Genomic DNA, 57,352 nt, shown 5'->3' with positions numbered 1-57,352 from the left:
GATCGGCTCGGGTTTCTCGTCCGCCGTTTCGCTCGATACCAACGACCTGTTCTTCGACGGCCAGATCCAGTGCACCTTCGTCGAACCGAACAATGAACGCTTGCTGTCGTTGCTGACCGAGAAAGACAAGGTCACCTCGAAGATCGTCAAGTCGCTCGCGCAGGACGTCGACCTGTCCGTATTCGCGGAGCTCGAAGCGAACGACATACTGTTCGTCGATTCGTCGCACGTGAGCAAGATCGGCAGCGACGTGAACCGCATCGTCTTCGAGATACTGCCGATCCTCGCGCCCGGCGTGCACATACACTTTCACGACGTGTTCCTGCCGCTCGAATACCCGCCGCAGTGGATCTACGAAGGCCGCGCGTGGAACGAAGCCTATCTGCTGCGCGCCTTTCTCCAGTACAACAGCGCGTTCGAAGTTGTCCTGATGAATACGTTCATGGGACACTTCCATGCGGACCTGATGAACGCGCGGATGCCGCTCTTCATGCGCAATCCCGGCGCGAGCTTCTGGATTCGAAAGACACGTTAGGCGCCGCGGCGCAAACGTCTCACATTTTGCGGAGATTGATAGATGACTTCGACGAACGCGCTCGAGCATCGCACCGAAGGCGCGTCCATGCGAGCCGGCTTGCAAGACGGGGTGCGCGCGATGAAGGTCGGCCGCATCCCGGTACCTGAGTTGCTACCCGGCACCGTGATCGTCAAGGTGGCGAGCGTCGGTATCTGCGGCAGCGATCTGCACGCTTACCGGAACGTCGACGTTCATCAAAGCTTTCCGAACGGCCACGAACTGAGCGGGACCGTGGTCGAGATCGGCGAGGGCGTGACGAGCGTGCGCGTCGGCCAGCGGGTGACGATCGACATGGTGATGGGCACCGCGTGCGGCAAATGCGAGTATTGCAAGCTCGGCACGCCGATTCACTGCCGCGCGCGCGAATTTCCGTTCGGCGGCGGCTTTGCCGAATACGTGCGCACCAAGGAATCGGGCGTGTTCCCGCTGCCCGATGCCGTCGACGATCAGCTCGGCGCCATCGTCGAGCCGGTGGCGGTCGGCATCCACGGGTGCCGCAAGATGCCGATTGCGCGCGGCTCGGTCGGCGTCGTGATCGGCGCGGGCACGATCGGCCTCGCGGCACTCGCCGCGGCGCTGGACGCCGGCAGTGAAAATGTCTACGTGGTCGCAAGACACGCGGCTCAGGCGCGCGCGGCGCTGGCGATGGGCGCCACCGCGATCCTGCCGGCCGATCGCGCCGAAGCGCTCGCCATGGTCGAACAGGCAACCGGCGGATTGGGCGCGCACTACGCGATCGAAGCGGTCGGCGGAACGGCCGACACGTTCGACTTCGCCTGTCAGTTCGTGCGCCCGCTCGGCCACGTGTGCGTGCTCGGTGCCTTCGATCACGGCTTCAGGAACATCGAAATCATCAAACCGCACATCAAGGAACTGACGATTCATCTGCCGAACTGCTACGGCTATATCGACGGTCAGCACGACTTCGCACTCGCGATCGATCTGCTGGCGCGCAAGGGCGATACGTTGCGCGCCATGATCACGCACGACCTGAGCCTCGATGACGTCGACGAGGCCTTTCGTCTGGCCAGCGACAAAAGTTCGGACTCCATCAAGGTGCAGATGCATACCTGATGGTGTAAGCGGTCTCGCGCAATGCAGTGAACATCGGTCATAACTGGAAGCTGTGCCGTCCAATACGAGGAGGCAACATGGCGAAGGAAGACAATGCTCCAAGCATCGATGAATTTCGAGATAAGCGGCGTTGCCGTTTGCTGAAAGGCCTGAACGTCAAGGAAAGCGTCGGCGTGGAAATAGGCCCGCTTTGCTGGCCTCTCGTGCGACGCAGCGACGGCGGCGAAATCATCTACGTCGACCATACGGACACGCCGCACCTGCGAGAGAAGTACAAGGACGATCCTAATCTCGACATCGAAGAGATTGTCGATGTGGACGCGGTGTGGGGGCGCAACACGCTGCATGAAGCGATCAGGGGCCGCTATGTCGACTACGTGGTGGCCTCTCATGTCGTCGAGCATGTTCCAGATCCGGTGACGTGGCTCAGAGAGCTGGCCGCGGTCCTCAAACCGACCGGCGAAGTGCGTCTCGTGGTTCCCGACCGGCGCTTCACCTTCGACTATTTCCGCCGCGAAAGCCGCCTGCCCGAAGTACTGGCCAGCTATATCGCCCGTGCGCGGGTACCGCAGCCCTACTCGCTGCTCGATCATTGCCTGTCCGCCGCGGATGTCTCGGCCCACGAAGCGTGGCAAAAGCGGATCGACCCGCACTCGGTCAAGCGGCATCACACATGGCAAGGCGCGCTACATCTCGCACGCGACGCCTTCGAAAACGGCACCTATCACGACGTTCACTGCTGGGTTTTCACGCCGCGCTCGTTTGCAAAACTGATCGCCGATCTTTGCGAAATGGAGCTGATCGACTTCGCTTGTGAAGATTTCAACGACACGCTGCACAACGATATCGAGTTTTCTGTCGTGATGAGGCGCTCGCGCGATCGCGAATATATTGCCGACAGCTGGCGGCGAATGGAGCGCGAGGCCAGCGACTCGACGCCGGCCGTGCCGTTCTGGCGCACGCATCGCAAACTCAAGGAGCTATGCGCCGGACCGAACGCCCGTAAGAGCACGCCGCGCTTGAGCGGACAGCCCAGCGAACTGGACCCGGACGTAGCGGTCGAATTGCCGCCGGGTTTCAACGAGCAGGAATATCTCGCCGTCAATACGGACGTGGCGGCGGCGGGCGTGAACGCGGGTCAGCATTTCCTTCAATATGGATGGCGGGAGGGGCGGGCCTTGCGGCCGGCCCCCGAGGCTCAGGCTGCCCCTGCTCCGGTCGCCATTGAAGCGAGGTAACGATCGAGACGGGGAAACGCTCGATGACCTAATGGCCGGGCGGGCTAGCAGGAATCTGTACCGCCCAGTTCGGCGCGACCTTTAGCGTATGCCCCTTGTCGTTCGCCGTAATGTTCCACATTGGCCATTCCGACGCGGGAAATCTCGTAGCGCTGGCCAGCAGGATAACGACGGCGAATCCCCCCGCTAATACCCGCGACAGCTTCGAACTCGACGTTGCGATCGACAGCAGCGCGGCCCAGAAAAAGAACAGCAAGGCAGGATAGATGTACCGGGCACCGAAGCCGTACCACTCCATGTGTACCGAGTACGGATTCGATCTCGCGGCGCCGAGCAACCAGATGATGCCCGCCATCGGCGCGAGCAGCAGACAGGCAAAAACCGCTCGCGATCTCGCCACGACGAACACCAAGACGATCGCCAGGATCAAGCCGGCGATTAGCGGAACGCTATCCGGGGACGGCAGCAGACTGCAAAACAGCTCGCGGATCATCCGGGAGCCATAACGCCACACATACGGCGCCGGACCGAAGTCGAGCGGCGGCGAGGCGTTCGTTGCGACCGCATAAACCTGCCCCGCTACGCCCGCGGTATAGACGGCCAGAAATCCAGTCTGACGATATGAAAACTTCCCACGACGCCGCGCGTAGATACAAGCCAGCACGGTCGGGCCGAACGTGATGATGCCAAAGGGGCCTGTCAACGCAATGACCGCAGCCGCCAAGGCCCGAACGCTATACCAGGATGTCGGCGGATTGAACAGGTTTTCCCACAGCAGAACGATGAGCGCCGGAAGCAGTATCCATTGAATATTCGTAACGTTCAGCAGCGTCTCGCCCGTCTGCGGGACCAGCAGAGGTCCGAGTGCGAGAAGTGCGGCGATGGGACGCGAGAAGATTCGAAACGCGTGAGCCATGTAGGCGCTCGACCCGGCCGTGATCAACGCACACGCCCACATGAAAAAGTACGGCGCCTCGTCGATTGGCGTCGTTTTCATCTGCAGCCACGCGACCAGACGCGGAACGACATGCCAATAGCCGGAATAGCCCTGGACGAATGACCGGATACCCAGTTCGTGCGCTTGCGCGATAAAGATCGTGGCGTCTTCGGCCCACAGAAAGCCGTGCTCGATGCGCTGAGGCGCCCGATACCACATGAGCAGCAACGCCCATAAAAACACGAGCAATGGGAAGAGGCGGGGTTTTTCTCGCTGCATATCCTGTAATTCAGTATTTTTTTGGACAAAAAGATGAGCAGAAGTCCACAGCCGACTCGAACATCGAGTCGGCCGTTATTGCCTCAAGCCGGCAGGCATGACTTCGCAACGAGTGTTGCAGGACTCATCAGGTCCGCGGCCCTTTTGCGCATGTTTGAATCTGCTGCTGCGTCCCCACGGCGTCACTGCGCCGTAGCAGGCGGTAACCAGCGAAATTGAATGTGTCCACAGGAGCATAGGCCTGGCTCGCGAGCAGGCAAGTCGCGCTTGCCTCGAAAGTCCCGAGCGGCTCATGCACGAGAATGTAATCCGGGCTGTACTTCGTGAGCCACGAGTAAAGATCCTTGCGAGCAATGTAGTCCGCGTTATAGCGATTGGTCAGACCGAGAATGTCGATGATGTACCGGTCGGAGTACCAGCCCACGGTTCCGATCTCGACGCTTGCAACGACCGCCTTGGCTGGCGTGTTGGTTTTTATCCATTCACCAATATTCTTGTATGCGTCCATCGGGCCGCGCTGCACGTTCGAGATACCAAAGCTGTGGTAAACGAATCCGCTCGTGACGAGAAAAAACGCAAGGAACAGCGAGAGGAAAACAGAGCTCTCCCGGGACCGCTCGTACGTGAAGCTGAGCACCCTCCACGCGCCCACACCAACGAACAACAAGCCGAAGAGGAAGAATGGTGCGTAGTACCAGTGGTAATTCGGAATATGCAGAAACACATAAAACGAACCCAGCAGCACGAGATAGAGAATGACGAGCCACGCGATCCTGTTGCCGAGACTCGACAGCACGCCGACGAGACCGATCGGCAGCATGAACGCGAGCAGCCGGAAGTCACCCCCGAAGAAAGCGTCCTTCATGTACTGCACGTGGAGAAAAATCAGTCCCTCGCCCCAGTACCCTGACTTGCCCTGCCCGAGCTTCGCATTGCCGGTGGCCGGAAGAAACGCGCCGTAGTAGTAGTAGTTAAATATGAAATTGGCCGCGAGCAGAATGACCGGCGCGACGAAATACTTAACATGAGGCAGCTTTCTGTTCCTGATGAAGTAATCGACGACCACGACAAGGCCAAGGAACACACCTTCACTGCGCGTGATGAACAGCAGACCCAGCACCACACCCAGACCGAAAAATTGCTCCCTGCGATAGAGTATCAACGCGAGCGCGGAGAGGAACAGAAACAGCGAAGTCTCCATCCCAAAGGTGTAGTAAAAATAATTGAAGGAAACAACGATCAGCGCGCACAGCGTCTGTTCGTATTTTCCGCTCGCCAGCAGATGCGCTCCGGTGATCGCGGCCGCGCACAGGAACACGAACGACAAAAAGATCGTCGTATATTGCAAATTACCGGCCACGACGTTCGCCACGATCAGCAAGTAGGAATACAACGGCGACGTGAGCCCGTTGAAGCGATCGCCCGCGTTGTAGGTGAGCCCTTGCCCGTCAAACAGATTGCGCAAATATCGCAGATAGATCAGCGAATCATCGAGCTGAAAGTTGCGCGTCTGCCACGCGAGATAACCACCCACGGCAATGGTGACCACCAGTAGAAGCGCGTTCTCCGAAAGGTACTGTCTAAATCGTTGCATGTTCATTGGTCAATATTTTCTGATTACGCGCGTGCGGCAGCGCAACTACAAAAATCAATGCATTGCCCGAATCAGGCAAAAACGAACTTCTTGTCGAGCCGATATTTGACTATGTAACCAATCACGAGGCCAATCACGCCGCCCGTAAAGCGGGCAGGCTCGGAATGATAGATCGCGTCCGCGCCGAATTCGAAGCCCCAGAAAATCGCCGTAGTTGCGAGCCCCATCACCGTGTACAGCAGAAAACTCTGTATGCCGTGCGACAGATCGCGATGCTGGTATCGAAAGATCCAGAGCTTGTCGAGTAAGAACTTCACCACCAGCCCGCCACCCGTTCCGATGACCACCGACAGCGGCACGCTGAACGCTCCCGAATAGGTGATCAGCGAGAGCTTCTGCAGACCGATATTCGCGGCGATCGAAACTGCCGCGAATATCGCGTAAAAAATCACGAGGCGCGACGCGCTCATGGGAGTTGCCGAGGAGTTCACGAAAGGCACACCAGGTCAGGAAGGTCGAACGAACATTCGCCGCGCCATGCGCTCGCTGGGCGGCGACGGTTGCCGTCGAGCACGGCAGATCCGTCGCGATGCATGCAATGCATCACAACGAGAGCCGCTTGAAAACGCGGCCGGGAATAGAGCGAATGATCAGCATGATGCCCCACCAGAACCACGGGGTATAAATGACATCCCTACCCTTTTCCACCGCGCGCACTATATCGCCCGCGACCTTGTCCGCGGTAGCAACAAGCGGTCCCGGCAAGGGAAGACCCGCTGTCATTGGCGTCGCGACAAAGCCGGGCTTGATCGTCAGCACATGCGCGCCCGCCTTGAACAGGCGCGCCCTCAGGCCCTCGCAAAACGCGGAGAGCGCTGCTTTTGCACTGCCGTACAGATAGTTCGACTGGCGACCGCGATCGCCGGCCACCGACGAAATGACCGCGATCGTGCCGCGCCGCTGCTGCTCGATCACAGTGGCAAAACGCGTCAGCAACGCGATGATCGATACGGCATTGGTATTGAACTCGCGGACCGCGACGTCGGCATCGTTCTGACAGTCCTGCTGGTCAGGCAGCGTACCCGGCGCCACCAGCACGATGTCGAGCGCGCCGAACTCGGCCGAACAACGCTGCATCATGGCGGCATGTTCACCGAGCTGATCGATGTCCAACTGCTGACACAGCACGTCTTGCGCACCACGTGCCTTGAGGTCGTCGGCAACCTGCTGGAGGCGCTCCATGTTGCGCGCGACGAGAAAGAACCGCGCGCCCTGTTTAGCCCATTGCCGTGCACAGGCAATGGCGATCGCCGAAGTGGCGCCTACGATAACGATGTTTTTCATACTCGAGTGGTTCGTTCCCAAAAGCGTGACAGCAAAGCCGGATCACGCAGCGCTTCGACCTGTTCCCACTGCGGATAGGCAGCGCGAAAATCTTCGCCCGACATATGCGCGTCCTTGGCGGGATACAAACGGCCGCCGCTCTCGCGCACGATCGCATCCAGCCGGTCGAAAAGCTTGCGATTCGATTCCTCGCGCTGCGGGAAGTCGAGCGCGAGCGAGGTGCCTTCGAGCGGAAAAGACAGCAAGCCCGGCGATTTGATGGCGCCGCAGCGCTTCAGCACGGCAAGTATCGACCCCGTGCCGCTGCGGGCAATCGCGTCGAGAATGGCCCGCGTTGCCTCGCGCGCAACGGCTGCCGGGATCACGCATTGATACTGCTGGAAGCCCGAGCGGCCATAGATGCGATTCCATTCAAGCAGGCTGTCGAGCGGATAGAAGTACGAGTCGTAACTCACCGTCGAGCGAAGCGCGTCCGCGCGTTGCCGCCTGTAGTACAACTCGTTGAAGGCGCGCAGGGTCAGGCGGTTGAAAACGGGGATCGGCGACGTGAACGGCACCGTACGCGTCTTGCGGCGTTCGACGTCGAGCCCCCCCTCGGAGGCGTGATCGCCGACCATGAAAATGCCTCTGCCCAACGCGGCATCGCGGCTCTGACAGTCCACCCACGCCACGCTGTACTCATGCAGTTCGTCGAGCCGTTCGGACAGCGCGAAGAACTCGTCGAGGTTGGCAAAGCGGATACTGGTCACGTCGAGCATGCTCGACCTGATCGGCATCAGCTGGATTTCAGCCCACGCGATCAGCCCCGTCATACCAAGGCCGCCGATCGTCGCGGTGAAGTACTCGGGGTGGAGGTCCGGCGTACATTCGAACTGCGTGCCGTCGCTTCGCAGCAAGGAGAAACGCCGCACATGCCGGCCAAACGTGCCGCGTACATGGTGATTCTTGCCGTGCACGTCGTTGGCGATCGCGCCGCCCAACGTCGCGTACTTCGTCCCCGGCGTCACGGGCAACATCCATCCACGCGGAATCGCCACGTCGAGAATCTGCTCGAGCGTCATGCCCGGTTCAGCGCGCAATACGCCGTTTTGCCAGTCGGCCAGAATCATCCGGTCCAGCGGCAGCGTCTGGACCACGTGTCCCGAAGACGCGAGGCAACTGTCGCCGTAACTGCGCCCATTGCCGAAGGCAAGGGTCGTGCGCTGCGTGCCGCCGACACTTCGCCATACCGCCGCGGCCATATCACGCCAGGCGATCGGATGGGCCTCTTGCAGCGCGTACGGATAGCGCCCCCAGGACTGGACTTTCGACATGGCTAGATCGCCATCCAGAACACGGCACCGCATAGGGCCATGATCAGCCAGCTGCTCCGGTCTTTTGCCGCGAATATGATCGGGTCGTCATGCATGGAGCCGCGATGCGCGATGATCCACGTGCGGCTCACCCAGTAAAGCAGCAGAGGACAGGCCACCCAGATGTACTGTGGATGCCGATAGAGGCTCGCCGTATTGCCGTCCTGAATATAAAGCGCGAGAACCAGCACGGACAGATAGCCCGAGGCCGCGCCTAGTGACGAAATCAACGGCAGATCGCTCGCGACATAGCCGCGGCCGCGTGACTTCACGAGGCCGCGCTCCTTCAACGCGTGCAGTTCCGCATACCGCTTGACGAGCGCGAGGCTGAGAAAAATGAACATCGAAAACGCGAGCAGCCAGAACGTGAGCCGCGCATCGATCGCGGCGCTTCCGGCGATGATCCGTGTCGTATAGAGCAAGGCCAGCACCACCACGTCCATCATGACTCGCCGCTTCAGATAGAACGAATAGGCCAGCGTGAGTACGTAATATCCAAGCAAAACCAGCGCGAACTTATGAGGCAGGCAGAACCACGCGATCGCGCCGCCCACGACCAGCAGAACGGGACAGAGCGCCGCGCCCCAAACCAGCGGCAACGCGCCCGAAGCAAGCGGGCGTTTGCGCTTGGTCGGATGATGCCGGTCGTCCTCGAGATCGAGCAGATCGTTCAACAGGTAGACGCTCGACGCACAGACACCGAAGGCAAAAAAAGCGAGGAGCGCGGCAATGACCAGCGCGGCGTCCGACAGTTGATGCGCCGCGAGCAGCGGAACGAAAATCAGCAGATTCTTCAGCCACTGATGCAGTCGCAACGACTTCGCCCACGTTCCCGGCCACGCGGAGCGTTGGTCGATGACGCGCTCGACGTTGCCCTGCTTGCGGGCCGCGCGCTCTACGCCACTCGACGGATTGATCACATAAGCACGCTCGGCCGCGGCCCAGACTGCGACATCGTCGTGCGAATTGCCCGCGTAGTCGAAGCCTTTCTCGCCGAACTCGGCCACGAGCCTGTCGCGCTTGCGATGCGCGGACAGATTGATGTCGCTATGCGTGGCGAAGGTTTTGTCGAATAGCCCAAGATGATCGGCAATCGCCTTCGCGTAGCGTTCATGGCTAGCGGTCGCCAGCACGAGCGACCGCCCGGCGGCCCGTTCTTCCTTCAGCCACTCGATGACCGTGGCGTCGTAGGGCAGGACGGTGACGTCGATATCGGTCGCTTCGGCCAAGCGGGCTTTGAGGCCGGCTTTGCCCCCGCGCAGGAGCCACAGAAGCGGCTCGTAGAACCGATGGGGAGCGGATCGGGTGAAAGCAAATCCGCATTCAATCAGGACGTCCGAGCGAATGAGAGTTCCATCAAGATCGACGACGAGTGGTTTGCTGCTCATTCAGTGAACCGCCGCAGGGCAGAAAAGAGTGTGGAAGGCACATGCGATGCCGTAGAAATTCGTTCTGGCGCGGCAGCGGGTCAAGTCGAACCACGAGGATCAATATCCGGACGGCGTAAAGCGGCATCACGCTACCATCTCGCGCCCTCCCCTACAACCCGCTGCCAATTTATTTGTCAACTTATCGCCGACTGATTTAACAACCCTGAGTTAACAACCCTGAGCCCGCAATATCTGTAACGAAGCAGAATAATCAGTGTACCGGGCTCGACCGCGCAGATAATACCAACATCTCGCATATAGGCCGAATTTGCGCAAAGAAAGGTGAATTAAACCCTTTCGCAAGCTTTTCGGCGATATAGAGAGAAAGAAAATAACGACTCAGGAAGACAATACGTGTTCATACAGCGATTTATATGCGTTTCCCAACGCTGGCCCAGAAAATAGCCGCTCATATCGCTGCCGCGCCGCCGCTCCCATGCCGCGCGCCAGTGCTTCATCCAGCGCCAGCCGGTTAATCGCGGCGATCAGCGGTTCGGGCGCCTCGGGCGGCACGACAAACCCCGTCACCCCATCCTCGTTGACGAACGAGGTCCCCGACCCCACCTCACAGCACACCATCGGTTTGCCGAACATCGCGGCTTCGACCAGCACCATCCCGAACGCTTCGGAGCGCAAATGCGAGGGCAGCACCATCGCGCGACAGCCCTCGAGCAGCGCAACCTTTTCCTCATGCGTGACCTGCCCGGCAAACACGACGTTGGTCGCGCCATGCTGCCGCGCCAAGGCGGCGAGCCGCTCGCGCTCCGGCCCCGAGCCAGCGATGACGATTTTCGCCTGCACATGCCGGGCGGCCTCGACGAGCGTATGCAGTCCCTTGTAGTAGCGCAACACGCCGAGCGCCAGAAAATACGGCTCGCCCGGCGCCAGGCCGAGCCGGCTCTCGAGCTTGCGCTGCGCATCGAGCGGCTGCGGCTCGTCGCGATAGTCGATGATGCCGAGCGGAATCGTCTTCAGACGCTCCTTCGACACGCACGCGGCAAGCGTCTCACTGGTCCGCGCATAGGCCGCCGACGTCGCGACCACCGCGGACATGCTGCGCAGCGTGCGCCGCATCAGCGGCCCATAGACGGCGCCGAGCAGCTTCTGCCGCACGATGTCGGAGTGGTAAGTCATCACCGTCGGTTTGCTGGTGCGTCCGAGCAGATGCAATACGTCGGCGAACGGCCACGGAAAGTGGAAATGCACGACGTCGGCCCAGTCGGCCAGCTCGCGATACCTGATCACCGAGCAGGGCCCGCCGAGATCGCACGATGCCGGCGCCGCCCACGATTTCTCGCGGATCACCTGCCCTTCCGGGCGTTCGACGACGGTCGGCGTCGGGCTCGGCGACAGCGTCAGAATGCGCGGTTCGACGCCGCGCTCGCGCGTCGCTAGCGCAATCTGGCGGATCGCTTCCTGCAGGCCGCCGGGCGGGTCCGGGAAGTACGTGCGGTACACATGAACGACCCTCACGCGCGCACCTCAGCGCCGTGTGGCCGCGCGCTGCCGCCGCCCGCCTGCGGGAAGTGGAAGGTGATCGCCAGCATCTTGTCCAGCCGCGCTTCCCACGTGTTCTCGCCAACCGCAGCGCGGGCTTCCTCCACGCTCAGCTTGCCGCGTGCAAGCTGCTTGTCGATCGCCGCGATGAACGCGTCGGCATCGCTGCCCACTTCGAGCCCCGCGCGCGGTTCCTTCGCGAAATCGAGCGGCGTCGATACGACCGGCAGACCGGCCGCGAGATATTCGTAGAACTTCATCGGAAACATCGAGTGCGTGTATTCGTTGATCAGCGTCGGCAACACACCGACCCGCATGCCGCGCAAATAGTGCGGCAGCACGCGATACGGCCGGTAGCCGAGCAGATGCACGTTCGGCAGACGCTTGAGCTGCGCGAGCAGGTCGCTGCGCTGCCCTTCGCGCTCCTCGCCGATGATCACCCATTGCCACTGCGGCCGCGCCTGCGCGGTTTGCAGCAGCAACGGCAGATCGACCTTGAAGTCCGACAGCACGCCGTGATACACGAGCCGCGGCTCGTCGATCGCGGCGAGCTCGGCGGGCAGCGGGCCGTCCGCGCGCGCTGCGCCGAAGTGCGCTTCATCGACGACGTTGCCGAAGAAATGCGTATTGGGGTTAAACGGCAGGCACACGTCCTTCAGCGACTGCGCAGTCGTGAATACCGCCTCGCAGCGCCCGAGCAGGTCCTGCTGGGCATTGCGGAACGCGTCGACGTCGACGCCCGGAATCGCCGCGATATCGTCGACGCAGTGGTAGACCAGGGTCCCGCGCGGCAGCGTCGCGATCGCATCGAGCATGTACGGGTGATACGTCCACACGACCGGCTTGACGTAGCGATGCGACCTCGCGAAGCGGTTCACCGAAAAACGCAGCATCGCCTGATTCAGCGAGCGCACGAACGGCAGATGATGCCCGGCCGGCACCATCAGCGGCGACAGCACCCAGATGTTGTCGGCGCGGCGCGGCGGGCCGAGCACGAGCGACTGCACGCCGCGCCACAGACGTCGCCACAGGCGCGACCAGTCGCGGCCGCTGGCCACTTTCGGCGAGCGGAAGCCAACGCTTTCCACATACAGAATCCGCCAGCCGCGCGCGGCGAGGATGCTCGCCGTGTGCTGCTTGTTGGTCCAGTACGGCTCGTCCCAGTCGGCGCTCGAAAACAGCACGCAGTCTTGCGGGGCAAGCACGGGGTTCTTGCCGTCAGCCAACGAACACCTCGACCGGTCGGCCGCGCAGGCTGTCGACGATGCGTCGTGAGGCCAGTCCGTCGCCGTACGGATTCGCGCGATCGCGCAGCGCCGCGCGCCGCGCGGGATCGTCGAGCCAGCCGATCACCGCGCTTTCGATGCTCGCCGCGCTTTGGCCCGCGAGCGTCGCGAAACCGGCGTCGACGCCTTCGCGGCGCTCGGTGTGATTGCGCATCACGACGACCGGCACGCCGAAGGTTGGCGCTTCTTCCTGGATGCCGCCCGAATCGCTGACCACGACGGCGCTGCCGCTGATCAGATAAAGGCTCGTCGGATAGTCGACCGGCTCGATCAGCGCGAGGTTCGGGATGCCATCGAGCTCGCGATGCACGGGCTCGCGCACGGCCGGGTTCAGATGCACGGGGAACACCCAGCGGTAATCGCTATAGCGCTGACACAGGTCGCGCAGCACGCGGCAGATGTCCTGCAGCACGTCGCCGAAATTCTCGCGCCGATGGCACGTGACGAGCACGTGCTGCTGCTGCGCGCCATGCCATGCGGGCAGCGGACTCGCCGGCGGCGTGACGCTCCAGCTCGCGCGCACTTCGCCGATCGCATCGACGACCGTGTTGCCGGTCACGACGATCTTCTCTGGCGCGACGCCTTCGCTGAGCAGGTTGTCGCGCGCGCGCGAGGTCGGCGCGAAATGCAGCGTCGCGATGCGGCCGAGCAGGCTGCGGTTCGCTTCCTCGGGAAACGGACTCGCCAGATCGCCGGTGCGCAGCCCCGCCTCGACGTGACCGACGCGGATGCCGCGCTGGAACGCCGCGAAGCCCGCGCAGAACGCGGTCGTCGTGTCGCCCTGCACGATCACCCAATCGGGACGTGTTTCGTCGAGCGCGCGATCGAGCGCGGCGATCAGGCGCGACGCGAGCGCGTTCAGCGATTGACCCGGGTGCATCGTTTCGAGCGTGATGTCCGGTTCGATGCCGAAGAATTCGAGCGCCTGCGCGGCCATGTCCCTATGCTGCCCGCTCGCGCAGACGATCGTGTCGAACTCGCTGCGCAGCGCTCGCACGAGCGGTGCGAGCTTGATGACCTCGGGCCGCGTGCCCATCACCACCATGACTTTCATTGCAGTGCTTTCCCCGGCTCGACTTTGGTATGAGCGCCCCGGAACTCGACGCCGAGCGCGAGCGGCGTCGTGTCGGCGAAGGGCGTGACGACGCGAAAGACGCCGTCGTGTTCGACGATCTGCGCGAGCGAGCGCAAGCGCAGGAAATCGAGCGCGGCTTCCTCGTGCAGGAACAGCGGCCGTTGGGCCTTGCCGCGCATGTAGGCGATCAACTGCTCGTGCGCGTCGATGCGCGCCGCCTCGTCGGTCCAGCCGTACGCGTAGCGCTCGGAGAACGGATGGTCGAGATAGCCGAACAGCGTGTTGGTCGCGTACGCGGTGTCGAAGGCCTGCTTGAAGATCGCGAGCGGATCGCCCTCTTTCAGCATGCAGTCGCCGTGCAGCATGCACTGTTGGCTGTGACCGACGAAGCCCGCCGGCAAACCGGCCAACGCGCCGCCGCGTGCGCTCAGAAACTCCGGATCGTTGCGGATGATGCCGCCGATGCAGCCCGCGTAGCCCGCGTCGATCAGGCCGCGCATCGCGTACGGCGGCGACTGGTGAAACGGCGACACCGCGTAGCGCACCGGCACGCCGGTCGCACGTTCGAGCAGTTCGGCCGATTGCACGCCTTCCGCGATCGCGGTGTCGTAGCTGCCGCCCCAGTTCGGCGAGTGCGTCGCCGTGTGCGACAGCACCGCGCCCTGCTGCCGGTCGGCAAGCAGTTCGCGCAGGATGTCGTGCTGGCCGCCGCGTTGCAGGTTCTGCGTATGCACGGCGAGCGTGAACGGCACGCCGAGACGCCGGTACGCGTGCCACAACGGGCGCGCCGATTCGACGTCCTCGTCGCAATCGAGCCGCGACGTGATCGCCGCGTCGTAACCCCACGGGAGTTCGCTCAGCACCGGCTGACACGGCAGCGCATCGGCCCGGTAGCCCGACAGAAACTGCTCGACGAGGCGCCATTCGAACGAATCGCACGGGCCGACCGGCCGGTTGAACCACAGCACGGCCGATGCGCCCGCATCCCACAGCGCCCCGTACGCGAACTGTCGCTCGCCGTTCACGACGACCGCGGCCAGCTCCGCTTCGGCCGGAACTTCGGGCGCCTGCGCGAGCGCCCAGATCGAGCCGTCGGCGCGAATCGCGCCGTAGCCGAGGTTGTTCCATTCGTCGGTGAAATCGAAGCGCTCGAACGGGCGATGCCAAGGCGCGCCGCCGAGTGTCTGCGCGAGCGCGCCGTAGCGCACCGCCGCCGCGCTTTCGCGCGACTCGCCCGAAGGCGCCGTTGCACTGCGGCTCGCTTGCGAGAGGTCGGCGGGCAACGCCGCGGGCCGATAACGCAGATAGTCCGCGAGCGCGATCGGCATATGGCCGAACACGATCAGCTTGCGCGGCCGCGCCTGCACGAACGCGATCAGGTCGGCGCTCCACGCATCGGGCGCGTCGACCGCGACCACGACGTCGGGCGCGCTCTCGCGCAGCATGTTGCGCGCGATCGCCTGGGCCTGGGTCGCGCTGACCGAGCGCCGCAGCCCCGCCAGCACGTATTGGCCGGCGTCGGCGCGCGCATCGGGAAACGCGACGCCGATCATGCGCTCACCACGTGACGGAATTTGGCGCGACTGCCCACGCGCACGAAATCGTCGTGACCGACGTAGGCGATCGTGAACGCGTCCTGCCAGAAGTGGCGCAGCTTCGCGGTGGTGTCCTCCGCGTTCGCGTGCGGTTCGAGCACGATGCGCAAAGTGGGCGGCGTCGTGCGCAGATCGATCTGGAATTCCTGGATGCCGCCGACGCGGTGATCGAGCATGTCCTGGATGTGGTGCGTCGGATGCGCGACGCCGTTGATCGGCACGACGTCGTGAATCCGGCCGACCACGTCGGTCAGGAAGACGCCCTTCTCCGTCTCCTGCACGCGCGCGAGGTCGCCGGTCGTGTAGCGGATCAACGGCATCAGCCGGTTGCGGAACCCGGTGAACACGAGCTCGTGCGCGCCGTCGGGGTTGTCCGGCGCGACGCGGCTTTCCGGCCAGCCTTCCGATTCGAGGATCTGGAAGCCGCCTTCGTGACCGTCGAGCTCATAGGCCATCACACCGAGCTCGGCGAGGCCGTAGCGGTCGATCACGCGGCAGCGCAACGCCTTCGCGATCATCTCGCGCGCATGCGGCTCGAGCAGCTCGCCGCTCGACTCGAACACCTGGAACGCGTTGCCGCCGCCGTACTTGCGCTCGACATAGCAGGCGAGCGCGTACATCGTCGACGGATGCGAGTGCGCGAGATACGGGCGGCGGCGCTTCAGCGTGCGCCACATCTCCTCGAGGCCGTGATCGTCGATGCGGTCGAAGAAGACATTGCTGCGATTCATCGCGAAGCATTTGAAGTCTTCGCGCGACGGCCACTCGGGCACGACCTGATCCGGGAAACGGCACGCGAAGTGCAACTCCGAGCGATGGCGCAGCTTGCCGATCCGCTCGCGGCAATAGTTGGTGACCGCCGACGAATAATCGGCGCCTTCCTGGTCGTAGTAAATCGTCGTGGAGAGGCCGGTCGAACCACCGGTCTTGCACGCGTGGTGCTTGCCAGCCTCGAGCGGTCCCGACAGGAGACGCGGACCCTGCTCGCGGATGATGTCCTTGGTCAGATACGGCAGTTCTTCGAGGTAGCGCGGGTCGTTCCTGACCTTGGCGGGATCCAACTGCTTCGCCTGGAACAGGTCGCGATAGTAAGGCACCTTCGCGCCGGCGAATTCGAGCGTGGCGACGAGCCGTTCGAGCGCGATGCGGCGGCGATGCGGCATCGGCAGCGAATAGTGCCCGCGCAGCTCGCGGATTTTCGGGCGCACGTTGCGCTTTTCGGCGTTCTCCGCAATCGGATACGCGATATAGCCGCCCGCGAAACCCTTCAGCGTGCGAAACGGCTGACGCACCAGTAGGGATTCGGAGTAGCGCAGAAACGGGTGATTAGCTCGCATCAAATTCGAACCTTGTTACGCCTCGGGATTGGTCGCGAGGGTGTTGCTGAACTGCGGGACGGGCTTGCGCCGGGGCGCGGTTTAGCCGATGAGCCGATGGATTTGCCTGCCGCCGTCGCGCTCGCAGCTCGCGCGTCGGCGCGCTCAGTGCGGCAACTGCGCGGTGTGGCTGATGAGCGGCTCGTCGGATTTTTCCGACGGCAGCACGGGTTCGTCGGCGACCATCTTGCCGTGTTCCATCGAGATCTTGCGGCTGCACACGCGCGCGACCAGCGACGGGTCGTGCGACGCCACCACCAGCAGCGCCGCCTTGCCGACGAGGCCTTCCAGACGCTCGGCCGCCTTCACGCTGAACTCGGCGTCGCCGACGCTCAGCCATTCGTCCATGATCAGGATGTCGGCTTCGACGCTCGTCGAGATCGCGAACGCGAGGCGCAGCATCATCCCGCTCGAATAGGTGCGCACCGGCAGATTCAGGTAATCGCCAAGCTCGCTGAAGTCGGCGATCTCGTCGATCTTGCTGCGGATGCGCGCGGGCTTCAGCCCGTCGAGAATGCCGCGCAGATAGATGTTTTCGAAGCCGGTCGCGTCGGGGTCGAGGCCCATCGACACGTCGAGCAGCGACGCGATCTTGCCCCGCACCTTCAGCTCGCCGCGCACCGGCGCATAGACGCCCGACAGCGTGCGCAACAGCGTCGTCTTGCCCGAGCCGTTGTGGCCGATCAGGCCGATGCGCTCGCCTTCGCTGAAGGTGAAGCTCAGGTCGTCGATCGCGCGGACGATCGCATGGCGACCCGCGTCCTGGCCGATCCGGCCGCCCGTCGTCAAATTGAGCACCGCCTTTTTCAGCGAGCGATGCGAGTTCTCGTAAATCGGAAATTCGACGGAGATGTTACGAGCGACAATCGATGTAGAACTCACAATATCAAAGCCAGTAAGGAACGCGATTACGGAAACGCTTCATCAGGATCTGCGCGAACGCAAAACCGACGATCAGGAGGCCAATCGACCACGCCCACGACTCCCAGTGGGTCGGGCGGCCGGTAAGCGGCGCGCGCACCGTTTCGATCAGGTGATAGAGCGGGTTGTATTCGGCGACCCACGCGCGGTCCTTCAGGATTTCCGGCGACCACATGACCGGCGTGAAGAAGAACACGACCTGGATCAGGTTCGTGACGATCGGCGGAATGTCGCGAAAGCGTGCGCACAGCACGCCGAGCGTGACGCCGAGCCACACGCCGTGCAGCAGCAGGATCACGAGCGCGAACGGCACCAGCACGATTTCCCAGCCCGGCCAGTGACCGAACACGAGCAGCAGCACGACGACGACCGGCAGGCTATGCAGCAGGATCACGAAGTTGCGCCACGCGATGCGGCATACGTGCACGGTGAGCGGCAACCTTATCTGCTTGATCAGATAGGCCGAGCCGATAAAGGCCATGCAGCCCTCGTTGGCAACCGACGCCAGATACGCCCACACGACGAGACCCACCGCCAGATACGGTAGATAGTCGGAGAGTTCCTGGTGCAGCAGCGTCGAGTACAACGCGCCGAGCACGACCACCATGATGACCGTGCTGAGCGTGAACCAGAACGGCCCGAGCACCGAGCGGCGATAACGCTGCCGGATGTCGTGCCAGCCGAGCGTGCCCCAGACCCGCACCGCTTTCATGCCGACCAGCAGGTCGTCGCGCTCGTTGTGACGTGTCAGGTCTTCCGAGTCGTTGGTAAAACTGATATCCATCTCAAGTACGTCCGTAAATGTCTTCGAAGCGAACGATATCGTCTTCGCCCAGATATTCGCCGCTTTGCACTTCGATCATCACGAGCTCGACGACGCCCGGATTTTCGAGGCGATGTTTGTGACCCGCCGGGATATAGGTCGACTCGTTGGTCGACACGAAGAACTCTTTTTCGCCGTTGACGACCTTCGCCATGCCGCTCACCACGACCCAATGCTCGTTGCGGTGATGATGCATCTGCAGGCTCAGGCTCGCGCCCGGCTTCACCTCGATGCGCTTGATCTTGAAGCGCGGCCCCTCTTCGAGCACCGAGTACGTGCCCCACGGCCGATGCACGGTGCGATGCACCTTGTACGTCTCATGGCCGCGCGACTTCAGCTCCGCGAAAATCTGCTTCACGTCCTGCGCGCGATCCCGGTGCGCGACGAGCAGCGCATCGGGCGTGTCGATCACGATCAGGTTGTCGACGCCGACCGCGCCGATCAGGCGCCCGTCGCTGCGCAGATACGAGTTCTTCACGTCGACGAGCAGCGCCTCACCTTCGACGCGGTTGCCGCTCGCATCGGCCGGCGACAGGTCGGACAGCGCGGTCCACGAGCCGACGTCGGTCCAGCCGAGGTTGCAGCACACGACCGCCGCGTGCTCGCACTTCTCCATTACCGCGTAGTCGAACGACAGCTCCGGCACCGCGCCGAAGCAGCCCGGCTCGAGACGCACCTGCGCGCCGCTCTTGCCTTCGGCGAACGGCGACTTGTCCATGCATTCGGCCGCGGCATCGAGAATGTCGGGACAATGCTCGCGCATTTCCTTCAGGATCGTGCCCGCGGTGAAACAGAACATGCCCGAGTTCCACACGAACTTGCCCGACGCCAGATACTCGCGGGCCTTCTCCAGTGACGGCTTCTCGACGAAGCGCACGACCCGCTCGCCATCGGCTTCGATATAGCCGTAGCCGGTTTCGGGCGTATCCGGATGCATGCCGAAGGTGACCACGTTGCCGGCCTGCGCAAGCGTCTGCGCACGCGCGACCGCCGCGGCGAACGCGGTTTGATCCGCGATCAGGTGATCCGCGGCGAGCACCAGCATCACGGTGTCTGCGCCATGCGCCTTCGCCGTGTGCAAGGCCGCCGTGGCAACCGCCGCGGCCGTGTTGCGGCCGAACGGTTCGAGAATGAACGAGGTCGCGACGTTCTTGCCGTTCACCTCGCGGAAATCGTCTTCGGTCTTGAAGAACAGCTCACGGTTGGTTACCGTGAGCACTTCCTTCACGCCGGGCAACGCGACCGCGCGCAGGAACGCTTTCTGCAGCAGGCTTTCGCCGTCCGCGAGACGGATGAACGGCTTCGGGTGCGATTCCCGCGAGACCGGCCAGAGCCGCGATCCCGCTCCGCCGCACAGAATGATCGGTAACAAACTCACAGCTCCCTCTCGATACCGTATTTTTTACGTGGCCATACTGGCTTGCGCGCGGTTGACGCACACGTTTGCAATCTACTGCGCATAGAACGTTAAATCCGCGCCTGGAACGCCCTCGCGTCGAGCGACATTCTACCGCCGCACCCCTTGCACCATTGTCAGGCAACAATCGTTTCGATCGATCCCGGACCACGACGGCATCATGGCGAGCGGCGTGCGCGGCAGGACGTCCGATGCGAGTGTTTCCTTCGCCGCACCGGCGCTCGCGAGCCCTGCGTCGAAACCGCGACTCAGGTGCGCGCCGCCGGCGACTTTGGAAAACCGTCCGTCAGACACAGCTTCAACGCGTCGCGCCAATGCGGCGCGGCGAGCCCGAACACGCGCGCCAGCTTGTCGTTCGACATTCTGGAATTGGCTGGGCGCTTCGCGGGCGTCGGGTAATCCGCGGCCGGAATCGGCAGCGTGTTCGGCCTGTTCGGCAAATCCGCGAGTTCAAAGATCGCCGACGCGAAACCGTGCCACGACGTCGAGTCGCCCGCGCACAGGTGATAGATGCCCGAACGCTCGTCCCACCACTTCGCGCCGTCTTCGGCGGCGAAGGACTGCGCGCACAGATGCGCGGTCAGCGTCGCGATCGTGTTGCACCAGGTGGGCGCGCCGAACTGTTCGGCCACCACCTTCAGCTCCGGACGATCGGCGCCGAGCCGCAACATGGTCAGCAGAAAGTTCTTGCCGCGCGTGCCGTACACCCAGCTCGTGCGCAAGACGAGGTGATTCACGCCGCTCGCCGCGATTGCCTGCTCGCCCGCGAGCTTGCTGCGGCCGTAGACGTTCTGCGGATCGGTTGGATCGTCTTCGACGTACGCGCCTTCTTTCGTGCCGTTGAACACGTAGTCGGTCGAATAGTGGATCAGCGCGGCGCCGAGCTTTTTCGCTTCCTCGGCGAGCACGCCCGGTGCTTCGCCGTTGATGCGCATTGCCAGGTCGCGTTCTTCTTCGGCCTTGTCCACCGCCGTATAAGCGGCCGGATTGACGATCAGCGCGGGACGCAGGTCGCGCACCACCGCGCGAATCTGATCGAGGTTCGACAGATCGAGCCGCGAGCGGTCGACCGCGACCACGTTGCCGAGCCCTTGCAGCGTGCGCGCGAGTTCATAGCCGACCTGGCCATTTACGCCGGTGACGAGAATCGTCCGTTTCGCGTCGTGTGCGCTCATGCGATCCCCTTATGCGTAGACTTCGGCGTCGGCGAGACGCTTGCCCGCCGCATCCTTGGCCGCGAGCAGCGGCTCGAAGTCGACTGGCCATTCGATCCCGATCGCCGGATCGTTCCACACGATGCTGCGCTCGTGCTCGGGGAACCAATAATCCGTGGTCTTGTAGAGGAACTGCGCGGACTCCGACAGCACGACGAAGCCGTGCGCGAAACCGGGCGGCACCCACAGCTGCCGATGGTTCTCGACCGACAGCGTTACGCCGACCCACTTGCCGAAGTTCGGCGAGCTCTTGCGGATGTCGACGGCGACGTCGAACACCTCGCCCTCGACCACGCGCACGAGCTTGCCCTGCGCATGCTGGATCTGATAGTGCAGACCGCGCAGCACGCCTCTCGCCGAACGCGAATGATTGTCCTGCACGAACTCGACGCCCGGCTCGACCTTCTCGGCGAATTCGAGCGCATTGAAGCTTTCGAAAAAGAAGCCGCGCGCATCGCCGAACACCTTCGGCTCGATGATCTTGACTTCGGGCAGCGCGGTTGCGGTTACCTGGATGGCCATGCGACGTGATCCGTGAGAATGTTTTGCAGATATTGCCCGTAGGCATTCTTCGCGAGCGGTTTGGCGAGCGCGAGCAACTGCTCGCCGTCGATCCACTGACGCCGGTATGCGATCTCTTCCGGACACGCGACCACCAGACCCTGGCGCTTTTGCAGCGTTGCGATGAAGGTCGCGGCTTCGATCAACGAATCGTGCGTGCCGGTGTCGAGCCACGCATAACCGCGGCCCATGATCTCGACGTTGAGCGCCGCGTTCGCGAGGTAGCGCGAGTTCACGTCGGTGATCTCGAGCTCGCCGCGCGGCGACGGCTTGATGTCCGCGGCGATGTCGCAGACCTGCTTGTCGTAGAAGTACAGACCCGTGACCGCGTAGTTCGAACGCGGCCTGGCGGGCTTTTCCTCGATCGACAACGCGCGGAACTGCTTGTCGAATTCGACCACGCCGTAGCGTTCCGGGTCCTGCACGTGATACGCGAACACGGTGGCGCCGTCGGTCTGATCGTCGGCGCGTTCGAGTTGCTTCGCGAGATCGTGGCCGTAGAAGATGTTGTCGCCGAGAATCAGCGCCGACGGATCATTGTTCACGAACTCGCGGCCGATGATGAAGGCCTGCGCGAGTCCATCCGGCGACGGCTGCACCGCGTACTGGATGTTCATGCCCCACTGGCTGCCGTCACCGAGCATCGCCTCGAAGCGCGGCGTGTCCTGCGGCGTGGAGATGATCAGCACGTCGCGAATACCCGCCACCATCAGCGTGGACAGCGGGTAGTAGATCATCGGCTTGTCGTACACGGGCAGCAGCTGCTTGGAGACGACGTGCGTGATCGGATACAGGCGGGTGCCCGAGCCGCCCGCGAGAATAATGCCTTTGCGCGCCATTGCCGTGCCTTTACGCGCGCTGCGCGTAGTTGGTCTCGACCCACTTCCGGTATTCGCCCGAAGCGACTTCGTCGACCCATTGCTGGTTGTCGAGATACCACTGGACCGTTTTGGCGAGCCCCGTCTCGAACGTTTCCGCCGGCTTCCAGCCGAGTTCGCGCTCGAGCTTGCGGGCGTCGATCGCGTAACGGCGGTCGTGACCCGGACGATCTTTCACATAGGTGATCTGGTCGCGATACGAGCCGGCCGCCTTCGGGCGCTGCTGGTCGAGCAGGTCGCACAGCGTGTGCACGACCTCGAGATTCTTCTTCTCGTTCCAGCCGCCGACGTTGTACGTCTCGCCCGGCGTGCCGCGCGCGAGCACTTCACGGATCGCGCTGCAGTGGTCGCCGACGTACAGCCAGTCGCGCACGTTCTGCCCGTCGCCATACACGGGCAGCGGCTTGCCGCCGAGCGCGTTGGCGATCATCAGCGGAATCAGCTTTTCGGGGAACTGGTACGGGCCGTAGTTGTTCGAGCAGTTGGTGGTCAGCACCGGCAGGCCGTACGTGTGGTGGTAGGCGCGCACGAGGTGATCCGAACCGGCCTTGGTCGCCGAATAGGGGCTATTCGGCGCATAAGGCGTAGTTTCGGAGAACTGCGGATCGGTTGCCGACAGCGAGCCGAACACTTCGTCGGTCGACACGTGCAGGAAGCGGAACGCGGCGCGCTCCGCAACGCCCAGCGTGTTCCAGTAGCTGCGCGTCGCTTCGAGCAGCGTGAAGGTGCCGACGACGTTGGTTTGCACGAAATCGGCCGGACCGTGGATCGAGCGATCCACATGGCTCTCGGCCGCGAAATGCAGCACGGCGCGCGGCTTGTGCTCGGCCAATAGCGTATCGAGCGCGGCGCGATCGCAAATGTCGACGCGCGCGAAAATGTGTTTGGGATTGCCCTGTAGCGACTTCAGCGTGCCCAGGTTGCCGGCGTAGGTCAGTTTGTCTACGTTGAGCACCGCTTCGTCCGACGCATTCAGCCAGTCGAGCACGAAATTAGCGCCGATAAAGCCGGCACCGCCCGTTACCAGGATCATGTAATTCCCTTGTCGATGTTAGTGACAGGCGGCGAAGAGCTTGCGACCTGTTCACCCCGCGTGGTGTCCGTTTCTCTGGTCGTCCGTCGCGTTCCCCGGAGAGTGGACACTCAGACGCCAATTTTATGAATCCCCAATTATAAAGCCGCCCAGTGCAAAAACCAGAACCCTAACAACTTGAAACAGCTTGACAGAATTCGTTGCCGTTGGTCTGTGGAAAGGGGCTTTTCGGTGCGGTTACGCGCATTTTGGCGCCTGTAATGATGTGCGCCACATACTGTGCGGCGCGGCGCGGAAAGAGTGGGAAACGAAGAAGAAGAACGGCGAAAGCGTCATGAAAGGCCGCAAACGCGGCCCTTCGGTGCAGACCGTCAGGCGGTTGCTCGCGCGAGCGCGCTCAGGCCGCGAGCATCCAGCGCAGCGTATCGATGAAAGGGATCGACTCGACCGCCGGCACCAGCGAGTGCAATTTGGCGGGCGAACCGGCAAGCATCTTGACGTCCGTTTGCCGGACAAAGGCGGGATTGACCTGGACTTCGATGTCGTGACCGGTGAGTTCGCTCGCGGTCGTGAGGATTTCACGCAACGAATACGGCGTGCCGGTGCAGACGTTGACGATTTCGGCGGCGACATTGGAGCCGAGCAACGCCTCGTACGCGCTCGCCACATAACGCACGTCAGAGAAGTCGCGCGCGATGTCGATATTGCCGAGTTCGATCGATGCCGCGCGCCGCGCGAAGTGGCTGACGATCTTCGGCACGAGGAAGTTCACCGCCTGGCCGCGGCCGGTGTAGTTGAACGGCCGCACGATCAAGATCGGCAGGCGGTCGAACCATGTGCGCACCAGCGCTTCCATGGCCGCTTTGCTGGCCGCGTAATGATTGACCGGCATAAGCGGGAAGCTCTCGTCGATCGCGGCGCTGCTGACGTTGCCGTACACGTTCGCGCTGCTTGCGATCAGCAGCTTGCGCGGCACATGGCCAATCGCGACACAGGCTTCGAGCAGGTTCTGCGTGCCGATCACGTTGACGCGATAAAAGTCGAGCGGATCGTTGTGCCCCACGAAGCTGATCGCGGCCAGATGCACGATGAAATCGGGCCGCACGGTTTCGAGCACGCGCCGGCAGTCTTCCGGTGAGGTGATGTCGAGTTTGACGCGTGCCGGCGTGTCGGGCTCGTCGCGGCCGGACACCGCTTCGATCACGGTATGGCCGCGCCCGGTCAGCTTCTCGACCAGATAGCGGCCGGTAAAACCGTTCGCACCGGTGACGAGCGTGCGAAATGATTGCTTCGCCGCGGAAGACGACATGCTGGCTTCGTTCACGAGAGAGTCATCCTGTTGTTGTATTGGAATCGCGCGCGGTCCATGCGTGGTTGCCGCGGTGCCGTGTTACGGCGGTTTTCCACCCGCGTCCCGCAACGTGATCGCGCGATACCCGAACCCCAAACGGGCTATTATGTCACGCTATCTTGCTGCTCTGCCCAGCGTGGCACGCGTCGTGCGGCACCGCGCGTATCGAATCGCCTTGATTTCCTCGATGACACCCCTTAACGCTTCCAGTACCTCCGCTCCCCTCGTCCCTCTTGCTTTCGGCGATCTGCAAGGCTGCCGCGCACCGTTTCGGCAACTGCTGGCCAAAGCCGCGCCGCCGGACGGCACACCGCTGTGGTTCGCCGGCGATCTGATCAACCGCGGCCCCGACTCGCTCGACACCTTGCGCGACGTGATCGCGTTCGGCGAGCGCGCGGTGCCGGTGCTCGGCAATCACGATCTGCATCTGCTGTCGGTGTCGGCGGGGATTCGCAAGTCGAAGAAAGGCGACACGATCGAAGACATCCTCGCCGCGCCCGATGCCGCCGATCTGCTCGAGTGGATACGCCACCGCCCGCTCGCGCATTTCGACAACGGCATGCTGATGGTGCATGCGGGCGTGCTGCCGCAATGGGATGCGACGCTGACGCTCGAACTCGCCGACGAGTTGCAACGCGCGCTGCGTGCGCCGAACTGGAAAGAGACGCTTGCCGGCTTGTACGGCAATGAACCGAACCGCTGGAAGCCGGGCCTGAAGGGTATCGAGCGTCTGCGCGTCACGTGCAGCGCGTTGACGCGCATGCGCTTTTGCAGCGCCGATGGCGTGATGGATTTCAGCAGCAGCGGCACGCTCGCATCCACGCCGAGCGGCTGCATGCCGTGGTTCGACGTGCCGTCGCGCAAGACCGCCGACGTGACCGTCGTGTTCGGTCATTGGGCCGCGCTCGGCCTGATGTTGCGCGACAACCTGATCGGCCTCGACTCGGGTTGCGTGTGGGGGCAGAAGCTGTCGGCGGTGCGGCTCGCGAAAAACCCGGCTGAGCGGACGTTGACGCAAGTCGATTGCGATTCGCGCGGCGTGCCGCGCGGGGACAACTAAACAGAAGACGGCGACGCTGCCCGGCAGCGCCGCCGCTAGACCGAGCGGCGCGGCTGATCGACGGGCTCGATCAGCGTTTCCGCCGTCTCAGCGGCGTCGCTCGACGACGCAGCATCTACAACGTCGCCCTCTTGCGCAACCGTCCCCGCCACTGCGTTGCCGGCCTGCATGTCCCGCAACGCGTTCGCCACCACCTGCTGAGCCTGCGCCGCGAGCACCCGCCGGTCCGCGTCCGGCGCGAGCGGTGCGCCAACATATACGTGGGCGGTCAGCGGACCGCCACGCAACAGCATGTCGAGCGAGTCGGACAACGACACGTCGTCGATATATGCGGGTGCCGTCGACTGCCGGCCCTGCGCGTCCTCGTACATGATGCACAGCGGCTGCACCGGCACACCGGCCGACACCGCGGCCTGGAACAGGTTCGCGTGAAACGGCAGCAACTCGAGCCCGTTCGACGTCGTGCCTTCGGGGAACACGCACATCAGTTCACCCGCGCTGAGCCGTGCGGCGAGTTCGTGCATGATGCGCTTCGCGTCGCTGCGTTTCTCGCGCTGGATGAACACCGTATCGAGCTGCTGTGCGAGCCATCCGACCACCGGCCATTGCCGGATCTCCGCCTTCGAGACGAACGGCGTCGGCCGCCACGCGTTAATTACGTAGATGTCGATCCACGAGATGTGATTGGCGACGACGAGCACGCCACGATCGAGCCGCACCGCGTCGTTATGCACGACGAGGCGCATGCCGCACAGCCGCAGCATCTTCAGCGACCACGCGCGATTGAGCGCGTGACGCCGCTCGGCGCTCGCGTTCGGAAAGCGCGTCGCGACGGTCCACATGCCGTGCAGCAGATGCGTGATGAGACGGACCTTGCGTAACGCGAGCTTCATGGCCGGAGCTTTCCTTGACTGGACCGAAACGATACCGCTCAGCGCTGTTCGTAGGCGAGCTGACCGGACACGACGGTCGCGCGCACCTGTGCCGGCAGCTCGTAGCCGAGGAACGGCGTGTTGTGCCCCTGGCTCTTCAGCGCACGCGGCTCGACGCGCCAGTGAGCGTGACGGTCGAACACGCAGAGGTCGGCCACCGCGCCGAGCGCGATGCGGCCAGCCGCTTCGAGGCCGAGCACCTGCGCCGGCGCCGCGGTGATGCGATTGAGCGCGGTCGCGAGCGGCACGCCCGCTTCGTCGGCCCACTTCACCGTCAGCGACAGGAACAGTTCGAGGCCGGTTGCGCCCGGGGTCGCTTCGGCGAACGGCAGCAGCTTTTCGTCGTCGTCGACCGGCGTGTGCGCGGAGCAGATCGCATCGATCGTACCGTCGACGAGGCCCGCGCGGATCGCTTCGCGATCGCGCTGCTGGCGCAGCGGCGGATCGAGCCGGAACTGCGCGTCGAAGTAACCGATGTCGAGGTCGATCAGATGCACGTGGTTCACGGTGACGTCGCACGACACCGGCAGGCCCTCGCCCTTCGCCGCGCGCACGAGCGCCACGCCCGCCGCCGACGACACATGCGACACATGCACGCGCGCGCCGGTTACGCGCACGAGTTCAAAGATTGTATGCAGCGCGATCGTTTCGGCCGCCACCGGGACACCCGACAGCCCGAGCCGCGACGCCAGCGCGCCGCTCGCGGCGACGCCGCCCTTGCCCAGATACGCATCGACGGGACGCAGCCACACGGTGAAATCATAGGTCTTCGCGTATTGCAGCGCGCGCATCAGCACCTGGGTATCGACGATCGGCGTGTCGGCCTGCGAGAAGCCGACGCAGCCCGCCTCGGTCAGCTGGACCATCTCGGTGATGACCTGCCCCTTGAGACCGACCGTCAGCGCGCCGAGCGGATACACGTGCGCCTTGCTCTGATTGCGCGCGCGGAACTTCAGCATTTCGACGAGGCCCGGTTCGTCGAGCGTCGGATCGGTGTCCGGCGGACATACGAGGCTCGTCACGCCGCCCGCGAGCGCCGCGGCCATTTCCGAGCCTAGCGTCGCCTTGTGCTCGTAGCCCGGCTCGCGCAAACGCGCGCACAGGTCGACGAGACCCGGCGCGATCGACAGACCGCGCGCGTCGAGCGTACGCTCCGCCTGGAAGCCGGCCGGCGCGTTGCCCAAGGCGGCGATCTTGCCCGCCTCGATAAAGATATCCTGCTGCTGTTCGGTGCCCGCTGCCGGATCGATCAGCGTGCCGCCTTGAATATGAATCTTCATGCGCTGCCTTTGTTAAACCTGTGGTTCAGCCTATCGTTCGGCTTCCCGATCAGTCGTTGCTTAGTCGTTATTGCCCGCGACGATCCCCATCACCGCCATGCGCACCGCGATACCGAACGTGACCTGATTCAGGATCACCGATTGCGGGCCGTCCGCGACCTGCGAGTCGATCTCGACGCCGCGGTTCATCGGGCCGGGGTGCATCACGATCGCATCGGGGGCGGCGAGCGCGAGACGCTCGGCCGTGAGCCCCCAGCTCTTGAAGTACTCCTGCGACGACGGCAGCAGCGCGCCGCTCATGCGTTCGTTCTGCAGGCGCAGCATGATGATCACGTCGACATCCTTGAGACCTTCGTCGAGGTTGTGGAACACGCGCACGCCCATCTGTTCGAGGCCGCCCGGCAGCAGCGTGCGCGGACCGATCGCGCGCACTTCGGGCACGCCGAGCGTGGTCAGCGCATGAATGTCCGAGCGCGCGACGCGCGAATGCAGGATGTCGCCGACGATCGCCACGCGCAGCTTCGTGAAGTCCTTCTTGTAGTGGCGGATCGTGTACATGTCGAGCAGACCCTGCGTCGGGTGCGCGTGACGGCCGTCGCCGGCGTTGATCACGTGCACGTGCGGCGCGCAGTGCTGCGCGATCAGGAACGGCGCGCCGCTCGACGCATGACGCACGACGAACAGATCCGCGTGCATCGCCGACAGGTTGTTGATCGTGTCGAGCAGCGATTCGCCCTTGCTGGTCGACGACGCGTTGATGTTCAGATTCAGCACGTCGGCCGACAGCCGCGTGGCCGCGATCTCGAACGTGGTACGCGTGCGCGTCGAGTTTTCGAAGAACAGGTTGAACACCGACTTGCCGCGCAACAGCGGCACCTTCTTCACTTCGCGATCGGTCACGCTGACGAACTGGTCGGCGGTCTCGAGAATGTGATTGACGATGGCCTTCGGCAACCCCTCGATCGACAGCAGATGTTTGAGCTCGCCGCTCTTCGTGAGCTGCGGGTTGCCCTTCAGGAAGCCGTAGCGGAAGCGCTCGGATGCGCTAGCGGAGGAATCTTGCGGAGCCGGGGTGGCGGTGTTCATGATGTACCTGCTTCAAATACGGGCTTCAACGTGATCGAGGTCGCGTCGACACGCCGCTCACGCGCGTTTCAATCGACGCGTGCTTCAGTGTGAAAAGAAAACCGCTGGCCGCCCGCGCCGTCGTCTTCACGGGCCAGCACGAGAGTCGCGTCGGCGGGTACGTCGACCACGCCACCGACGAAGCGCGCCGCCACCGGCAACTCGCGTCCGCCCCGATCGGCGAGCACCGCGAGTTCGACCGATGCCGGCCGGCCATAGTCATACAGCTCGTTGAGCGCCGCGCGAATCGTGCGGCCGGTGTACAGCACGTCGTCGACCAGCACGATGCGGCGGCCATCGACCGCGAACGGTAGCGAGGTCGGGCTTGCTTGCGCGTGCAGCCCTTTCTTCGCGTAGTCGTCGCGATGCAGCGCGACGTTCACCACGCCGAAGCTCGGCAGTTTCAGGTCGCGCGCGAGCCGCTCGGCGAGCCACGCGCCGCCGCTATGGATACCCGCCAGTACCGCCGCGTCGGCACCGGCTTGCGTGGCGGCGAGCTGGTCGCCATACGCCGCTCGAATCTGGTCGAGCAACGCGCGATACAGCGCTTCGGCGTCAATGGAACTCATGATCGTCGGAAAGTCCGTCTAGATATTGCTGGAGGATGATGCTCGCGGCTTCGGCGTCGAGCATGTCGGCGCGGGCATTGCCGGCGCGGATTTCCGCCTCGGCCTCGACCGACGAGTAGCGCTCGTCGACCCACGTGACCGGCAGATTGAAGCGGCCGTTCAGCTGGTTGCCGAAGCGCTTCGCGAGTTGCGTGCGCTCGTGCGGTGTGCCGTCGGGGTGCATCGGCAGGCCGACCACCAGCGCATCGGGCTTCCATTCGGCGATCAGCTTGCCGAGCGCTTCGAAGCGGTACTCCCTGCTGCGGTTCTGCACGACGACGAGCGGCCGCGCGCGGCGCGTCAGCGAATTGCCGACTGCCACGCCGATGCGTTTCTCTCCGTAGTCGAACGCAAGCAGCGTCGCCTCACGTCCGGCCGGCAGATTCATGCGCGGCCCCTCATGCGTGCCCGGCCTCGCCCGACAGCATCGACAACGACACGCCGAGCAGCGCGAGCGCCGCTTCGAGACGATCTTCGGCGGGAACGTCGAAAACGATCTTCGGATCGGCCTCGACCGTGAGCCAGCCGTTCTTGGAGATTTCGTCTTCGAGCTGACCCGCGCCCCAGCCGGCGTGGCCGAGCGTCAGCAGGAAACGCTCCGGACCGTTGCCGCTCGCGACGGCCTCGAGCACGTCTTTCGACGTGGTCATTTCGAGCCCGCCCGGCACCGACATCGACGACGTGTATGCGCTGCCGCCTTTCGGATCGTGCAGCACGAAGCCGCGCTCGGTTTGCACCGGGCCGCCGAAATACACGGGGACATGGAGAAGCGGTTCGATCTCGAGCTTCAGATCGATGCGATTGAAGAGCGCCTGCAGGTCGATATCGGTCGGCCGGTTGATCACGAGGCCGAGCGCGCCGCGCTCACTGTGATCGCAAAGGTAGACCACCGTTCCTGAAAACGTCGGATCGGCCATGTTCGGCATGGCGATCAGGAACTGGTTGGTCAGATTGATGCGATCGGTACTCTTGGACATAGTTCGGATTTTAGCAAAGACGATGCGCGATGGCGGGCTGCTTTGAGCATTGCAACCCGTTGGGTTGCACGCTATGCGACGCGCCATCGACGCCGGATCAAGTTGCACTCTATCACGCGCGCGACTTGCGCCATGCCGCGATCAGGCGCCGAAACACCGCGTAGAACGGCACGTTCGGCGCGCGTCGCGAAGTAGCGGGATTGTGACTTGTCACAATGGGTCTAAGCGGGTTCGGCGCGCGTCGGTCGTAGCGTTGCGGACGCAATTCGCGCGCCACGTCGCGCGTTTGGTTCGACCCGGCTTGCGCTTCACGCGCCGCCCTGCTCGATCGCACGCGTGAGCGCGGCGAGCGCCGCCTGCGTGAAGCTGCCGCCGGCCGGCCCAACGCCCGCGGCGACCTTGTGCAGCGACGCACGCAAGGCCTCGGCGGCCTGCTCGAGCGTGTCGGCCGGCGGCGCGCCGACGATCACGTGCGCGCGCACCGCCGGCGTCGCGACGCTCGCATGCGCACGACGCCGCCATGCGAGACCGAGCGCGTCGGCGAGCAGCGCCACGTGACCGAGACCGAGCGCGCAGGCGGCCGAGCCAAGCCGGTAGGCGGCGTCGCCCGCCTGCAGCGCTTCGCTCGGGTCGGCTTTTTCCGGCTGATCGGCCGCGCGCGCATGGGCGGCGAGCGCCTCGATGGACGCGTCGGCGGTCTGCAGGAAGTCTTCGTACGCGTTCGCGTTGACGCTCAGCACGCCGAGATCGCGCGTGTGCGGCAGCGACTGCGCCTCGAGCGCGCCCGCCTCCCACAGCGCTTCCGACGACTGCGTGCCGGCGACGTGCCAGTCGACGGTCAAGCCATAATCGTGCAGCACCTCGACCTGGTCGGCGTCTTGCGCGGCCGCGCCGAACAGCGCGTAGTCGCGCCATAGCAGCGCGAGCGTCGCGCGCACCAGCGAACGCGGCGCGCGCTCGATGCCGCGCGCGTGATCGGCGAGCGCCAGGTTGCAGCGCGCGTAGAAGCGCCGCGCCTCGATATCGCGGATTGCGTGGCCGCGCGCGCGCAGCGCCTTCGCGCAGGCGCGCGCGAGCCGCCAGAAGTCATACGGATCGGGGCCGGCGAGTTCGGTGAACACGGCGTCGAGCTCGTCGAGCGCGGCGTTCGTGACCGCAAGCGCCACCGCGCTGCCTGTGTCGGCCTGCGAGCGCAGCACCGGCAGCAACGCGCGCTCGTAGCGCGCCCGCAGATGGGCAAGCTGATCGGCCGATTGCGCGTGCAGCGAAGCCGGCGGCACTGGCCGCGCGCACAGCGCGAGGTCTTCGAACGCAACGGCGGAACCCGGCGTGGGTTCGATGAGTTGCGCACACAGCTCGCGGTAGTGGTTGAACAGCGTCGGCGAGCAACTGAGCTCGCGCAGATTGTGACGCTCGAGCGCCGCGCGGAAGTCGCGCAGCGCCGCGCCGAACACTGGCCGCGCGCTTTCCGCTTCGGCTGGCTCGCCGCTCGCGAGCGGCGAGAGCCGCACGAGGGCGTCGGTGAAACGCTGCGCGCTGAGCCAGCCCGCCGTGCGCAATGCATGCGACGCGCGCAGCAGCGCGGCACCGCTCTCGTCGCGCTGCTCGAACGCGAGCGACGCCTCGGCGAGCGCGAGTTCCGCAGGGCGGACCGCGCCGCCGCGCGGGTTCGGCAGTGCATCGATGGAAACGGGTGCTGCGGATCGAAGAGTCATGGGCAGGCGACACGAAGCTGACGGGGCCGTCGCTTCGCGCCGCATGCTGAGTGAGCGGCCACCGCGCGAACCGGCGACAGGACAATGACAGACTACCGTTGCGACACGACGCGACCGGCGATGTTCCGCGCCGGCGCGCTCGGACAGGCGCCGGGCGTGCCGGACGCATCAAGCGATTGCAGCAATTGCGCGGCGGATGACGCCGCTGACTTTTCGGGATCGAAGCTCAGGGTTCAGGTTCGGACCGAATCTCGGGACCCGGTTTGGGGGCCGAAGCTTCCGGCGTGTCGCACGAGCCCATCAAACCGCGACGCCGCAACAATGATCAAGCGACGCGAACGAACGACCGACCGACCGGCTGACGCCGGCGGCTTGCCGAACTTCAGATCTGGACCATTTCGAAGTCTTCCTTGCGCGCTCCGCACTCCGGACACGTCCAGTTGATGGGTACGTCTTCCCAGCGCGTGCCCGGCGCAATGCCTTCGTCGGGCAAGCCGGCCTCTTCGTCGTAAATCCAGCCGCAAATCAGGCACATCCAGCTTTGATATTCCATTCTTTTGTCGCGTCGTTGAGTCCGTGGAAGCGGGAGCCATGATGGTACCGTGTTGCCGCCCCCATGCCTAGCAATCGAAAACTCGCAATCGTAGCGTGGACCGGGCTTCGGCGGTGCGCCCGCGCGCCGTGCGCACGACGCTCGCGGCGTCATGCCGCATGGCGGTGGGGACACCCGGCAGCGCGATAGAGGGCGCCCTCGGCAAGCTCGCGGCGCTAGCGTGGCAGCCTCAACGCGATCCCCGCCGGCCGCGCGTCAGCGGGCCGCGAGCCAGCCTCTGGCGATCACCGCCGCGCGAAAAAACGCCCTCTCCTCGGTTTAGGCCGCATAATTGAGCCAATTGCGCATTGCGCGCCGAAATCCTGCTTTCCTTATCCATTTTCATGCCCAGCGACACGCCTCCGATCGTCCTCACCTTCGGTCTCTCCGACCCCACCGGCGGCTCCGGCCTGCAGGCGGACCTGTTGACACTTGCCAGCATGGGCTGCCACGGCGTTTCCGTGCTCACGGGCTATACCGTGCGCGACTCGGCGAACTGCGACGAAGTCACCGGGCTCGACCCGGACATCGTCGCGACGCAGGCGCGCATGCTGCTCGAGGACATGCCGATCGCCGCATTCAAGGTCGGCGCGTGCACGCGCGCCGAAGTGGTCAGCGCGATCGCGGAAGTTGTCGCCGACTACGACGACGTCCCGCTGATCCTCACCCCGGACTTCACGCTCGACGACGAGCACGTGCTCGCCGCCGACGAACTGCGCGAAGCGATCGCCGATCTGCTCGCGCCGCAAACCACGCTGCTGGTCGCCGACTCGGCGACGCTGCTCGCGCTCGCGCAGCCCGACGGCGACGCGGAGGCGCCGAGCCTCGACGCGGCGATCTCGCACCTGCTGTCGCAGGGCTGCGAGTACATTCTGTCGACCGAAACCGGCACGCATCGGCTCGTCAACACACTCTTCAGCGAGGACGGCCAGTTGCGTCAGGACATGTGGGACCGCGCGCCGCATCGGTTGACGGGCCTGACCGATACGCTCGGCGCGGCGATCGCCGCGCTTCTCGCCAACGGCCAGGAGCCCGCGGAAGCGGTGCGCGAAAGCCAGGAGTATCTGTATCAGGCAGTGCGCAATGCGTTCCGGCCCGGCATGGGGGCGTACATGCCCGATCGCTTCTTCTGGGCACGCAGCAGCGATGAAGACGAAACGCCGCCCGCGCAAGGCAAGGGCGCGGCGCCGGGGGAAGCGCGGCACTGACCTCGCCATTCGTCGGCATCGACTAAAAACCCCGTGTCAGCCGGCTTTTTTCATTAATGCGACTTTCGCGATTGGTGCGACTTTCCATTCGATTTATCCAAATTGAATAATGTAATTAGCGCGTAGTTATGGCTACTGCCGCGCCCAGTTCGTCTCGTGGGCATCTTAGTCAATTTATTGTGCATAGCCGCATGAATCTTGCTGTCGGTGATGCAACCAGACGTTATACCGCGTAATTAAACGTTACAACGCCAATGACATCTTTTGTCTAGACTTTACGCATCGCGATCAGCCATATGTCCCCACATGTCATTTCCCGCCTTTTTCATCCATCCACCGAAATGCGGCGGTTCGACCGTTATTTCGTTTTTTGATTTGAATAAAGGTAATGACCAATTCATTAGCTTTGTCTGGGATCAGGATGGCTGGGGAAACTGTCGCGCAAAGCTGCTCGAGACGCAGGTAGGCGGCGGTCATCTCCCGTATGGCATTCATCGGATGATCAAACATCCGGTCAACTACTGCACGATCCTGCGCGATCCGCTCGCGCGCCAGATCTCGCACTACTGGTATGCGGCGAACGGCAAGAACGGCCAGATCATGCGCGGCGTCAGCGTGTCGGCGACCGAGGCTCTGGCGCTGCAAGGCGTACTGTCGCTCGACGAGTGGGTCAGCGAATCGCTCGGCGGCAGGAACCTGTTCGTGCAGATGCTGAGCGGCGAGCCGGCGGTCAACGAAGCGAGCCTCGCCGTCGCGCAAATCCATTTGCGCGAACAGATCGGTACCGTCGGCGTCTGCGAGGACATGAGCGAATTCTTATTGCGGCTGTGCGGTGCGACAGGGATGAAATTACCGTTCTGTTTCGAAGCGAATCGCACCAATGGTGCGCCGAAAGGCAAAGCTCACATCAGCGAAGCAGCCAGACAAAAGTTCATCGACGACAATAGCCTCGATTACGAACTGTTCCGCGACGCGAATCGAATCGTCGAAGCCTATGCGAATGAAACGGGCAGCGTCTTTTCGAATGCGCTCGAATTGGTCCGCGTGATTCAGTCCGAAATAAATCAGCTCGAGAATCCGCACGTCTATAGCGCGACGGTTTTCGGCATCGATGGCTCATTCCTGTCGCGCGTGCATGAGGTGATCCGCCGCTTCGATCTCGCGCCGATCGATACCTATCTGGAGTTCGCGCGAAGCCGGCAGCGTCCGCCGGTCGACCTGTTCGACGGTTTTGTCGACACGGTGCGCGACGGCGTAGTGTGCGGCTGGGCCGTCAACCTGAGCGAGCCGCAGCGGCAGGTACCGCTCGAGGTGCGGGTCGGCACGCAGATCGTCGCGACCGGCTGCAGCGGCGAGCCGCGGCCCGATGTGGCGAGCGCCGGCTATCCGAGCGCATACAGCGGATTTTCGATTCCACTGCCGAACGATATTCCGGAAGGCTTTCGCGTTACCATTGCCAATTCCACCGAAAGCCTGCACAACGCCGGCACGTGGCGGCAAGGCTGGCACTGCGAATGAGCCAGAAGAGCCAAGAGAACCTATCCATGAAAGAGCCGCCCCAGTTCATGCAACGCTTCCACGGCAAGATCGCGGTGCAGGACCGCATACGCATGTTCGATCAGATGCCCGCCACGATCTGGCTGACCGGCCTGTCCGGCGCCGGCAAATCGACGCTCGCGTTCGCGCTCGAGGAGCAGCTGATCGCGCTCGGTCACGCCTGCTATGTGCTCGACGGCGACAACATCCGCCACGGTCTGGCGAGCGACCTTGGATTCGAGCCCGACGACCGGCGCGAAAACATCCGCCGGGTCGCGCACGTCGCCCAATTGATGAACGACGCGGGTCTGATCGTGATTTCCGCGCTGATTTCGCCGCTACGCGAAGATCGGGCGATGGCGCGCGCGATCATCGGAGCCGACAAGTTCGTCGAAACCTATGTGTCCGCCTCGCTCGCCACCTGCGCGAGCCGCGATCCCAAAGGTCTTTACGCGAAAGCGAGGTCTGGCGAGATCAGCTCGTTCACCGGCGTATCAGCGCCCTATGAAGCGCCGATCGATCCCGACCTGAACGTCGACACGGGAGCGCTGAGCCCCGCGCAAAGCGTCGCGCAGATCTTCCACTACCTGCGCGAAAAGTGCCTCGGAAGGTCCTCTCATCGCTCGGCTCACGCCGCGGGCGCCTGATCCGGACAAAAGGGCGTCCGGAAGCGCTCGCCAGCAAGCACATCAACGCCGGCCCCAAACGAAAAAAACCCGCATAAGCGGGTTTTTTCGTTTGGGGAAACGCCTCGCGGCGCACTCCCCACATGGACTTCCAGCCGGGCCTCGGCCGTGATCCAGACGCGCGGCAGTTCAACCACGCGGCCGGACCACGAGGCCCGAGCGGAATTACATGTCCATGCCCATGCCGCCCATGCCGCCGGGCATGCCGCTAGACATCGGAGCATCTTCCTTCGGCAGTTCGCAGACAGCTGCGTCGGTCGTCAGCAGCAGGCCAGCAACCGAAGCTGCGTTTTGCAGCGCCGTGCGCGTCACCTTCGTCGGGTCCACGACACCTGCGTCGACCAGGTCGACGTACTCGCCGGTCGCTGCGTTGTAGCCGTAGTTGCCCTTGCCAGCAGCAACCGCTGCCACGACGACGCTCGCTTCTTCGCCACCGTTGGCGACGATCTGGCGCAGCGGCTCTTCCATGGCGCGCAGAACGATCTTGATACCTGCGTCCTGATCGGCGTTAGCGCCCTTCAGGCCAGCGATTGCCGTACGTGCACGGATCAGCGCGACGCCGCCACCCGCCACGATGCCTTCTTCCACAGCCGCGCGCGTTGCGTGCAGTGCGTCTTCGACACGTGCCTTCTTTTCCTTCATTTCGACTTCGGTCGCAGCACCGACCTTGATCACTGCAACGCCGCCTGCCAGCTTGGCGACGCGTTCTTGCAGCTTTTCACGGTCGTAGTCCGAGGTCGCTTCTTCGATCTGCGTGCGCACTTGCTTGACGCGAGCCTCGATGTTCGCTGCTTCGCCAGCGCCGTCGATGATCGTGGTGTTTTCCTTGCCCACTTCGATGCGCTTCGCCTGGCCCAGTTCAGCCAGCGTTGCCTTCTCGAGCGTGAGGCCGGTTTCTTCAGCGATGACCTGACCGCCGGTCAGGATCGCGATGTCTTCCAGCATCGCCTTACGACGATCGCCGAAGCCCGGAGCCTTGACGGCAACGGTCTTCAGGATGCCGCGGATGTTGTTGACGACCAGCGTTGCGAGCGCTTCGCCTTCGACGTCTTCAGCGATGATCAGCAGCGGACGGCCAGCCTTCGCGACTTGCTCGAGCACCGGCAGCAGGTCACGGATGTTCGACACCTTCTTGTCGTGCAGCAGCACGAACGGGTTCTCGAGCACGGCGACTTGCTTGTCCGGGTTGTTGATGAAATACGGCGACAGGTAGCCGCGGTCGAATTGCATACCTTCGACGACGTCCAGCTCGTCTTGCAGCGACTTGCCGTCTTCGACGGTGATCACGCCTTCCTTGCCGACCTTGTCCATTGCTTCAGCGATGCGCTCGCCGATCGACGAATCGCTGTTCGCCGAGATCGCGCCAACCTGGGCGATTTCCTTGTTGGTCGTGCACGGCTTGCTGATCTTGCGCAGTTCTTCGATTGCGGCTGCAACAGCCTTGTCGATACCGCGCTTCAGGTCCATCGGGTTCATGCCCGATGCGACGTACTTCATGCCTTCGCGGACGATCGATTGCGCGAGAACCGTAGCGGTCGTCGTGCCGTCGCCTGCGTTGTCGCTGGTCTTGGAAGCGACTTCCTTGACCATTTGCGCGCCCATGTTCTGGAGCTTGTCCTTCAGTTCGATCTCTTTCGCGACCGACACACCGTCCTTGGTGACCGTCGGGCCGCCGAAGCTGCGCTCGAGAACCACGTTGCGGCCCTTCGGACCCAGCGTGACCTTCACGGCGTTGGCGAGAATATTCACGCCTTCGACCATCTTGGCACGGGCGGAATCACCGAATACGACGTCTTTAGCTGCCATCTTCTAACTCCTTGAATACTTTGGATATAACCGGTGAAGTAGCGACCTTGCGCTTACTTCTGCACCACGGCCATGATGTCTTCTTCGCGCATCACGAGCAGTTCGTTGCCGTCGACCTTGACGGTCTGGCCTGCGTACTTGCCGAACAGGACGCGGTCGCCGACCTTCACGTCGAGCGCAATGGCTGCGCCCTTGTCGTCGCGCTTGCCCGGGCCGACTGCGAGGATTTCACCTTGATCCGGCTTTTCCGCTGCGGCTTCGGGGATCACGATGCCCGACGCGGTCTTGGTTTCCTGATCCAGACGTTTGACGATCACGCGATCATGCAAAGGACGAAGGTTCATACATACTCCTCTCTGATTGAGACTGAAGAACGCTGAGAAAAACCCGGCTGGCCGAGCCAACCGGAGATGTTGTTAGCACTCTCGTGCAGCGAGTGCTAATTATATGGACGGGCAGTGACAAATTCAAGAAGCGGGAACGCGATCGAAGTTCACTGACCCTGAAACGTGATTCGCTCGGACTTGAACGCCGCCCCGTGCGGAACGTCTGCCGTTCGGCATTTTCTCTAAGAAAACAATAATTTACCGACATGTTGCGTTGAGATTCGGCCCTTCGTGAAGGAAGAGGCGAGCCATGACGAGGCAGCGACTTGGGAGCGGAGCGCCCGCTCGAAACGTCAAACCCAGGGAAATCCCCCATAAGCGCGGGCCGTTACGATAGTCAGCCTTCAGGCAAGTCGAGGGGCTCGTGAATGTGCTTCACGGCTGAGCTACCAGTCGGTCCAGGTATATCTGGACCGTTGCAGCGGCCGTTGATAGTGGGATTGTGAAATTGATAGCAGCTGCAAGGACGATACGTGCAGAACCGTAACGCTATAACTGAGTTCGAAAGATTTGAGATCTTTCCACTCTGAAGATCAGCGACAAATATGTCCAACTGACCAGTCGGTAATTGCGCTCCTCCAGATAGCGAAATATGGCGGAATCTATTACTTCCCTTATCGAAGTCAGCGTAGACTCCACAATGATGATCTTTGGTTTATACCTGCTGATATCAATCGATCGCAAGACTTCGTAATCGTGACCTTCCACGTCGATGGAAAGCAGATCGATTTCCTGACCGGCGTACGGGGTGTGCTCGAGAACGTCGTTCAATGTGGTGGTTTCAACGGTCCGGACGGAGATAGGCTTCTGGACTTCGGCCGCAGCCACTATGGGATCTATGGTCGAAGTCAACCCATAATTTGAAAAATTATAGACTTCCTTGAGCTGTTTCTCGTTCGAGACGGCCGCACATACATTGACGTCACCAGACCGCGCAAGAGAAAACGTTTCAATTTTCACTGGATCCATGTCTATGTTGATGCCGCGCCAACCACGCTTGTAAAGCGCATGTGTGTTCGAGAACTTGACAGGGTGGTATGCACCAACGTCGACATAAACACCCTTATTGCACCGGGGACTGATTATCTCGCGCAACACCGCGTCCTCTCCAAACTGCGAGTAGTACAAACGCGGCCCGCGTGTTATCCACGTCTTGCGGACGAGCCAAAGGAAGTGTCCGAACGTCTTCGGGTTCAACATAATCGCTCCTCACTTCGAAACGATAACGGCAAAAGGTCAAACAGCGTTTGATCTGGAAACTTGCCCAGCAGAAGGTCGGTCCGGCATTACGTTAGCTAATATTCGCATAGCAGGCCTCATTACCGCCGCAAATGTGTCGCAGTACGGACAAAACGATATTCGCGAATTAGTTACATGCTCGAAAAGTCGTTGAGAGTTACATCTGCAGACTACTCGACGGTTAGCCGACCATTAATCGAAAGTCATAATAATGTGGATTTTTGGCCGAAACCGTCGAGTGATGCAAAAAGCTTCCGGTTCCAGTCGGTTCGCATGTCGCGGAATACAACCGCGCGAGATTCAGACCGGCGAAGCCTTCTGCATGAGGCCACGATCCGCCAGTTTCGGTCGCCCGACAGCGCGCTCGTTTCACTTCACTTCTGCGCAGGCCGGTGCAACGCATTACCCGCCATCCACTTGAGCCGTTCGCAATTGACCTTGATGCGCGCCGCGAATTCCTTCGGATCTCGCTCGCGCAGTGCGTCCATCTGGCTATTGGTGATGTCGGCGCGGTGCCAGCCCGTGTCCCAGTGCTGATCGAAATCGGTCGCACCGGTGAGGACCTTTCGGAGCCGCTCCTTATAGGCGCCGATCCGCTCGGGCGACACGTCGCAAAACGCCTGCGCGAAGCTTGCGCGCTCACCCGCCGTCTCCGCGCTCATGTTGGCGTCGCTCGCGCCGCTCACGAGCGGCGCGGCGAGCGACAGCACCGACAGACAGAACGCTGCGCAAAGCGGCCGATAGCGATACGATAGGTTTTTCATCTTCGACTCCTGACGATCCTTCGTGGCGACCAGGGATTGTCCCGATCTTCAACGCCGCCGCGCCGATTGTGTCCTGATTGCACTGCACGATGGCGTTTTCGCGCGCTATCCGATGCATCGCGTGGCCAAACCGCGGTGCTACGCTCGTTAAAGCGGCATTCGCGACGTGCCCGTTCCGGGGAGCCGTGGCGCAAGCACCGCAACGCCACGGCCTATCGGCAGGCCGCGACAGAAGCACGAGCGCCAGGCATGAGAACGAGCTCGAACACGACGCGCAACGAGCACAGAACGAAAGCACGACACGAAATCAAACACAAAAAGGCGAGACATCGCTGCGGGAGTGACTGCGATGGCATTTAGAACATATACCGTACTGACGCTGTTGGTGACGAGCACTGCCGCGTTCGCGTGGCGGCCTGTCACCTATCCGATCCGAAGTCAGAGCCCTTACGAGCGCAGCATCGACAACGCGATGTGCTACGCCGAGGCGAACCGCGTGACCGGGGTCAACATGGCCCACGAGTCGCAGATTCCGCCGCGTCAGCCGCCCGCGGCCAAAGGTGCGTCGACCGGCGTACCGTCGAAGCCGCCGCTTCCGCCTAGTTCCTTCTCAGCCACGCCGCTGCCGTGGAGCGCGAGCGCGCCCGAAGCCGCGAGCGCGCCGTTGGCTGGCGCGCAAGCGCCTGGCGGCGCATCGTCGGCGAAACCGGTGAACGAAGCCGCGGCCGGTGCCAGCGCGCCAGGCGCACCGGCCACCGCGGCGGCGAATGCACCGCCGAACGCATCGGCGGCGGCACCGGGCGCGAGCGCGAACGCGGCACCCGGCGCGTCGGATGGTGCGGCCGCTTCGCTGCAGGCCAACGCGGCGTCGAACGTGAAGCTGCCGCCGCTGCCCGCGCCCGAGCCGCCGATGACCCGCTATTGGGCCGCCTACGGCGCGTGCATGCAGGCGCGCGGTTACGTCGTCCAGTAGTCCGGCCGACGCCGCTTGCGGGCGTCGTTGCATTCATTCTTTTTGATGGCGCCGCCCTTCGGCGCCAGTGGAGCAACACGGCCATGCCGCGCGACACGACCTCCGACCAGCCGTTTTTCCATCACTGCGCATACTGCGGCGTGCCGCTGCCGGGCCGCTTTTCGCCGTGTCCCGCATGCCATGCGCTGCCGATCGATTCGTTCGATACGGACGACAAGCCCGGCGAGCGCTCCGCGCGATCCCGGGCGCCGAGCGCATCGCGCACGCAACTCGAACCGCTGCCAGCGGCCGCGAGCTTGCCCGCGGACCGTTCGTCGCGACGCTCCGCGCAAACGAAGATGAGCCCCTACGATCTGATCGACGAAGCGACGTTCGAGCCGGGCGGGCGTCGACGGCGGCATCCGCTCGCGCTTGCCGCAGCCGCGCTCGCGACGCTCGGCGTCTTGTACGTCGGCTTCGTTCTACTCAACGACGACGATGCAAGCGTCGACACGCCGGTCACGGTCTTCGGCACGGTGCGCCCGGACAACCCTGGCCAAGCCCCTGCACAGAACGTTGCGCAGAATGCGGCGCCGTCGGTTGCCGCGGCGCCGAAGCCGGCGTCGATCGTCGCGCAACGGCCGCGTCCCGTTGTCGTCGCGCGGCAGCAACCGGCGAACGTGCACGCGGCCCCCGTCGCGCCACCGGCACCGCCCGTCGTGGCGACCGCGCCGACCGTCGCGCCATCGTCACCGCCGGTCGTTGCGACCGCGTCCACCGTAGCGCGATCGAGCCCGCCCATCGTGGCGACCGCACCGACCGTTGCGCCATCGTCACCGCCGGTCGTTGCGACCGCGCCTGCCGTAGCGCGATCGGCTCCGCCCGTCGTGGCGACCGCGCCCGTCCCAGCGCGACCGTCAACGCCCGTCGTTGCGACCACGCCGACCGCAGCGCGACCGACACCGCCCGTCGTCACGACCGCGCGCGCCGTAGCGTCAACGAAGACATCGAGCGCGGCCGTCTCCGCGCCCACGCCGCGTGGCACGGCGGTCGCGTCGACCAGCACCAACACCAACACCGACACGATGGCCGCCCCGCTCACGCAAGCCGACAAACAGCGCGCCGACGCCGAGCGCAATCTGAAAGCCGCGCACGGCTATCTGCAACGAGGCAATCTGGCGGCGACCAGAGCACGCCTCGCCGCCGTAATCACCGCGCAGCCCGACAATCGCGACGCGCGCAGCATGCGCGCCCAGGTGAGCACGCTAGAGCAGCAACGCGACGCGTTGCTGAGCCTCGCGCGCGGCTGCAGCAACGTGGGACATTGGGAGTGCGCGTCGCACAACGCCAACGAAGCGTTGCGGATCGATTCGAGCAGCAAGGCCGCGCAACGGCTCGTCGCGCTCGCGTCGCACGAGTCGGCGTGGCAAACCATGCAGCCGACGGCGGAAGAGTCGCGCGCATTGCGCGATCTGCTGCGTCACCACTAAGGATTGCGAGGTATCTCGTGGGACGGCGGCACGGGCGTGCAGTCGATCACGCCCGCCCGCGCGGCGCCCCGAAAGACGCGCGCGCGGGCAGCAGTGTCAGCCGGCGATGCTGTCGTAGCCGTAATAGCCGCCCTGATACCCCGAGCCGAGAAACGCCGCTTCCTGCGGCACGTCGGTGAGCAGCACGCCGCGCAGACCGACGCCACCGTTACGCAGGCGTTTGGTGGTTTCGATGATCTCATGCAGCGGTTGACGCCCATGCCGCACGACGAGCAGCGTCGTCGCCGCGTATTTGCCGATCAGCGTCGAGTCGGTCACGGCGAGCACCGGCGGCGTGTCGATGATCACGACGTCGTATTGCGGCTTCAACACCTCGAGCATCGCTTCGAAGCGTTTGCTCATCAGCAGCTCGGCCGGGTGCGAGGGCAGCGTGCCTTTCGCGAGCACGTCGAGGTTGGGCAGCACGTCGCGCTGGATCATCGCGTTGAGATCGCCGCCGCACAGCACGTCGGACAGTCCCGGCCGATGGCTGACGCCGAAATGCGAATGCACGTCGCCGCGTCGCATGTCGCCGTCGATGATCAGCACGCGCTTGTTCGCCGACGCGACCAGCGTCGCCAGATTCACCGACAGGAACGACTTGCCCGCATCGGGCCGCGAGCCGGTGATCATCACGACGTTGTTGGCCGCATGATCGAGCGACAGCTGCAGCGAGGTGCGCAGATTGCGCACCCCTTCCACCGCGATATCTTCGGGCGCCTGTTGCGCCAGCACATGCTGCCCGCGCTGGCGCAGCGACACCTTTTCCTGCAGGCGCAACTGCGTCTGGCTGCGCGGCACCACCGCGAATACCGGCACGCCGAGCATCCCCTCGAGTTCGTCCGGGCGCTCCACGCCGCCGCGCATCGCGCGCCGCAAGAAGACCAGCAGCAAGCCGAGCGCGAGGCCGCCGCCGAGCGAGACCAGGATCACCAGCATGCGCTTCGGCCACACCGGATCGTCGGGCGTTTCGGCGAAGTCCACCACGCGCACGCCGCTCACCTGCCCCGCCTGCGCGACCCGCAGTCGCTGCACGCTGTTGAGCAGGTTCGTGTACAGATCGGTGTTCACGTGCACGTCGCGCTGCAGACGCAGCGCGGTCTGCTCGGTGTCGGGCATCGTCGAGACGCTGTGGTTCATCGTGCTCTGCGCGCCCTGCAACGCGGCGATCTGCGCATCGAGCGCGGCGACCATCGGATGATTCGGCGTAAAACGCTGCAACAGCTCCGCGCGCTGCTGCTGCAGATCGAGCAGCTTCGTCTTGTTGTCGACGATCTGCTGCAGCAGCAGCTTGCTTTCTTCACCGAGATCGACGGCGCCATGTGTATTGCGGAACTTGCCGTAGCGCTCTTCCGCGTCGTCGAGCGCCTTGCGCGCGTCGGGCAGTTGCTGTTCGAGATACGCGAGCGTGTGGTCGGATTCGGTCGAACGGCTCGCGAGATCCTGCCGCACGAACTGGCGCGCCACGTTGTTGACGATCGCCGCGGTCAGCGCCGGATCGGCGCCTTCGAGACTCACGCGGATCACGCCGGAGTCCTCCGCCGTTTCCTGCACGACCATCGTCTTCGCCAGACGCTCTACCGTGCCGAGCGTCGACGCGCGCGTCAGCTCGAAACGCGAGCCGGGCGCGCCGACCAGTGTGTCGACGTGCAGCGTGACCGGGCCGACCGCGGTATCGGTTTGCACGGTCTCGCCGACGCGCCCCGACAGGATCGCGCTGCCGTGAGGATCGCGCAGCATGAAGGTGTTGCCGGCGCCCGCGACTAGCGTGAAGGTCTCGCCATACAAGTCCTTCGACGTGTCGAAGCGCGACACCGCGATGCTCTCGTTGCCCCACGCGAACCCGCGCAGGTTGACGAACGACGGCAGCCGGAACCACCAGTGCCCGTTCACGAGTCCGGCGATCTTGCTGCCGATCACCGGCAGATAACGCGGCTTCGCCGTGATGTCGAGGTGCAGCGCGCGGACCGCCTCCTCGGTGACGAGACGCGACTTCAAAAGCTCGATCTGCGCCGCGGTCGACGGCTTCGAATCGTACGCTCCGGGAAGCGGCGCCGCCGCGTCCCGGCCGTTCGCATTGACGTTCACCGCGTTCGCCGTCCTGTCCTGGACGTGAAACAGCACGTCCGAACGATAGACCGGCGGCGTGAGGAACGCGTACGCGCAACCGAGCGCGAGCGCGATCAGCGTCACGGTGAGGATCGTGCGCCAACCGCGCACGATCGTGCGCACGTAGTCCGACAGATGCAACTGCCCCGGTTCATACACGCCGGCGTAACGGTTTTCGTAATTGATTGCCATGTTTTCACCCAACAAGGCCTGCCGGTTCAGATATCGCGTCACGCATGCGTCACTTCGACACGACGACTCCCGTCACCGCCGCGTTGATCGCGGGCAACAGCAGGTTCAACACACGGTTGAAGCGAACCAGACCGCCCTGACCGACGTACACGATGTCCTTCGGCTGCAGCTCGAACTGGTTCGCAAGCAGCATCGCCACCGGCGAGGTCGCATCGAGGTGATAGATCTGCGGCGAGTCGCTGGTCGAATTGCGGATCACGAACAGCTGCTGCCCCGAGGCCGTGTTCGAGTCGAAGCTGCCGCCGTCGGAGATCGCCTGCGACAGCGTCAGCGAGCCGTTGCGCAACGGCAGCACCGTGGCCGGCTTGTTGACTTCGCCCATCACGTAGACGCCGCTGTCTTCGCGCGCGTTCACGCGCACGGTATCGCCCGGCTGCAGATAGATATCCGACGGATTGCGGCCGCGCTTGACGAGGTCGTCGATGTTCAGCCTATAGGTCGTGCCGTTGCGGATCAGATCGACCCGGCTGCGATCCGCGGTCGTGTTGAAGCCGCCGCTCAGGCCGATCGCGTTCGTCAGCGACATCGGAATGTCGTTGATCGATTGCGTGCCCGGTGTGCGCACTTCGCCGTCGATATACACCGTCGCGTTACGGAACGACGCGACGCGCACCGTCACCTCGGGCTTCTGATAAACCTTGCTCAGCCGCGAATGCAGCTCGCGCTGGATCGTCGCGACGTCCTTGCCGGCGACGTGCAGGTTGCCCGCGTACGGAAACTGGATGTCGCCGTTCTCGTCGATCAGGAAGCCCGGACTTGCATCGGAAGGGCGCGAGGTCGTCGGCGGCTGTCCCAGCGCGGCCGCGAGTTCCGGGTGATCCCACACGACGATCTGCAGCACGTCGCCGGGGCCGACCCTGTACATGGCCGGCTTGCCGAACAGACCCGTCGTCGTCGGCGGCAACACCGAGGCAGTCTGGTCGGCATTCAGCTTCTTCAGCAGTTCCAGATTGATATCGGTGATCGGAATCTGCTTCTGCTGCGAGGCTTCGGTACTGAATTCGCCACCCGTCTCCTGAATCGCGGCCGGCGTGACCATCCGTTGTCCCGGTACGACCTGACATCCGGAAAGCAATGCTGCGCTTGCGAAAACCACAAGACTTCCTGTGCGAAAACCAAGTGAGCTCATGATCTTTACTCCTTCGCCCCGAGGCGTTGTTATCGACTTTCTAGTAAGCGTTTCGATGCACCAGTCCGGCGACAATCGTCGCGCCGATGATCCGCATGTCGAGTGCGAACGACCAGTGTCCCAGGTAGTACAGGTCATGTTCGACGCGACGCTCCATCTTCTCGATGCGGTCGGTTTCGCCACGGAAGCCGTTGATTTGCGCCCAGCCCGTGATTCCCGGTTTGATCCGGTAGCGATTGATATAGCCCGCGACCACCTTCTGATAGAGGTCGTCGTGCTCGAGCGCATGAGGACGCGGTCCTACGACCGACATGTCGCCACGCAACACGTTGAAAAATTGCGGCAGCTCGTCGAGGCTCGTGCGGCGCAGAAACGCGCCCACTTTCGTCACGCGCTTGTCGTTGCGCGTCGCCTGGCTCAAGGTGCCCTTCGCTTCGGTATGCACGCGCATCGAGCGGAACTTGTAGATCGTGAACACTCGGCCGTCCGCGCCCTTGCGCTTCTGTTTGAACAGCACCGGTCCGCGCGAGGACAGCTTGACCGCGATCGCGATGCCAAGCAGCAGCGGCGCGAGGGCAACGATCGCGGCCGCGGCGAACAGCCGGTCGAAGACTTCCTTTTTCAGCATCGCGTTGGCCGACAGCGGCGAGGCGACCAGATTGATCGCCGGCACGCCGAGCAGATCGACCACGCCGCTGCCTTCGAACAGCGCATGGCTGCGCACGTCCGGCATGAAGCGGATATTCACGAGGTCGTCGCGGAACTCGTCGATCAGCGCGCAGATCAGCGGCTCCTCGGACAGCGACAGCATCAGCCATAGCTCGTGCACGTCGTTGGTGCGGATGTAGTCGGCCAGCAGATCGACGCGATCGAACACCGGCACGCGCGGATTCGTTATGCCGGTGTCGTCCGGGCGCGTGTTGTAGACGGCGGTCGCGCGAAAGCCCGCGGTCGGCGCCGACTCGATGCGGCGCAGGAGCGCATCGCACTGCGAACCGCTGCCGACGATCGCCACCTGATGCAGGTTCATGCCCGCGCCGCGCGCCCGCGCGAGCACCGCGTGCGCGATCACCCGATTCGCGATCAGCAGGCCACCCGTCGTCGCGGTCCAGTACGAGAACCACAGCCGCGACACGATATCGATGCGATGCAGCGAGTACATCAGCACGAGCGCGCAGGCTTGCACGATCAGCCACGCGAGCGACACCTGACCGGCGAGCCCGAGCTTCGAGCGGCCGCGCCATGATTCGTAGACGCCGAACGCGGGGAAGATCGCGAGCGCGAACGCAGCCGAAAACATCACCAGCGCCCAGTAGAAACCCGACTGGCCGAGATAATCAAAGCGGATCCGCGACGCCACGGTCGCACCCGCCAATACCAGAGCGACATCGAAAATCCGCGCGAGCAGATCCTGAAACTTGCGCATTTTACTTACCTCGTTCTGCCGTTCCTGTACGCAAAAAGGGGCGTGCATGGGCTGCCTACGGGCAGCGGCCGTAGTTGTCGTCAAACCTCACGATGTCGTCTTCGCCGAGATAGGTACCCGACTGGATTTCGATGATTTCGAGCGGCACCCTGCCGGGGTTTTCGAGCCGGTGACGCGTGCCGAGCGGAATGTAGGTCGATTCGTTTTCGCTGAGCAGGAACTGCTCTTCGCCGCGCGTGACGAGCGCGGTGCCGCGCACGACCACCCAATGCTCAGCGCGATGATGATGGAGTTGCAGCGACAGCTTTGCGCCGGGCGTCACGACGATGCGCTTGACCTGGAAGCGCTCGCCGCGATCGATCGAGTCGTAGAAGCCCCACGGGCGCCGCACCTTGCGATGCGCGTCGGCCTCCGGCGCGTGCTGCGCCTTGATGCGCGACACGAGCCCCTTGACGTCCTGCACATGCGAGCGATCCACCACGAGCACCGCGTCCGCGGTCTCGACCACGACGACGTTCGCGGTGCCGACGCACGCGACGAGCCGCCCTTCCGAATGCGCATAGCAGGACACCGCGCCTTCGAACGCCACGCGGCCGCGCCCGGCGTTGCCGTTCGGGTCCTTCTCCATCGCCGCCCATACCGCGTCCCATGAGCCGAGGTCGGACCAGCCGGCTTCGAGCGGGATCACGACGCCGGGCGGAATGACCGCGGCTCGACTTTGAGCTTGCATATCGTTCTGTGCCGCGCCTTGCGCTTCGACGTTGCTCGCGCTGTCGTCTTGCGCCGGCGGCGGTTCGGTCAAACGCTCCATCACCGCGTAGTCGATCGAATCGGCGGGCACGTCGAGGAACGCGTCGTGCGATGGCCGGAATACGTCGCCGTCCTGCTTGCCGCTCGCGAACGCGGTTGCGCACGGCGCATGCATGTCGGGCCGCAGCGCCGCGAGCGTGTCGAGCCACACGCGCGCACGCACGACGAAGATGCCGCTATTCCACCAGTAGGTGCCGGCCGCCAGGTATTGCCTCGCGATTTCCTCGGCGGGCTTCTCGACGAAACCGTCGATCGCGTGGCCGCCAGCGGTCAATGCCGCGCCGATCCGGATATAGCCGAAGCCGGTGTCGGGACGCGTCGGCGGCACACCGAGCGTCGCAATCGCGCCCTCGCTCGCGTGGTGCGCCGCGCACGCTAGCGCGCGCTGCAGGGCAGGCAGGTCCGCGATCGCGTGGTCGGCCGGCATCACGATCAGGATCGCGTCGTCGCCGGCCGCGCACGCGAGCGATGCCGCGAGCGTCAGCGCGGGCGCCGTGTCGCGGCGCGCGGGCTCGACGATCAGACGCGCGTCGACGCCGTTTTCATGCAACTGTTCGGCGATCACGAAGCGATGCTCCTCGCCGCACACGACGATCGGCGAAGCGTCGACGCTCCAGCCCGCCGGGAAGCCCTCGAGCCGCCGCGCGGTCGCCTGCAGCAGCGAGTCGGAGCCGACCACGTCGATCAGCTGCTTCGGAAAGTTTTCGCGCGACACCGGCCAAAGCCGCGTGCCCGAGCCGCCCGCGAGAATGACCGGGACGATGTGCGCGCAGCGCGCGCCAGCAACCCCGGCGCTTGCGCCGTTCGGCTCGACGGATCGGGCGCTCACACCTGCCTGCGTCAACATATCGGGAATCCTTTTCGATCTGCAAGGTACGGCGAACAACGGACCGGTCCCCGCCTGTCGTGCGCGGTTACCGGGCTGGCTCCGTCGGTGCTACTCGCCTGCCATGCGGCGGCTTTGAATCCTGAACTCGGTCGGCGAAATCCTCATCCGCTTGCGAAACACTTTCGCGAGCCGGTCGCCGTTGCCCATCCCGGTGCGCCGGGCGATCTTGTCGACCGGCAATTCCGATTCGGTCAACAGGCTGCACGTCACCGCGAGGCGCTCGTGCAACAGGAAACTCGACGGCGTGATACCCATTTCCATCTTGAAGCGGCGCAGAAAGTTGCGCTCGCTCATCGCCGCGAACTGCGCGGCATCCGCAATCGAAATTGACTGCTGGCAGTTTTCCTGCAGCCAGCGCGCCGCCGCGCGAACCTTGGCGCCGGGACTCATGCCGCCGTCCTCGCCGAGCAGCGGCGCGAGGTTCGTGCACGAGTCGGACAGCAGCCGCTCGGCAGCCGAGCGCGCGGTCGCGTTGCCCAGATCGCGCTTGATCATCGCGAGCGCGCTGCGCATCGATTCCAGCCGGTCGCTAAGGTCGACGACGCCCTGCTCCGCCGAGCCCGCGCCATTTCCGGCCAAGGCCGGCTGGTGCGGGTCGCTCTCTTCCTTGTCCTCGGGCAGGGCCGCCGCGTCGAGCACCGCGCGCCCTTCGGCGATCGGCCGGATCATCGCGGTGTTGCGACGCACGCGCCGCAGCCATCCAAGCAGACGCTCATCGCGCGCCGCCGCCGCCGCGCCCTTGCCGCCCGCCACATAGAGCGCGTCGAAGCCGCCGTAATGGCGCGCGTCGAGTCCGTCGGTCCAGACGCGCAAACCCGACGACGAAATCACCATGCCGCCGCCGGCGGACAAGAACGACACGTCGTACAGCCACGCGCCCGAACCGGAGGTGGCGAGTTCGTTGGCAGCCTGGAACACCTCGGCGATCACGCCCGCCCCTTGCAGCGAGCAGTCGTTGAACAACAGAATCGCGACACGACGCACGCCCTTGTTCGGAGCGTGCACCCAGCGCAGCATTGCAGACTCCAGACTCGCGCAGGTCATAGTCATCCTCTCGACAGAAAACGATCTACTACACCTTTTACGATCACGCACAATGCGAACTCCGCGCAGTGCATCATAGCGACGGCCTCCGGCGCTCTGCCGTCATGTCCGAAAGTGCAGACATATTGGCACTATGAATACGTGATCGGCCAGTGCAATTCGGCACAATACCGAAACGACCGTCTTTTCACTGAATTAATCGTCTAACCGCATATGGTTGAATATGCACTCGCAAATCTTAATGCAATTTGAAAAATGAATGCGTACGCCAGCGCACACTGCGCGGCTACTCGAAAAGCGGCGTGTCTCCGCCTTATGTACCCACCGAAGCGTATTTTAAAAGAGTTTTTTTGCCGAGATCGGCTATTGATGAGTGGAACACCCCCGCCCCTACCAAGCGGGCCCGGCTCCATCGACAACGTCCCCTGAGGATCCGCGCAAGCGCCGCGCAACCGACCCTTGCGCCGTCCAATGCAAGCACTCAACGCGCCAGAAAAGATTATTTAATTCATTTTTACTGATGGCGGGAATATAAACGTGGCGATTAACGTTTCAAACCTGAAACACGGATATCGGACGACTTTAGCGCCCCCGCAATAGGTGGGCCAATGGCGGAATAAGTCGGGTGCGAGCGGGTGCATTTCCGCCAACCGATTGCGGAAATGGACTACGAGGTTTCCGCAAGGGGGATCGAGGACAGCGAACGAAGTCCGCCATCCCTACGCAACGACTGTGACACCCGGGCAAAACGCGCCGCGTAATGGCACGACGCGACGATAGTTCGGCGTCGCCTGACAGGTTTACGGCGGGCAAGCGCACATAGAAGTGGTTCTGAACGGGTTACGATGCCCCCGACAAACGCGCTGGACCGCACACATGAACGGCATTTCATGGATCACGCTGATACTTGCCACGATGATCGGCGGGTTCCTGTTCGCAATGATCGGCGTGGTGCTGCTCGCGCTGCTGCTCGGCAACGTATCGGACCGGCTGTCGAGCAACGACGAGACTCGCCAGGACTCCTAGCTACTTCGAAAGATCCTCGAGCGCGACATCGCGCGTCTTCGGTCCCAGCGTACCGATCGCGACCATGACGATCGCCATTGCCCCCGAGATGAACACGAACACGCCGTTCACGCCGAAGCGGCCGAGGCAGGCGGCGATCACGAACGCCGAGAACATCGCCGAAATCCGGCTCCACGAGTAGACGAAGCCGACCGCGCGCGCGCGGATGCCGGTCGGAAACAGTTCGGCCTGGTACGCGTGATAGCTGTATGAAATGATGTTGCCCGCGAGCACGAGGCACACGCCGAGACTCACGAGCAGCACCGTCTCGCGCGCCTGGCTGAACGCGAGTCCGCACACGACGTTGACCGCCGCCATGCAGACGATGACGGTCTTGCGCTCGAAGCGATCGGCGATCAGCAGCCCCAGCAACGGCCCGAGCGGCGCCGCGATCGCGATGATGCTCGCGTACATCAGACTCGTCGTCACCGTGATGCCCTGCTTCATCAGCAGCGTCGGAATCCAGTTCGCGAAGCCGTAGTAGCCCATCGTCTGGAACACGTGAAAGATGATCAGCATCAGCGTGCGCCTGCGATACGGCGGCACCAGCAGATCGCGAAACGCGGCCCGCGCGCGCACCGGTTCGGGCAGCGCCGGCTCGGGCAACGGCAGGCCGCATTGGCGCCGATACTCGCGCGCGACGCGTGCTTCGAGACGCGTCATCACCGCGTCGGCTTCGTCGAGGCGGCCTTTTTGCGCGAGCCAGCGCGGGCTCTCCGGCAAGCCGCGGCGAATCCACCACACCACGATCGCGCCAATCGCGCCGATCAGCACGACCACACGCCAGCCGTCGAGACCGAACAGGCGTTGCGGCACCAGCAGATACGACAGGAACGCGACGATCGGCACCGCGCAGAAGCCGACCGCCTGCGAGCACGCCGAAGCGCGCCCGCGAATGTGCTTCGGCACGAGTTCGGAAATATACGTGCCGATCGTGACGATCTCGACGCCGATGCCGATCCCCGCGATAAAGCGCCAGCAGTTCAATCCGAGCGCCGTATGCTGGAAAGCCATCACGACGTTGGCCGCCGTGTACCACAGCAGCGACCAGGTGAAGATCGCGCGCCGGCCGAAGCGGTCGGCGAGAAAGCCGCACGCCGCCGTGCCGATGAACAGGCCCGCGAACAGCGCGGCGATGAAACTCGCGACGCCGCTCGTGCCGAACAGGCCGCGCGTCGTGGCCGTCAGCAGGCCGCTGTGCACGAGTCCCGGCGCGATATAGCCGGAGTACATCAGGTCGTAGAGTTCGAAGAACATGCCGAAGCTCAGCAGCATCACGAGCTGCCAGATCGTGCGGGTCGCGGGTAGCCGGTCGAGCCGCGCGGAAATGCGCGCGCCGTCGAGCGCGATCGCGCCGGCGCGGTCCGAGCCTGCTGCATCTGCGCCCGCGTCCGTGGGTGAGCCGTCGAGCGCGCCGGCATCGCCGAGCGCCGTTGAGTACATCGCCTGATTCGACGATTTCATCGTCTGTCTCCAGAATTATTGGTCTATTGCCCGCTGCAGCGGGTCAAGCGCGGCACGACGCTCACGCAGCCGCGCGCGGCGCCCGCGATTGCACGCCACCGCCGAGCTCCGCGATCCGCGCGTCGTCGAACCCGAGTTCGCGCAGCACCTCGACGGTGTGCTCACCGATCTTCGCGATCGGCCGACGCGGCCCGAGACGCGCACCGTCGAGCGAAATCGGCAGCAACGGCATCGCGGTTTCGCTGCCGTCGTCGAGCGTCAGCGGCACCAGGCCGCCGCTCGCGTTCAGGTGCGGATCGTCGAACAACTCCTCGGGCTTCGTGATCGACGCGAACGGAATGTGATTGCGCTCGAACAGCGGCACGAGCGTCGCACCGTCGAAACGGCTCAGGCTTTCGCCGAGCGTCTGCAGCAGCCAGCCGCGCGCGAGCACGCGGTCGTTGTTGGTCGCGAGGCGCGCATCGGCGAGCAGATCGTCGCGTTCGAGAATCGCGCACAGCGCGCGCCACTGCGCGTCGCCGGTCGCGGCGATGAACATCTGCTCGCCGTGCGCGAGCGTAAACACGTCGTAGACGGCCCAGGCGCTGATGCGCTCGGGCATCGGCGCGGCGGCCACGCCGGTCGCCGCGAACTGCTGCATGTGCTGCGCCGAGAGCAGCACGCAGTTCTCGAACAGCGCGCTCTGCACCTCCTTGCCGCGGCCGCTCGCGTGCCGTTCGTGCAGCGCCGCCAGCACGCCGATCGCGCCGAACATGCCGCCCATGATGTCGTTGACCGAGCTGCCCGCGCGTAGCGGACGGCCCACCGGACCGGTCATGTACGCGAGGCCCGCCATCATCTGCACGACTTCGTCGAGCGCCAGACGATGTTCGTACGGACCATTGAGAAAGCCCTTGTGGGACACGTAAATCAGCCGCGGATTGCGCTCGCGCAGCGTCGCGTAATCGAGGCCGAGACTCGCCATGCGGCCGGGTTTGAAGTTTTCGATGAAGACGTCGGCGCTATCGACGAGTTGCTTCAGCGCGGCGAGACCGGCTTCACTGTCGAGATCGAGCGCGACGCTCTTCTTGTTGCGATTGAAGGTGCGGAAAAAGCCCGCGCCGGTGCCGAGCAGCCGGCGCGTGCTGTCGCCGCGCGGCGGCTCGACCTTGATCACTTCGGCGCCGAGGTCGCCGAGAATCATGCCGCAGGTCGGACCCATCACCATATGCGACAACTCGATCACGCGGATGCCCGCGAGCGGCAAGGTACCCGGCTGCGGCGAGGACGTCGACGACGAAGCTGAAGTAGCGGAGGAAAGCGGAGTCATTGCGGCACCTGCGGAACGGAAGAATGGGGACAATGCAAAGATTCGGCGTAGCTGGCGGAGTCGCGCGCGACCGCTTGCGCGTGCGCGAACTGTTTCGGTAATCCCGCTCGCGCGAGATAGCCGTACAGCGGCTCGCCCGGCAGCGCTTGCGCCAGCACCGCGCGCGATGCGAGTAGCCGCGCGATGTCGATACCGGTGTCGTAGCCCATGCTGTGGAGCATGAACACGAGGTCTTCGGTATTGACGTTGCCGGTTGCGCCCGGCGCATGCGGACAGCCGCCGAGACCAGCCAGCGACGCATCGAACTCGCGGATCCCGTGCTGCAGCGCGACCAGCGTGTTGGCGAGCCCGAGGCCGCGCGTGTCGTGGAAATGCAGCGAGCGCAGCCTGTCGCCCGCGACGTCGCGCACCAGCTCGATGACCTCGCCGACCTGACGCGGCGTCGCTTCGCCGGTCGTATCGCCGAGCGCGATCACGTCGGCGCCGGCCTGCACCGCGGCGCGCGCGATCGCGGCGATATCCGCGTACGGCACGGCGCCCTGCAGCGTGCAGCCGAACACCGTCGACAAACCGGCGATCAACTCGGCGCGGCGCCCACCTGCCGGGGACGCGCCATCGATCAGCTCGCGCATCGCGGCGAACGCGTCGATCATCTCGGCGGGCGTCTTGCGCACGTTCGCGACGCTATGCGCGGCGCTCACCGAAATCGGCGCGACGATGCGCTCTACGCCAGCCTCGAGCGCGTGCTGCGCGCCCTTCAGGTTCGGCACGAGCGCGCTCACGCTGAGATCGTCGTAGCTACGGGCGTGGGCGACTACCTCGGCGGCGTCCGCCATTTGCGGCAGCAGCTTCGCCGGCACGAACGACGCGACTTCCATGTGGCGCACGCCGGCCGCGTAGGCGGCGTCGATCCAGCGCCGCTTGTCGTCGGTGGACATGATGCGGGCAATGCTTTGCAGACCGTCGCGCAGACCGACCTCGGTCACGACGACGCGCTCGCGGGTTTCATTCATTGGTTGGAATCCTGGTCGTGGACGCGGGCTTCAGAGGCCCGTTGGATGGAAGTGATGCGCTGACTGGGTCACAGCGTGCCCGCGTGACGACGCGCGGCAAAGTCTGCTTTGACGAAGCACACCATCGCCGCTTGCGATGGCCGCTCAGGCCGATGGGGCGGGCTTTGGCGCTCGCCTGGGTGAAATGCCTAGGGGTTTGTCTGGGGAGGTGGCGAAGGCGTGGGTGACGAGGTGCGTCGCCCGTCTTATCTGGCGCTCAGCAGATGCTCGAGCAATCGCGCGGCCGCCAGCGTCAACGCCGCGCGATCGCGCATGCAGATCACGAAGCGCCGCGCGGCCCAAGCCTCGCGCAACGGCACGGCGACGATGCCGTACTCGTCGGCCGCATGGCGCGACAGCGCCTCGCGCGGCAGGATCGCGACCGCGAGACCCGCCTGGATGAAGCGATAGGCGGCGTCGAACGTCGATACATAGGTGCGGTAATTCAACTCGCTGCCCTTCTCCAGCGCGATGCGCTGCATCAGCGCATTGACCGACGCATTCGATGCGAGCCCCAGATGATCGAACCCGAGCGTCTGCTCGAAGCCGATCTGCGTCTCGCCCGCGAGCGGATGCGCGCGCGGCACGATCAGCGCGAGATGGTCGGCGCGATACGGCAGCGTGTCGAGACTGCCGAGCGGCACCGTGTCGCGGCAGATGCCCAGATCGGCGACGCCCTCTTCGAGTCCGCGCACGATGTCCGCGCTGACGCGCTCCTCGACGTCGACGCGAATCGCCGGATTCGCCTGCAGAAACGCCGACAACGCCTCGGGCAAAAACTCCACCATCGACGACACGTTCGCCAGCACGCGCACATGCCCACGCGCGCCGGCCGCGTACTCGCTGAGCTCGGCCTGCAGGCGTTCGTGGCCGCGCATGATGAGCCGCGCGTGGCGCAACAGCGCTTCGCCGGCGGCGGTCGCGCGCACGCCGCGCTGGCTGCGCGACAGCAACGCGACATCGACGAGCGCTTCGAGATCGGCGAGCCGCTTGCTGACCGCCGACGGCGCGATGAACTCACGCTCGGCCGCGCGCGCGATCGTGCCTTCCTCGCACACGGCGATGAACAAGCGCAGCGTCACCTGATCGATTTGCCACATCGGCGCAGCGGATTCGTGGGTTGGGGGTGGGGGGAATTATGGGTCATCGTTGAAAGCCGCGGAGGGGTTTCTGGCACTTGCGTAATCTGGCACCTGGATTCTGGGGAGTTGGGAGGAAATTGCTGGATCGTCCAACTGAAGGAGGTGCTCGCGGCCACGCATCAACGAAGCACACCTTCGGTGCGTTCACGCTTCCCACGCTTGACGCTCGAACGGAAAGCCCCGTAAAGCGAGGCGATTATTGCAGCCGTACCGTTCGGAAGCTATTGGGCTTCGGGTGGCTCGACTCCGATAGACTCCAGCGTTTCCGTAATTGAGGTGGTTTCGCGTAGATCGCTGCCGGTTATTTGCCGACGGTGGCTAAGTGTTCAGGAAAAATTGATTTGAAAATCGGCGCCGTACCTGCTTAGCAGTGCTGCGAGTTCGGCATCGATGGTCTCGCGCGTCCAGGTGAGG

51 protein-coding genes (1 of these 51 cut by a window edge) are annotated in these 57,352 nt (G+C 63.9%); 10 read left to right on the top strand and 41 right to left on the bottom strand.

Annotated elements, in window-relative coordinates; translation table 11 throughout:
- The 3 genes from HDG32_RS07640 to HDG32_RS07630 all read left to right on the top strand — a co-directional run.
- Positions 1-535 carry the 3' portion of a class I SAM-dependent methyltransferase gene (locus HDG32_RS07640; RefSeq protein ID WP_184065161.1) on the top strand. It extends 422 nt beyond the left edge of the window, so the window shows 535 of its 957 coding nt (coding positions 423-957); its start codon lies off the left edge, out of view; its stop codon occupies positions 533-535.
- A gap of 42 nt (positions 536-577) precedes the next feature.
- Positions 578-1,651 (top strand): zinc-binding dehydrogenase, encoded by a 1,074-nt coding sequence (locus HDG32_RS07635; RefSeq protein WP_184065158.1) that lies wholly within the window; start codon positions 578-580, stop codon positions 1,649-1,651.
- A gap of 77 nt (positions 1,652-1,728) precedes the next feature.
- Entirely contained in the window at positions 1,729-2,889 is a 1,161-nt protein-coding gene (locus HDG32_RS07630) for a methyltransferase domain-containing protein (protein ID WP_184065155.1), read from the top strand.
- Between the two features lie 28 nt (positions 2,890-2,917).
- Here HDG32_RS07630 and HDG32_RS07625 read toward each other — a convergent pair whose 3' ends face one another.
- The 19 genes from HDG32_RS07625 to HDG32_RS07535 form a co-directional block, all read right to left on the bottom strand.
- Complete coding sequence (locus HDG32_RS07625) at positions 2,918-3,805, bottom strand: hypothetical protein (protein ID WP_184065152.1); 888 nt, start codon at positions 3,803-3,805, stop codon at positions 2,918-2,920.
- Positions 3,806-4,232: 427 nt separating this feature from the next.
- The gene (locus HDG32_RS07620; protein ID WP_260336288.1) at positions 4,233-5,699 is read right to left on the bottom strand and encodes a hypothetical protein; all 1,467 of its coding nucleotides are present in this window, start codon (positions 5,697-5,699) and stop codon (positions 4,233-4,235) included.
- A gap of 71 nt (positions 5,700-5,770) precedes the next feature.
- A complete protein-coding gene (locus HDG32_RS07615; RefSeq protein WP_184065146.1) occupies positions 5,771-6,169 on the bottom strand; it encodes a GtrA family protein in 399 nt (132 codons plus the stop codon).
- A gap of 133 nt (positions 6,170-6,302) precedes the next feature.
- A complete protein-coding gene (locus tag HDG32_RS07610) occupies positions 6,303-7,043 on the bottom strand; it encodes an SDR family oxidoreductase (protein ID WP_184038516.1) in 741 nt (246 codons plus the stop codon).
- A complete protein-coding gene (locus tag HDG32_RS07605; protein ID WP_184065144.1) occupies positions 7,040-8,356 on the bottom strand; it encodes an FAD-binding oxidoreductase in 1,317 nt (438 codons plus the stop codon). Before HDG32_RS07605 ends, HDG32_RS07610 begins: the two co-directional genes overlap by 4 nt.
- Before the next feature lie 2 nt (positions 8,357-8,358).
- Positions 8,359-9,783 (bottom strand): UbiA family prenyltransferase, encoded by a 1,425-nt coding sequence (locus HDG32_RS07600; protein WP_184065141.1) that lies wholly within the window; start codon positions 9,781-9,783, stop codon positions 8,359-8,361.
- Between the two features lie 381 nt (positions 9,784-10,164).
- Positions 10,165-11,298: a glycosyltransferase gene (locus HDG32_RS07595; RefSeq protein WP_184038504.1), complete on the bottom strand. Its 1,134-nt coding sequence runs from the start codon at positions 11,296-11,298 to the stop codon at positions 10,165-10,167.
- Positions 11,295-12,548 (bottom strand): glycosyltransferase, encoded by a 1,254-nt coding sequence (locus tag HDG32_RS07590; protein ID WP_184065138.1) that lies wholly within the window; start codon positions 12,546-12,548, stop codon positions 11,295-11,297. Before HDG32_RS07590 ends, HDG32_RS07595 begins: the two co-directional genes overlap by 4 nt.
- Entirely contained in the window at positions 12,541-13,662 is a 1,122-nt protein-coding gene (gene wecB, locus HDG32_RS07585; RefSeq protein WP_184065135.1) for a non-hydrolyzing UDP-N-acetylglucosamine 2-epimerase, read from the bottom strand. The genes HDG32_RS07590 and wecB overlap by 8 nt, the downstream gene beginning before the upstream one ends.
- Positions 13,659-15,236, bottom strand: a complete 1,578-nt coding sequence (locus HDG32_RS07580) for a polysaccharide deacetylase (protein WP_184065132.1) — start codon at positions 15,234-15,236, stop codon at positions 13,659-13,661. Before HDG32_RS07580 ends, wecB begins: the two co-directional genes overlap by 4 nt.
- Positions 15,233-16,615: a phenylacetate--CoA ligase family protein gene (locus tag HDG32_RS07575; protein WP_184065129.1), complete on the bottom strand. Its 1,383-nt coding sequence runs from the start codon at positions 16,613-16,615 to the stop codon at positions 15,233-15,235. Before HDG32_RS07575 ends, HDG32_RS07580 begins: the two co-directional genes overlap by 4 nt.
- 144 nt (positions 16,616-16,759) lie before the next feature.
- Positions 16,760-17,536 carry an ABC transporter ATP-binding protein gene (locus tag HDG32_RS07570; protein WP_184065126.1) on the bottom strand — a complete coding sequence of 259 codons (777 nt, stop codon included), beginning with the start codon at positions 17,534-17,536 and terminating at the stop codon, positions 16,760-16,762.
- Positions 17,537-17,540: 4 nt separating this feature from the next.
- Positions 17,541-18,359, bottom strand: a complete 819-nt coding sequence (locus HDG32_RS07565; protein ID WP_184065123.1) for an ABC transporter permease — start codon at positions 18,357-18,359, stop codon at positions 17,541-17,543.
- Position 18,360: 1 nt separating this feature from the next.
- Positions 18,361-19,776: a mannose-1-phosphate guanylyltransferase/mannose-6-phosphate isomerase gene (locus tag HDG32_RS07560; RefSeq protein ID WP_184065120.1), complete on the bottom strand. Its 1,416-nt coding sequence runs from the start codon at positions 19,774-19,776 to the stop codon at positions 18,361-18,363.
- Positions 19,777-20,063: 287 nt separating this feature from the next.
- Positions 20,064-20,990, bottom strand: coding sequence for a dTDP-4-dehydrorhamnose reductase (rfbD, locus tag HDG32_RS07555; protein ID WP_184065117.1), 927 nt, complete (start codon positions 20,988-20,990; stop codon positions 20,064-20,066).
- Between the two features lie 9 nt (positions 20,991-20,999).
- A complete protein-coding gene (gene rfbC / locus HDG32_RS07550; RefSeq protein ID WP_184065114.1) occupies positions 21,000-21,551 on the bottom strand; it encodes a dTDP-4-dehydrorhamnose 3,5-epimerase in 552 nt (183 codons plus the stop codon).
- Complete coding sequence (gene rfbA / locus HDG32_RS07545) at positions 21,536-22,429, bottom strand: glucose-1-phosphate thymidylyltransferase RfbA (RefSeq protein WP_184065112.1); 894 nt, start codon at positions 22,427-22,429, stop codon at positions 21,536-21,538. Before rfbA ends, rfbC begins: the two co-directional genes overlap by 16 nt.
- A 10-nt stretch (positions 22,430-22,439) precedes the next feature.
- Positions 22,440-23,501 (bottom strand): dTDP-glucose 4,6-dehydratase, encoded by a 1,062-nt coding sequence (gene rfbB / locus HDG32_RS07540; protein WP_184065108.1) that lies wholly within the window; start codon positions 23,499-23,501, stop codon positions 22,440-22,442.
- A gap of 397 nt (positions 23,502-23,898) precedes the next feature.
- Positions 23,899-24,810, bottom strand: a complete 912-nt coding sequence (locus HDG32_RS07535; RefSeq protein ID WP_184065105.1) for a GDP-mannose 4,6-dehydratase — start codon at positions 24,808-24,810, stop codon at positions 23,899-23,901.
- Positions 24,811-25,039: 229 nt separating this feature from the next.
- Between HDG32_RS07535 and HDG32_RS07530 the strand changes: the two genes are divergently transcribed.
- A complete protein-coding gene (locus HDG32_RS07530) occupies positions 25,040-25,912 on the top strand; it encodes a symmetrical bis(5'-nucleosyl)-tetraphosphatase (protein ID WP_184065102.1) in 873 nt (290 codons plus the stop codon).
- 35 nt (positions 25,913-25,947) lie between these two features.
- On the opposite strand, the gene HDG32_RS07525 is transcribed toward HDG32_RS07530, so the two are convergent.
- From HDG32_RS07525 to HDG32_RS07490, 8 genes are all read right to left on the bottom strand, one after another.
- Positions 25,948-26,805: a 1-acyl-sn-glycerol-3-phosphate acyltransferase gene (locus HDG32_RS07525; protein WP_184065099.1), complete on the bottom strand. Its 858-nt coding sequence runs from the start codon at positions 26,803-26,805 to the stop codon at positions 25,948-25,950.
- Between the two features lie 38 nt (positions 26,806-26,843).
- On the bottom strand, positions 26,844-28,124 hold the full coding sequence (locus HDG32_RS07520) for a dihydroorotase (RefSeq protein ID WP_184065096.1): 1,281 nt from the start codon (positions 28,122-28,124) through the stop codon (positions 26,844-26,846).
- Positions 28,125-28,184: 60 nt separating this feature from the next.
- Entirely contained in the window at positions 28,185-29,210 is a 1,026-nt protein-coding gene (locus tag HDG32_RS07515; RefSeq protein WP_184065093.1) for an aspartate carbamoyltransferase catalytic subunit, read from the bottom strand.
- Between the two features lie 68 nt (positions 29,211-29,278).
- Entirely contained in the window at positions 29,279-29,818 is a 540-nt protein-coding gene (pyrR, locus tag HDG32_RS07510) for a bifunctional pyr operon transcriptional regulator/uracil phosphoribosyltransferase PyrR (RefSeq protein ID WP_184065090.1), read from the bottom strand.
- Positions 29,805-30,245: a Holliday junction resolvase RuvX gene (gene ruvX, locus HDG32_RS07505; protein ID WP_184038467.1), complete on the bottom strand. Its 441-nt coding sequence runs from the start codon at positions 30,243-30,245 to the stop codon at positions 29,805-29,807. The genes pyrR and ruvX overlap by 14 nt, the downstream gene beginning before the upstream one ends.
- A gap of 10 nt (positions 30,246-30,255) precedes the next feature.
- A complete protein-coding gene (locus HDG32_RS07500) occupies positions 30,256-30,834 on the bottom strand; it encodes a YqgE/AlgH family protein (protein WP_090803272.1) in 579 nt (192 codons plus the stop codon).
- 308 nt (positions 30,835-31,142) lie between these two features.
- Positions 31,143-32,549, bottom strand: coding sequence for a hypothetical protein (locus tag HDG32_RS07495; protein ID WP_184038464.1), 1,407 nt, complete (start codon positions 32,547-32,549; stop codon positions 31,143-31,145).
- A gap of 382 nt (positions 32,550-32,931) precedes the next feature.
- Positions 32,932-33,102, bottom strand: coding sequence for a rubredoxin (locus tag HDG32_RS07490; protein WP_006047743.1), 171 nt, complete (start codon positions 33,100-33,102; stop codon positions 32,932-32,934).
- Between the two features lie 383 nt (positions 33,103-33,485).
- Here HDG32_RS07490 and HDG32_RS07485 point away from each other — a divergent pair, with 383 nt between their 5' ends.
- On the top strand, positions 33,486-34,349 hold the full coding sequence (locus HDG32_RS07485) for a hydroxymethylpyrimidine/phosphomethylpyrimidine kinase (protein ID WP_184065087.1): 864 nt from the start codon (positions 33,486-33,488) through the stop codon (positions 34,347-34,349).
- Positions 34,350-34,658: 309 nt separating this feature from the next.
- On the opposite strand, the gene HDG32_RS36280 is transcribed toward HDG32_RS07485, so the two are convergent.
- Positions 34,659-34,859 (bottom strand): hypothetical protein, encoded by a 201-nt coding sequence (locus HDG32_RS36280; protein ID WP_260336284.1) that lies wholly within the window; start codon positions 34,857-34,859, stop codon positions 34,659-34,661.
- Between HDG32_RS36280 and HDG32_RS07480 the strand changes: the two genes are divergently transcribed.
- Together HDG32_RS07480 and cysC are read left to right on the top strand one after the other, a co-directional pair.
- Complete coding sequence (locus HDG32_RS07480; RefSeq protein ID WP_260336283.1) at positions 34,848-35,867, top strand: chondroitin 4-O-sulfotransferase; 1,020 nt, start codon at positions 34,848-34,850, stop codon at positions 35,865-35,867. The two genes, HDG32_RS36280 and HDG32_RS07480, sit on opposite strands and share 12 nt — an antisense overlap.
- A 26-nt stretch (positions 35,868-35,893) precedes the next feature.
- Positions 35,894-36,532, top strand: coding sequence for an adenylyl-sulfate kinase (cysC, locus tag HDG32_RS07475; RefSeq protein WP_184065082.1), 639 nt, complete (start codon positions 35,894-35,896; stop codon positions 36,530-36,532).
- A 204-nt stretch (positions 36,533-36,736) separates the two neighbouring features.
- Here cysC and groL read toward each other — a convergent pair whose 3' ends face one another.
- The 4 genes from groL to HDG32_RS07455 all read right to left on the bottom strand — a co-directional run bounded on the left by groL (position 36,737) and on the right by HDG32_RS07455 (position 40,766).
- Positions 36,737-38,377 carry a chaperonin GroEL gene (gene groL, locus HDG32_RS07470; RefSeq protein ID WP_184065079.1) on the bottom strand — a complete coding sequence of 547 codons (1,641 nt, stop codon included), beginning with the start codon at positions 38,375-38,377 and terminating at the stop codon, positions 36,737-36,739.
- 53 nt (positions 38,378-38,430) lie between these two features.
- Entirely contained in the window at positions 38,431-38,721 is a 291-nt protein-coding gene (gene groES / locus HDG32_RS07465) for a co-chaperone GroES (RefSeq protein ID WP_008923887.1), read from the bottom strand.
- A 531-nt stretch (positions 38,722-39,252) separates the two neighbouring features.
- On the bottom strand, positions 39,253-39,963 hold the full coding sequence (locus HDG32_RS07460) for an FkbM family methyltransferase (protein WP_260330644.1): 711 nt from the start codon (positions 39,961-39,963) through the stop codon (positions 39,253-39,255).
- A gap of 413 nt (positions 39,964-40,376) precedes the next feature.
- On the bottom strand, positions 40,377-40,766 hold the full coding sequence (locus HDG32_RS07455; protein ID WP_184065076.1) for a hypothetical protein: 390 nt from the start codon (positions 40,764-40,766) through the stop codon (positions 40,377-40,379).
- A 349-nt stretch (positions 40,767-41,115) separates the two neighbouring features.
- Between HDG32_RS07455 and HDG32_RS07450 the strand changes: the two genes are divergently transcribed.
- Both HDG32_RS07450 and HDG32_RS07445 read left to right on the top strand, forming a co-directional pair.
- On the top strand, positions 41,116-41,739 hold the full coding sequence (locus HDG32_RS07450) for a hypothetical protein (protein WP_184065073.1): 624 nt from the start codon (positions 41,116-41,118) through the stop codon (positions 41,737-41,739).
- An 83-nt stretch (positions 41,740-41,822) separates the two neighbouring features.
- Positions 41,823-43,208, top strand: a complete 1,386-nt coding sequence (locus HDG32_RS07445; RefSeq protein WP_184065070.1) for a hypothetical protein — start codon at positions 41,823-41,825, stop codon at positions 43,206-43,208.
- Between the two features lie 96 nt (positions 43,209-43,304).
- Here the strand turns inward: HDG32_RS07445 and HDG32_RS07440 are convergent, their stop codons facing one another.
- From HDG32_RS07440 to HDG32_RS07420, 5 genes are all read right to left on the bottom strand, one after another.
- Positions 43,305-45,548 (bottom strand): polysaccharide biosynthesis tyrosine autokinase, encoded by a 2,244-nt coding sequence (locus HDG32_RS07440; RefSeq protein ID WP_184065067.1) that lies wholly within the window; start codon positions 45,546-45,548, stop codon positions 43,305-43,307.
- Between the two features lie 49 nt (positions 45,549-45,597).
- Positions 45,598-46,737 carry a polysaccharide biosynthesis/export family protein gene (locus tag HDG32_RS07435; RefSeq protein WP_184065065.1) on the bottom strand — a complete coding sequence of 380 codons (1,140 nt, stop codon included), beginning with the start codon at positions 46,735-46,737 and terminating at the stop codon, positions 45,598-45,600.
- 40 nt (positions 46,738-46,777) lie between these two features.
- Positions 46,778-48,163, bottom strand: a complete 1,386-nt coding sequence (locus HDG32_RS07430) for an undecaprenyl-phosphate glucose phosphotransferase (protein ID WP_184065063.1) — start codon at positions 48,161-48,163, stop codon at positions 46,778-46,780.
- A 55-nt stretch (positions 48,164-48,218) separates the two neighbouring features.
- Positions 48,219-49,820, bottom strand: coding sequence for a sugar phosphate nucleotidyltransferase (locus HDG32_RS07425; RefSeq protein ID WP_184065061.1), 1,602 nt, complete (start codon positions 49,818-49,820; stop codon positions 48,219-48,221).
- 90 nt (positions 49,821-49,910) lie between these two features.
- Positions 49,911-50,906 carry a helix-turn-helix domain-containing protein gene (locus tag HDG32_RS07420; RefSeq protein ID WP_184065723.1) on the bottom strand — a complete coding sequence of 332 codons (996 nt, stop codon included), beginning with the start codon at positions 50,904-50,906 and terminating at the stop codon, positions 49,911-49,913.
- An 876-nt stretch (positions 50,907-51,782) separates the two neighbouring features.
- On the opposite strand from HDG32_RS07420, the gene HDG32_RS07415 reads away from it, so the two are divergent.
- Positions 51,783-51,932, top strand: coding sequence for a hypothetical protein (locus tag HDG32_RS07415; RefSeq protein ID WP_176109418.1), 150 nt, complete (start codon positions 51,783-51,785; stop codon positions 51,930-51,932).
- Here the strand turns inward: HDG32_RS07415 and HDG32_RS07410 are convergent, their stop codons facing one another.
- The 4 genes from HDG32_RS07410 to HDG32_RS07395 all read right to left on the bottom strand — a co-directional run bounded on the left by HDG32_RS07410 (position 51,933) and on the right by HDG32_RS07395 (position 56,896).
- Entirely contained in the window at positions 51,933-53,435 is a 1,503-nt protein-coding gene (locus HDG32_RS07410; protein ID WP_184065059.1) for an MFS transporter, read from the bottom strand.
- A 61-nt stretch (positions 53,436-53,496) separates the two neighbouring features.
- On the bottom strand, positions 53,497-54,744 hold the full coding sequence (locus HDG32_RS07405) for a CaiB/BaiF CoA-transferase family protein (protein ID WP_184065057.1): 1,248 nt from the start codon (positions 54,742-54,744) through the stop codon (positions 53,497-53,499).
- Positions 54,741-55,757, bottom strand: coding sequence for a hydroxymethylglutaryl-CoA lyase (locus HDG32_RS07400; protein WP_184065056.1), 1,017 nt, complete (start codon positions 55,755-55,757; stop codon positions 54,741-54,743). The genes HDG32_RS07405 and HDG32_RS07400 overlap by 4 nt, the downstream gene beginning before the upstream one ends.
- Positions 55,758-56,002: 245 nt before the next feature.
- Positions 56,003-56,896 (bottom strand): LysR family transcriptional regulator, encoded by an 894-nt coding sequence (locus HDG32_RS07395; protein WP_184065053.1) that lies wholly within the window; start codon positions 56,894-56,896, stop codon positions 56,003-56,005.
- Between the last annotated feature and the right edge of the window lie 456 nt (positions 56,897-57,352).

The organism is Paraburkholderia sp. CI2 (assembly GCF_014201055.1).
Lineage (GTDB): Bacteria > Pseudomonadota > Gammaproteobacteria > Burkholderiales > Burkholderiaceae > Paraburkholderia > Paraburkholderia tuberum.
This window is presented reverse-complemented; position numbering and strand designations above follow the sequence as displayed.

What these genes read in the sequence shown, in the direction of transcription:
- HDG32_RS07635 (WP_184065158.1), top strand. Translation starts at nt 578, where the DNA reads ATGACTTCGACGAACGCGCTCGAGCATCGCACCGAAGGCGCGTCCATG.
- HDG32_RS07630 (WP_184065155.1), top strand. Translation starts at nt 1,729, where the DNA reads ATGGCGAAGGAAGACAATGCTCCAAGCATCGATGAATTTCGAGATAAG.
- HDG32_RS07625 (WP_184065152.1), bottom strand. Translation starts at nt 3,805, where the DNA reads ATGGCTCACGCGTTTCGAATCTTCTCGCGTCCCATCGCCGCACTTCTC.
- HDG32_RS07620 (WP_260336288.1), bottom strand. Translation starts at nt 5,699, where the DNA reads ATGCAACGATTTAGACAGTACCTTTCGGAGAACGCGCTTCTACTGGTG.
- HDG32_RS07615 (WP_184065146.1), bottom strand. Translation starts at nt 6,169, where the DNA reads ATGAGCGCGTCGCGCCTCGTGATTTTTTACGCGATATTCGCGGCAGTT.
- HDG32_RS07610 (WP_184038516.1), bottom strand. Translation starts at nt 7,043, where the DNA reads ATGAAAAACATCGTTATCGTAGGCGCCACTTCGGCGATCGCCATTGCC.
- HDG32_RS07605 (WP_184065144.1), bottom strand. Translation starts at nt 8,356, where the DNA reads ATGTCGAAAGTCCAGTCCTGGGGGCGCTATCCGTACGCGCTGCAAGAG.
- HDG32_RS07600 (WP_184065141.1), bottom strand. Translation starts at nt 9,783, where the DNA reads ATGAGCAGCAAACCACTCGTCGTCGATCTTGATGGAACTCTCATTCGC.
- wecB (WP_184065135.1), bottom strand. Translation starts at nt 13,662, where the DNA reads ATGAAAGTCATGGTGGTGATGGGCACGCGGCCCGAGGTCATCAAGCTC.
- HDG32_RS07580 (WP_184065132.1), bottom strand. Translation starts at nt 15,236, where the DNA reads ATGATCGGCGTCGCGTTTCCCGATGCGCGCGCCGACGCCGGCCAATAC.
- HDG32_RS07575 (WP_184065129.1), bottom strand. Translation starts at nt 16,615, where the DNA reads ATGCGAGCTAATCACCCGTTTCTGCGCTACTCCGAATCCCTACTGGTG.
- HDG32_RS07565 (WP_184065123.1), bottom strand. Translation starts at nt 18,359, where the DNA reads ATGGATATCAGTTTTACCAACGACTCGGAAGACCTGACACGTCACAAC.
- rfbD (WP_184065117.1), bottom strand. Translation starts at nt 20,990, where the DNA reads ATGAGCGCACACGACGCGAAACGGACGATTCTCGTCACCGGCGTAAAT.
- rfbC (WP_184065114.1), bottom strand. Translation starts at nt 21,551, where the DNA reads ATGGCCATCCAGGTAACCGCAACCGCGCTGCCCGAAGTCAAGATCATC.
- rfbA (WP_184065112.1), bottom strand. Translation starts at nt 22,429, where the DNA reads ATGGCGCGCAAAGGCATTATTCTCGCGGGCGGCTCGGGCACCCGCCTG.
- rfbB (WP_184065108.1), bottom strand. Translation starts at nt 23,501, where the DNA reads ATGATCCTGGTAACGGGCGGTGCCGGCTTTATCGGCGCTAATTTCGTG.
- HDG32_RS07535 (WP_184065105.1), bottom strand. Translation starts at nt 24,810, where the DNA reads ATGTCGTCTTCCGCGGCGAAGCAATCATTTCGCACGCTCGTCACCGGT.
- HDG32_RS07530 (WP_184065102.1), top strand. Translation starts at nt 25,040, where the DNA reads ATGACACCCCTTAACGCTTCCAGTACCTCCGCTCCCCTCGTCCCTCTT.
- HDG32_RS07525 (WP_184065099.1), bottom strand. Translation starts at nt 26,805, where the DNA reads ATGAAGCTCGCGTTACGCAAGGTCCGTCTCATCACGCATCTGCTGCAC.
- HDG32_RS07520 (WP_184065096.1), bottom strand. Translation starts at nt 28,124, where the DNA reads ATGAAGATTCATATTCAAGGCGGCACGCTGATCGATCCGGCAGCGGGC.
- HDG32_RS07515 (WP_184065093.1), bottom strand. Translation starts at nt 29,210, where the DNA reads ATGAACACCGCCACCCCGGCTCCGCAAGATTCCTCCGCTAGCGCATCC.
- pyrR (WP_184065090.1), bottom strand. Translation starts at nt 29,818, where the DNA reads ATGAGTTCCATTGACGCCGAAGCGCTGTATCGCGCGTTGCTCGACCAG.
- ruvX (WP_184038467.1), bottom strand. Translation starts at nt 30,245, where the DNA reads ATGAATCTGCCGGCCGGACGTGAGGCGACGCTGCTTGCGTTCGACTAC.
- HDG32_RS07500 (WP_090803272.1), bottom strand. Translation starts at nt 30,834, where the DNA reads ATGTCCAAGAGTACCGATCGCATCAATCTGACCAACCAGTTCCTGATC.
- HDG32_RS07495 (WP_184038464.1), bottom strand. Translation starts at nt 32,549, where the DNA reads ATGACTCTTCGATCCGCAGCACCCGTTTCCATCGATGCACTGCCGAAC.
- HDG32_RS07490 (WP_006047743.1), bottom strand. Translation starts at nt 33,102, where the DNA reads ATGGAATATCAAAGCTGGATGTGCCTGATTTGCGGCTGGATTTACGAC.
- HDG32_RS07485 (WP_184065087.1), top strand. Translation starts at nt 33,486, where the DNA reads ATGCCCAGCGACACGCCTCCGATCGTCCTCACCTTCGGTCTCTCCGAC.
- HDG32_RS07480 (WP_260336283.1), top strand. Translation starts at nt 34,848, where the DNA reads ATGATCAAACATCCGGTCAACTACTGCACGATCCTGCGCGATCCGCTC.
- HDG32_RS36280 (WP_260336284.1), bottom strand. Translation starts at nt 34,859, where the DNA reads ATGTTTGATCATCCGATGAATGCCATACGGGAGATGACCGCCGCCTAC.
- cysC (WP_184065082.1), top strand. Translation starts at nt 35,894, where the DNA reads ATGAAAGAGCCGCCCCAGTTCATGCAACGCTTCCACGGCAAGATCGCG.
- groL (WP_184065079.1), bottom strand. Translation starts at nt 38,377, where the DNA reads ATGGCAGCTAAAGACGTCGTATTCGGTGATTCCGCCCGTGCCAAGATG.
- groES (WP_008923887.1), bottom strand. Translation starts at nt 38,721, where the DNA reads ATGAACCTTCGTCCTTTGCATGATCGCGTGATCGTCAAACGTCTGGAT.
- HDG32_RS07460 (WP_260330644.1), bottom strand. Translation starts at nt 39,963, where the DNA reads ATGTTGAACCCGAAGACGTTCGGACACTTCCTTTGGCTCGTCCGCAAG.
- HDG32_RS07455 (WP_184065076.1), bottom strand. Translation starts at nt 40,766, where the DNA reads ATGAAAAACCTATCGTATCGCTATCGGCCGCTTTGCGCAGCGTTCTGT.
- HDG32_RS07450 (WP_184065073.1), top strand. Translation starts at nt 41,116, where the DNA reads ATGGCATTTAGAACATATACCGTACTGACGCTGTTGGTGACGAGCACT.
- HDG32_RS07445 (WP_184065070.1), top strand. Translation starts at nt 41,823, where the DNA reads ATGCCGCGCGACACGACCTCCGACCAGCCGTTTTTCCATCACTGCGCA.
- HDG32_RS07440 (WP_184065067.1), bottom strand. Translation starts at nt 45,548, where the DNA reads ATGGCAATCAATTACGAAAACCGTTACGCCGGCGTGTATGAACCGGGG.
- HDG32_RS07435 (WP_184065065.1), bottom strand. Translation starts at nt 46,737, where the DNA reads ATGAGCTCACTTGGTTTTCGCACAGGAAGTCTTGTGGTTTTCGCAAGC.
- HDG32_RS07430 (WP_184065063.1), bottom strand. Translation starts at nt 48,163, where the DNA reads ATGCGCAAGTTTCAGGATCTGCTCGCGCGGATTTTCGATGTCGCTCTG.
- HDG32_RS07425 (WP_184065061.1), bottom strand. Translation starts at nt 49,820, where the DNA reads ATGTTGACGCAGGCAGGTGTGAGCGCCCGATCCGTCGAGCCGAACGGC.
- HDG32_RS07420 (WP_184065723.1), bottom strand. Translation starts at nt 50,906, where the DNA reads ATGACCTGCGCGAGTCTGGAGTCTGCAATGCTGCGCTGGGTGCACGCT.
- HDG32_RS07415 (WP_176109418.1), top strand. Translation starts at nt 51,783, where the DNA reads ATGAACGGCATTTCATGGATCACGCTGATACTTGCCACGATGATCGGC.
- HDG32_RS07410 (WP_184065059.1), bottom strand. Translation starts at nt 53,435, where the DNA reads ATGAAATCGTCGAATCAGGCGATGTACTCAACGGCGCTCGGCGATGCC.
- HDG32_RS07405 (WP_184065057.1), bottom strand. Translation starts at nt 54,744, where the DNA reads ATGACTCCGCTTTCCTCCGCTACTTCAGCTTCGTCGTCGACGTCCTCG.
- HDG32_RS07400 (WP_184065056.1), bottom strand. Translation starts at nt 55,757, where the DNA reads ATGAATGAAACCCGCGAGCGCGTCGTCGTGACCGAGGTCGGTCTGCGC.
- HDG32_RS07395 (WP_184065053.1), bottom strand. Translation starts at nt 56,896, where the DNA reads ATGTGGCAAATCGATCAGGTGACGCTGCGCTTGTTCATCGCCGTGTGC.